This window comes from Faecalicoccus pleomorphus DSM 20574 (genome assembly GCF_000420345.1).
In the GTDB taxonomy this organism is placed as follows: Bacteria; Bacillota_I; Bacilli_A; order Erysipelotrichales; family Erysipelotrichaceae; genus Faecalicoccus; species Faecalicoccus pleomorphus.
Genome location: NZ_ATUT01000006.1, coordinates 1 through 57,671, shown reverse-complemented (window position 1 = coordinate 57,671; position 57,671 = coordinate 1). Strand labels below are relative to the sequence as shown.

The window sequence follows — 57,671 nt, the reverse complement described above, 5'->3', positions numbered from 1 at the left end:
GTCCGCCCAGATGGTTTATATGGAACTGAGAAAAACAAGAGATGAGATCGAATGTAATTTTAAAGGATATATGGAATTGTGTGGGACAACAGGTTATTTGATTCAAGAGTTTACAGAGTATTGCGCGGAACAGTATGTTGACATGATGCTGAATAAAAATAAAGAACATAGAATAGCGCGTATCAAGTATGAAGCAAAGGATAAACATGTTTATGCAAATGTGCAAAAGAAAAAGAACAGCATCAAGTCACAACTGGTATGGCTGAAATTAAATAAAGCAAGTCTTATAGCTTATTTTAGGATGTATGAGATGTACTGTGAAAAAGTACATTTGAAGTGGAGCATACCTTTGCTGGCGAAAATTGTAAAACTAATTCAAACAAGATTGTTGAGAAACGAGTTTAACTGGAGCAAGAAATTAGATGAAATCCATTAAATATAACGCTATCGTCAATGGCATACTATCAGTAGCTAATATAATATTTCCTCTGATTGCATTTCCATACATTTCCCGCGTGTTGGGAGTAGAGACTAACGGAAAGCTGAATTTTGCTTCAGCATCACTGACTTATTTTTCTCTTTTTGCAACTTTGGGTCTTTCGACATATGGCATAAAGGCATGTGCCAGGGTTAGAGAAGATAGAACAAAATTATCAAAGACAGTACATGAGCTTTTGCTGATTAATGCGGTCACAACAACGATTGCCTGTATTGCGCTGGTGATTTCTATTTTTGTGGTGCCGAGATATCACCAAGAGTGGAAGCTTCTGTTTATTTATAGCTGGAATATGATTTTGAATGTAGTCGGTATGAACTGGCTGTATTCGGCGATTGAACGATATGATTATATTACAAAGAGATCCATTGCATTTAAATTCATAGGCGTAGTGTTAATGTTTTTGTTTGTTCATAGTCCGGCAGACAGCTATAAATATGCTGTAATAACAGTATTTGCAAACGTGGGCGGTAATATACTTAACATCATCTACTCACGAAACTTTATTACATATAAATGGTATGGGGACTATGACTGCAAGCAGCATATTAAGCCAACATTGGCGATGTTTGCGACATATTTAGCGGTTAATGTATACTCTAGTTTGGATAGTGTAATGCTTGGCTTTATGTGTGGAGATTTCCAAGTTGGAATTTACTCGGCTGCGGTAAAAATCCGGACAGTACTAACGACCCTTATTACATCGGTAGGGACGGTGTTGCTACCAAGACTTTCGTTTTATATCGCGGGCGAAAATTGGAAGGAGTTCAAAAGACTGCTAAAGAAATCTTATTGCACAATTATTATGATAGCTGTGCCGATGATGGTGTATTTTATTCTTGCGGCAAAACCATCTGTTGTTTTTTTGTCAGGAGCGGAATATGCAGATGCGGCAAAACCGATGAGAATCCTAATGCCGATAATGCTAATTTCAAGCCTCTCTAATATAACGGGAATGCAAATACTGATACCAACTGGAGGAGAATGGAAGTTTGCGATTTCTGTCTCTTGTGGTGCAGTGGTCGATATAATTCTCAACGTCATTTTAATTCCACAAATGGGTGCAAATGGTGCGGCAATTGGAACACTGTTTGCTGAGCTTACACAATTCTGCGTGCAGGTCTTTTTTACACGAAATTATATTCGGGGAGCAATTTCGACCAAGGGAACGGTGCAAGTTGTGATTGCAACGATATTGGGAACAGTAGGATATTATTTGATTTCTTCAATACTCCATGTTGGCACATTTGCAACATTATTTATCACGGCGCTGGTGTTCTTTGGAGTATATGCGGTGGTGCTGTTGGCATTTCGGTATGAAATGCTCATCGAATTACTAAATATGGTATGGAGTCCTATATTGAAAAAGCTGAAGAAGTCTAATCAGTGATTCAGTGTGAGGAGGTTAGGAAGTTTTTATGCAAGAAAAGACGTTACATTACGATTGGGTTGATGCGGCAAAGGGTCTGGGGATTATTTTCGTGGTACTTGGCCATGCAATAGCGGATACGACGCCAAATGTTCCCATCTTCGGAAAAATCTTTCAGATTATATACAGCTTTCATATGCCATTGTTCTTTTTTCTTTCAGGATTTTGCGGGATAAAAGCTCTTCAGAAACGGCAATTACATGAAAAAGAAGCATATATTCTGGAAAGATTTAAAAGGCTGATGATTCCTTACTTTTTTGTTGGAATATGTTATATCCCTATAAAACTTTTGATGGCGGATTATGTAACAAAACGAGTAGACATAAGTTACATTGTGCTTGGTTTTTTGGGTGGGGACAATCCGAACAGCCAATTGTGGACATTGTATGTTCTATTTCTTAATGCTGTTTTTCTCTGCGTGATGAGTAATGCTGGAAAATTCTCTTTACACATTACTTTTCTTCTCTCATTGATAATGGCGGTTTCATCGGTGTTTGTCGATAATGCGTTTTTGAGAAATTTTATGTTTGAAACGCTGTTCTATATTTTAGGTGCATTATTCAGGAAGAACTTGCCCGTGGCTTCTGGTAAAGTCTATTTTGACAATCATCAACCGCTGATTATCATCGGGGGTGGGCTACTGATTGCTCTTAATATGTGTATGAATATTGATGGGAAAAACATATTTAAAATTTTGACGGCAATATTAGGGATAATGGTAGTATACGGGGCTGCTCATATATTGGAGAAGAATAAGATTTTGAAGGAACTTGGAAGATATAGTATGGATATCTATATTATGGCCAATATATTTCAAGTCTCTGTGAGAGTTGTTTTATTGAATAAATTGGGTGTGAATGGTTATCTGTGTTTTCTGATTAGTTTCGTGGCTGGAATTATATTTCCGGTAGTGATTTCAAAAAAAATTGTAAGAAAAATTCCGATGACGAACAAGTTTGTTTTGGGAAATTTTTGAAAGGTAAACTAAGGTGTCAGGTAGTGCGTTTATCTAAGGTCACACATTGATGTCACCCCAAGTGCAAGGAGCCTAATACTTGATTATAAAGGATAAGCTTATATGATACTTGATCAAATTAACGGGTGATGATTATGAAGAGAGTGTTCGCGAATATGTAGACTCATTCTATCAAGAGATAAAGGAAAAGTTGGAAAGTGTAAGAAGCGATATGTATGGTATGATGAAGAATGAATTTGCTTCTCAAAAGAAACCAACTCGTCCGGAATTAGAGCATATTGAATTTGATGATTATGCAGCAGAAGCTTCAGAAACTATCCAATTTGCGATGCTTAAAGATAACATTAAAAGCTTTGTAATCGGTCTGGAAGATTTAATTGGAAATCGGCTTATAGAACGAACTGATGATAAAAGTGAAACGGTTGCAGCCGGAATGCTGAATACATACTTAAACATGGTGGACTCTGTTTCAGATATGTATGTAGATTATCTTGATATGTTTACGAAGATCAAGGCATTTATTGAATGAGCGCATTCGTATATGCTTTTGTTTGGAGACTTATATTGCCCTCATACCCGTACAGTGTTATACTTAAACAACTAAAAAAAGAAAGAGGTTATCACCTATGCCCAGAACGAAAGGCAGCAAAAACCGTCCCAAAACTAATATTACCAAAGACTACGCATCCCAGATCTCAGAAAAGCAGGAAGCTATTGCGTCTCTGAATACTGAGATCGCATCCATCACCGCAAACATTGACACTTTGAAAGCTGATCTGAAAGTGAAGAAGGCTGCTTTGAAGAAAGTCGAAAAAGAAGTGGAAATGCTGGAAGCAAAAAAGGCAGAAGCGGAATCCGTTCTGAAAAAGCTGCTTGCCGAAGGCATGAGTGCCGATGAAATTCTCGCAAAACTGAAATAACAGGAAAAAAACCGTGATGGACAGGCATAACGCACTGTTCATCACGGGTTTTAGGGTTATAAGAACATAAGTTTATCCAGCGGCCACATCAAACTGAAAATGTGCCGGAAGGATAAGGTACAATAAGTTTCGCAAATTGAAAAGTAGTTAAAAAGAGACATGGTTTGCAGCCCTCTGGTAGAATGAAGTCACGACACACCATTCTGAAAGGAGACAGCAAACCATGTCCGAAAAGATTGTACAGCTTAACGAGGAAGTAATCAAGGGTCAAATCAAAGAACTGGTACGAGGCAGCGTAGAGGAAACCCTCAACGAACTGCTGGAGGCCGAGGCGGAGAAGCTGACCCAGGCGGCCCGGTACGAGCGCAATGAGCAGCGTCAGGGCTATCGCAGCGGCCACTACAACCGAAATCTCACCACTACATCCGGGGACGTTACCCTGAAGGTGCCCAAGCTCAAGGGGATCTCCTTTGAAACCGCCATCATTGAGCGGTATCGCCGCCGGGAGAGCAGCGTGGAAGAAGCCCTCATTGAGATGTACCTGGCAGGCGTATCCGTTCGGCGTGCGGAGGATATTACCGAGGCCCTCTGGGGCAGCAAAGTCTCTCCCTCCACTATAAGTGAGTTAAACAAGAAAGCGTATGTCCACATCGAGGATTGGCGGAACCGTCCTCTGCAAGGCGGACGATATCCGTATGTCTATGTGGATGGGATCTATCTGCGCCGTAACTGGGGCGGCGAATTTGAAAACGTAGCCATTCTTGTGGCAATTGCGGTCAATGAGGACGGATACCGTGAGGTTCTGGGTGCCGCCGAGGGCATGAAGGAGGACAAGTCCAGCTGGGTCAGCTTCTTCCAGTGGCTGCGTGGCCGAGGTCTGGACGGTGTGAAACTCATTGTTGGAGACAAGTGCCTTGGTATGCTGGAGGCCGTGGGAGAAGTATTCCCCGAAGCCAAGTACCAGCGCTGTACCGTCCACTTTTACCGCAATGTATTCTCGGTCACGCCTCGCTCCAAGGTGAAGCTGGTGGCAAAGATGCTCAAGGCGGTCCACGCCCAGGAAAGCAAGAAAGCAGCCCGGGAAAAGGCCAAAGCTGTGGTGGAAGAACTGCGCTCCATGAAACTGAAAGAGGCGGCCAAGAAGGTAGAGGATGGCATTGAGGAGACGCTGACCTACTGCGATTTTCCCAGCGAGCACTGGACTCGCATCCGTACCAATAACGTTATTGAACGACTCAACCGGGAGATCCGCCGCCGTACCCGTGTGGTGGGCAGTTTCCCGGACGGCAATTCCGCCCTTATGCTGGTCTGTGCCCGGCTGCGCCATGTGGCCGGCACCCAGTGGGGCAACAAGAAGTACATGAACATGAAGCACCTGGAGGCCGCCCTTGAAGATGCCTCCATTGCTGGCTGACTTCACTCATGCCAGACCCTGCAAACCATTTTGCGAAAAATACTTGACACTACCGCCGGAGATACAAAATGGATTATATCGTTTAATCAATGTTTCTGGGAAAAGCTTAAAGATGTTAATAAAGTTATTATATTTGGATGGTCCGCTGGTTTGGCAGATATATCTTATTTAAAAATGATTAGAAAATCTGTTGATCAGAACGCGGAATGGTTTATTTATTATTACGATGATAAAGCGTATAAATGGTTGAGCGAAGTGCTAAATAAGTTAGGTATAGATCAAAACTTTAAAGTACATTATATTCTATCTAGTAAGTTTTGGGATTAGTTGATTTTATATAAGTGATTCGATGTATCATTTATTATAATGTGAATTAAAGTACTTAGAATCAATAAATGTTTTTTATGCTCAATATAAATTTAATCTATTTGAAGTTCTTTCCGAACTTCTTTTTATATTGTCAATTTTATCGTTATGAAGGGAGTAGTGATATGAAGTTATATTCCAATGATTTAAAGAAGACGGTTTGTCATCGTATTTGTGATGATAAAGAAAAGATCAGCGATGTATCCAAAGAATTGAATCTGCCGATAAAGACCATTGAAAAATGGGTGACTTTATATCGTAAGGATCCTACTTCCTTTAATGGAATCGACAACTATGAATTCGCGAAACGAAAGATCCATGCGGCAAGATACAACGATTTGGATAAGAAAAGCCTGATAGCGGAATTAAAACGAAAAGATAGTCGAATCGAATACTTGGAATCGGTGATTGTTTCCAAGGACTATCAGATCAAGACTATGGAAAAGAAATCATAATAGGAGATGGTATTGTATGAGTAAGACAATGGATAATAAGATCAATTTGCTTGGAAATTTCTGTATGGAAAATCATATCAGTATGACAGAACTACAGAAACTGGTTAAAGACAGAGAAGAAAAAAGAACAAGTTCCAATGAAGATCATTTTGAAAACTTTAAAGCCTTTGAAAATAAGACGATACGATCAGGGGATATCAAGATCGATTTTGAAAAGAAACTGGCGTATAAAGATAAGAAGTTATTAAATGTGCATGAACATGAATTCTTGATTCTACAGATGCTGGTAGCAAATCAAAAAGAAGTGATCTCGGATATCGAACTATTGGATCTATTACGGATGTATCATCATGAAGTCACAAGAGAATCACTGATTGTATATGCTTCCCGTATTTCTAAGATGGTCGGAACTTCACCTATTGAAGAAAAATATATTCGACGTATGCAGAAGCGTGGCTATTACTGGAGTTTTAGTGTAACGAAAAAGTAGAAATCATTTTTGCGTTTTGATGGATGTTTCGATATACTCTTAATGAGGTTGAAAAATATTCTTTTTTTATGCAGTTGAAAGGAATCAAATTATGAGAAACACAACATTATTGATCATGGCAGCCGGCATCGGAAGTCGATTTGGCGGCGGTATCAAACAATTAGAACCGGTAGGATTCAACGATGAGATCATCATGGATTATTCTATTCATGATGCGATACAGGCCGGTTTTAATAAGATCATCTTTGTCATTCGAAAAGATATTGAAGAAGACTTTAAAGAAAGAATCGGCAATCGTGTAGAAACCATTGCCCAAAAGATGCATGTAGAAATTGGCTATGTCTTTCAGGATATTCACGATATTCCGGAAGGTTTTACTTTTCCAAACGAAAGAACCAAGCCTTGGGGAACCGGGCAGGCTGTCTTGGCAGCTAAGGAACTGATCCATGAGCCATTTGCGGTGATCAATGCCGATGACTATTATGGAAAAGAAGCCTTTCAGAAACTACATGACTGGTTAATTATAGATCATGAAGATACAGCCTATGCGATGGCCGGCTTTATCTTAAAAAATACCTTATCCGATAATGGTGGAGTCACACGTGGTGTCTGTAAAGTCGAAGAGGGACATACTCATGTGATGGATGTTGTGGAGACATCAAACATCGTAAAAGTAGTGGAAGATGGTGTACTCAAAACAAAAACCAATGATACAGAACTTGATATCAATTCCTATGTGTCGATGAACTTCTGGGGCTTTCCGGCAAAAGTTGGACAAGATCCTGCTTTTTTAGATGTTTTAGAAAAACACTTTATCACTTTCTTTAAAGAAGATGTCATCAATAATCCGTTAAAAGCAGAATACTTACTTCCGACTTTAATTGGAAGCTTACTCAGAGAAAACAAATGTACGGTAAAAGTTTTGGAAACCCATGATAAATGGTTTGGAGTCACGTATAAAGAAGATAAACCAGAAGTGGTCAAAAGCTTTAAGAAGCTGATTGAAGAAGGCGTGTACTCCACTGATTTATATTCTGATCTATAATAATTTAAATAATAGCCTGGCTGAATTGTTGTGATTTGGCCAGGCTTTTCTTATACATTGTAGAGAAGTCATAGGATTTCTGATACACTTGAATCAGAAAGGATAATAAAAATATGCCAAAAAAGATTGGAGTTTTATTACTTTGTTTTGTCGTGTTGTTGAGTGGTTGTTCATCATCAAATAAGACAGCTTATAAAGAAGAACCGGAAGAAGAATTGACGGAATATCAGGAAGAATTTAATGACTTTCTTAAAGATCAGTTGGTGGAAACACTGGAATCAGATTATTATACACTTCATTCGTATTTAAAAGATCCGGAGACCTATGATATTGATAGTGCAAGCGTAGAAAAGACATTTGGTCGTATGGATGCCGTCAGTATGGAGGAAGATCGAAAAGAGATTCAGAAAACGCTTGATCAGCTACAGGCATTTGATTATGAACAGTTAACCGATCAACAACAAGATACCTATGATATCTTTACTTATAATATGGAATGTTCAAAAGAACTTAGTGATCCTAAATTTGACTATATTGCTTCGGCATTTTCACCGATGACCGGGATTCATGTATCGTTTCCTACTATCTTTGCGGACTGGACTTTTGATAGTGAACAAGAATTAAAAGATTTGATTTTGATGATACAGGATGTGGATGATTATACGCAAAGTGCTATAGATTATACATACACTCAAAATGAAAAGGGATATCTGTGTTTGGATTTTGATTCGATCTTATCGTATTGTGAAAAGATTTTGGATAAGGGCTTAGAGAGTTCGGTTTTAAAAGGATTACAGGATCAAGTTGATGCATTGGATTTGGATAGTGATCAAACAAAAGCTTATAAACAAGAGCTGGAACAGGCATTCTCCGATTCTTATTTACAGGCATATCAATTGATCAAAACGGCGATGTCGGATCTCAAACAAAATGGTAATAATCATCCAAATGGTCTTGCTTCCTTTGATGTTGGAAAAGAATATTATTCACTGTTGATGAAGAATAATACAGGCTCTGATATGGAAGTGATCGAAGTGGAAGATTTGATGGATACGGCTTGTAAAGAGCATTTGCAGACATTTATTGAAAATGCCGATTCAGACATGAGTTTTCTTTTTACATCTACAAATTATACAAGCTATGAGCAGATGTTAGATGATATTCAAGATCAGATGTTTGATGATTTTCCAAAGGTGGAATCATTAGAGTATGAAATCAAAGATATGGAAGAAGATGTTGCCAGCGATAATGGAGTGGCTGCTTATTTTCAAATTCCGGAGATTGATGGGGATCTAAAAGGACAGCTGCGTGTCAATCCCAATAACAACAATATGAAAGCCATTGATACATATATGACGGTTGCTCATGAAGGTATGCCGGGACATATGTATCAATATAACTACGCACAGGAACATATCAGTGAACCACTTCGTTGGTCTATCCTGGCCAGCAGTGCTTATCAGGAAGGCTATGCGACGTATGCACAGCACTACAGCCTGCGCTATTTAAAAGGCATCAAACCAAAACAATTAAAAGCTTATAGTGAATATATGTTGGTGATTTATGATGCATTGGTCTTGGCTGATATTGGAATTCATTATTACAATTGGGATCAGGAAAAATGTCAAAAAGAGATTGAAGAAAACTATGGCATTACGATCGATGAGAAACAATACAAACAGCTGTTATATACACCTTGTGCCTTTGAACCATATTATACGGGCTATGAACAAATCATGGATTTAAAAGAAAGAGCTAAAAATACGTTAAAGTCCGATTATAATGAAAAAGAGTTTCATACAATCTTGTTGAATTGTGGACCGGTCCCTTTCTTTATAGTTGAAGAGAATATGGCAAAAGCATGGAAAGCATAAAAAGAAGACTGTGTTTGCATATAATTGAATCTAAGATCTAGAGTGAAGAAAAGACTGCTTGTGCAAGATAAGCAGCCTTTTCTTTAATCAAAATTGACTTCCGGTGCGCTTTGTGCCTCTTGGGATGCCTGATATTTATCCATCGTATTAAAGCCCATCATGCCGGAAATGATATTATTTGGGAATTTTCGAATTGTTGTATTGTACTCTTGAACCGCTTCGTTGTATTCTTCACGAGCTACACTTAATCGATTTTCAATACCTTCTACACTGGTCATAAAATCGGACATGAGTTGTGTACTTCCAAGTTCTGGATAGGCTTCCATGGCAATGTGAATGTCACGAATGATTTGTGAACTGGCGGCATCTGCACTTTCCAGATCGGATGTCGAAGCACTGGAATCGATGGTCATATTTCCGTCTTTATCTACGGAAATACCCTTTGTTCCGCTGCGTAGCGCGGCAATCTCCTGATAGACTTCACTTTCATGATCCATGGCACCTTGTACACTTGGCATCAGCTCGTTGATCTTATCCAAACGAGATTGTAGGGAGCTTTGAATGTTTGCCTGCCTGGTCGTCACATTTTCTTCTAGTGTCACCATATTGTTGTAAGGTCCGATCAATAAAGCACCGGCCAGTACGACAACCACACCAATTACGATTAGTACGATGCCCCATCCGGGGATTTTTTTCTTTGTATTCATGATAACCTCATTTCTATTTTTTACCAGCTTCCGCCGGCTCCACCGCCACGGCTTGAACCACCACCGCCTCCGGAGAATCCGCCAAAGCCACCGGATCCCAAGCCGTTACCAAAGCCGCCTCCATAATGTCTTCGTCTGGAACCGGATAAGATACTGCCCCAAAGCAGGGCTTCTAAAAGCTCATCTTCATTGTTTCGAGAAGAATGATCTTTACGGGAAACGATGATCAATACATAATCTTTTTGTAGAGAACCGGGCTTTTGAAGAAAAATCTTTGTTTTTCCGGTTTTATGAGCTTGAATTTCACCGTTAGGTTGTACACTGACAACACTAGGATCCTGACTGGATACCAGAATGCTTTCGGCTTCAAAATCATAACCTTTGATGTTTAAGGTCGTTTTCTGCCCGGGAACCATATATAAGGTAGAGCCTGATCTTGTCTTTCTTTGTGTTGATAAATAGATGGCACCTAGTAAGATCGCAAAGATCGGCAGCAGCATGATCCATTCGATACCATCTTCCTCTTCGGTTTCTTCAACCGGTGTTCCGGTTTGATGATCCTCGATGAGTTGAACAGTTTGAGTATAAAGCTCTTTAATGCCGGTCGAATAGTCTTCCTTTTGAAAGTAAGGAACCAGATAATCTGTTTGCAGATGCTGACTTTTGATATCGGTGATCACATCTTCCAAGCCACGACCTACTTCCATATAGCGAAGCTTATCTTCGATGCTTACGATAAACAAAATGCCATTATCTTTATCCTTGTCACCCAGCTGATACTTTTTAAATGTTTGATAGGCAACCTGCCGTATATCTTGATCATGCAGGGTATCTTCTGTGATAAAGACAACCTGTGCACCGGTTTCTTGTTCCAACTGGTATCCAAGCTTATTTAAATTTTCTTCCGTATTTTCATCTACGATATTGGCATGGTCGTTGATATAATCATCAATGACCAAGGTATCATCGGCATAGATTTGCAGGGGGCAAAGACAGGCCAAAATACCAAGAAGTAAGGGAATACCGTATCTGTATTTCATAACTCTCCTTTCCTTTTTAACAGTATAGCATGGATCGGCTATAAAAACCTTGAAAATCCTTGCTTTCGCAAAGGGGCATTCATTGATTCTTGTTTACAGTTATGGTAAACTTTATATGTTTCGCTAGGAGGTACGATGAATTCCTATTATCAGTCTTTGATTGCCGAAATACAAAAGAAGATCGATGGAAAAGCGTATCAGGAAGCGTACGATTTAATTCATCAGGAGATATCACTTCCGTATGTGCCGCAGGATTGTCTGGCCATCCTGGAATCGTATCAGCAGGAGTGCTTACCGCATATCCGAAAAGAACATACTTTAGGGATGGATACGATCCTTTCATGGATCTATGAAGATCCTTCCAAACAGGAGCAGGTCATTCCTTTTATGAAGGATCTAAACTTACGGCAATATACCAGGGAAGTGCAAGATCTATTGAATGCTGAACTTCTCGATGAAAGCAAAGGTGAATTGATTGAATATTTGATGGAACAAAAAATTGATACACCTTTCAAAATAGAAAAAAATGGATTGGACATTACCTTTATTCCCAGTTCGATTCTTTTAGAAGAAATTGATCCGGTCGTATTAGAGGTACGGGCCATATTGGATGCCTGGTTTTCAAATGACGATCCCGCTTTTCTAAATTTCTGTATGACTTTGCTTCATCAGGAGATCCTTATCAGGCGGCCTTTTGATCTAAGTGAAGAAGAAGCTTTGCCGATTGCCAAAGCCATTGTTCGTTTAGTTTATGCGGCTTTGATGCGTGATGATGAATTGGAAGATTTTACAGAAAAGAAAGATTTGACAAAAGTTCAAGACACGATCTTATGGATTGAAAGAAGAGGAGAATTCAAATGATTACAAAATGGACATTGAACGAACATGCAAATGGTGTGCTGGAAGTAGAAGTGGATGGTGACATCTGGACAAAAGCACAGAAGAAAGTTTTCAACAACCTGAAAAAACAAGTGAACTTAAAAGGATTCCGTAAAGGACATGTTCCGGAAGCTTTGATTCGCAAACAGATTCCATCACAGATGGTTTATGAATATGCTGCAGAAGAAGTCGCAAACGAAGCTTTAGCTAAAGGAATCGAAGAAAATAAATTGGAATTGGTTGCCCGCCCAACTTTAGAAGTGAAAGAAGCCAATGATGAAAAAGTAACTTTGGTATTTAACTGTATCGTTATGCCGGAAGTCACTTTAAAAGAATATAAAGGTTTAGACATTCACAAAGAAGAAGTAAATGTAACGGATGAAGATATCGAAGAAGAAGTAAAACGTATTCAGAATCGTTATGCTGACTGGGTACTTCGTGAAGAAGATCAGGCTGCTGAAAATGGCGATCAGGTTACTATTGATTATGCCGGAAGCATTGACGGGGTTCCATTCGATGGCGGTTCTGCCGAAAACTATCCTTTGGAATTGGGTTCAGGAACATTCATTCCAGGTTTTGAAGAACAGTTAGTTGGCGTAAAAAGCGGAGAAGAAAAAGATGTTGTCGTAACTTTCCCGGAAGAATATGGTGCCAAAGATCTAGCCGGAAAAGAAGCAGTATTTAAATGTACTGTACATGACATCAAATATAAAGAATTGCCGGAAGCTAACGATGAACTGATCCAGAAGCTAAAACGTGAAGGTGTGGATACACTGGAAAAATACAAAGAAGTCACAAAAGAAGATCTGACAAAGCGTAAAGAACAGCAGGCTGAAAATCAGTTTACCGATGCTTTGGTTTCTAAAGTCACAGAAGATGCTGAAGTAGAAATTCCGGAAGTGATGATCGCCAATGAAATCGATCGTATGTATCGTAACTTTGAAAACCAGATGGTTCAATCTGGATTTACGGCTAAACAGTATCTGGAAGCCAGTGGTCAAAGCGAAGAAGATATCCGCAATATGATGAAGCCGGAAGCTGAAAAGAGCGTTAAGACAAGCTTGGTATTGGAAGCAATCGTAAAAGCAGAAGCTATTGAAGCTAGTGATGAAGATGTTGAAGCTGAATACAAAAAGCTGTCAGAAAACTATGGTATGGACATCGATCGAATTAAACAGTTGATTTCGGTTGACAATATCAAATATGATCTTGCGCAACAAAAAGCAATTGAGTTGCTAAAGAATTCTGTAAAGTAGTAAAATAGAGTTGATAAAAAAGGCGCCTGGCGTCTTTTTTAAAAGGAAAAAGGAGGTTGTACATATGTCTCAAACATATCCTTTAGTATGTACACGGGGCGTAATTTTGTTCCCGGAACAGGAAATCGTAATCGATGTAGGGCGTCAGCCGTCCTTAAAAGCAATTGAAAATGCACAGGATAACTATGAAGATAAAGTTGTCTTGTTTTCACAGATCGAACTTCAAAAAGATGATCCGACCATGGATGATATCTATAAAGTCGGAACACTTTGTGAAATTCGTCATGTACGACGTTTTGAAAATTTTTTACGAATCAAGTTTAAAGGCTTGGATCGTGTGCAGTTAAACGCATGGGAGCAGGGCAGTCTGAGTGACATAGCCCAGGTGGATATCTTACACAGCTATCGTCAGGATGAAATGGAAGAGGTAGCTCTGGTTCGTATGATCGCTAATGAATTTGATACGATGGGCAATGCGGAAAAGTTCTTGTCAAAAGAATTGATCATTGAACTGTCCAAAGGAATCGGTGCCGATCTTTTAAGTGATCGTGCGGTACAGGCTTTTCCTTTAAGTACGGAAAGAAAGCAGAAATATCTGGAAACATTGGGAATCAATGATCGTTTAGAGATGTTGTTGGCCGACATGGAAAAAGAGAAGAAAATGTCGGAAGTTGAACAGAAGATCAATGAAACGGTCAAAGAACGCATTGATCAGGGACAAAAAGATTACTATCTGCGTGAGAAGATGAATGCCATCCGTGAAGAATTAGGTGATATCGGATCACAGGATCAGGATGCGGAAAAAATTCGTAAACGTTTAGAGGAAAATCCATATCCGGATTATATCAAGAAGAAGGTTACAGAAGAATTGCAGCGTTACGAAATGCTGCCTATGGCATCCGGAGAAACCGGTGTCATCAAAAACTATATTGACTGGCTGATGGACCTTCCTTGGTGGCAGGAAACACATGATAACGAAGACCTAAATGAGGCACAGAGAATTTTAGATGAAGATCATTATGGCCTGGAAAAGGTCAAAGAGCGTATCATGGAATATTTGGCCGTTAAGCAGATGACAAATTCACTAAAAGCGCCAATCTTATGTCTGGTGGGTCCGCCGGGTGTTGGTAAAACATCTTTGGCTCGCAGTGTAGCTCGTGCCTTGGATCGTCATTTCGTGAAGATCTCCTTAGGCGGTGTTCGCGATGAAGCGGAAATACGTGGACATCGACGTACCTATTTAGGTGCTTTGCCGGGACGTATCATTCAGGGAATGAAAAAAGCGCAGGTCACAAATCCTGTCTTCTTAATCGATGAGATTGATAAAATGGCTTCGGATTATAAAGGAGATCCAAGCTCAGCGATGTTGGAAGTATTGGATCCGGAACAGAACTCTATGTTCTCTGATCATTATATTGAAGAAAGCTATGATCTTTCCAAAGTTTTATTTATCGCAACCGCTAACTATTTGGAAAATATTCCGCCGGCCTTGCGAGATCGTTTGGAGATCATTGAACTTTCCAGCTATACAGATATTGAAAAGACCAATATTGCCAAAGAACATTTGCTTCCTAAACAGCTGGAAGAAAATGGTTTGAAGCCAAGTCAGTTAAAAGTCAGCGATAAGATGCTTTTATATCTGATTCGTTACTACACAAGAGAGGCCGGTGTTCGTCAGCTGGAAAGAACGATTGCGACGATTTGTCGTAAGACAGTGCTTGCAATCTTAAAGGATGGAAAACGCTCGATTACTTTAAATAAAAAGCTGATTCACGAATGGTTAGGCAATGAAAAAGTGGATTACGGTAAAAAAGAGAAAAAAGATCAGGTTGGAACCGTAACCGGACTTGCTTATACCAGCTTTGGCGGCGATATCTTACAGATTGAAGCCAATAAGTTTGATGGCCATGGCAAACTGATCCTGACAGGACAGTTAGGTGATGTTATGAAGGAAAGTGCCAGCATTGCCTTAGACTATATTCGTGCACATGCCAAGGAATATCATATCGATTCCAGTGATTTTGAAAAGCTGGACGTTCATGTGCATGTTCCAGAAGGTGCCGTTCCTAAAGATGGGCCTAGTGCCGGTGTTACGATGACAACCGCTTTAGTTTCCTGCTTCAGCAATATTCCTGTAAAGGCAAACATTGCGATGACAGGAGAAGTAACACTTCGTGGAAATGTACTTCCAATTGGCGGTTTAAAAGAAAAATCGCTGGCTGCCCATCGAAGTGGTATCGATACGATCTTGATTCCACGTGGTAATGTTAAAGATTTGGACGAGCTTCCACAGGAAGTAAAAGATGCGGTGACATTTATTCCAGTTTCCAATGTGAAACAAGTCCTGTCACACGCACTGGTTCAGTAATATGCAGGCGACATTTGTTATCAGTGCCGTTGAAAAGGAACAATGGCCAGATTCCAACCTTCCGGAAGTTGTAGTCGTAGGCCGAAGTAACGTTGGGAAAAGCTCCTTTATCAATGCACTGACCAATCGCAAGCGGCTTGCCTATGTAGGAAATACACCCGGAAAGACACGCTTGATCAATTTCTTTGATATTGACGGTACTTGGATGTTAGTGGATGTACCAGGCTATGGATACGCTCGTATGTCCAAGGAAATGTTGAAGAAGATGGGAAAGATGATGGAAGATTATTTTTCCCAGAGAGAGCAGCTAAAGCTTGCGATTCAACTTGTCGATGCCAGACATGATCCGACAAACGATGATCTGGATATGATCGAATATTTTAAATCCTTACAGATGCCGATCTTGTTGGTAGCTACTAAAATCGATAAGATTCCTAAGACAAAGCGAGTCAAAGCGTTAAAAAATATTTCGCAGAAGCTGCAATTGCCATTAAAAAACATTTATGGTATCAGCAGTACCGAAAAAATTGGCTTTGATGAAGTTTATCAAGCCATTATCCATCAAATTCAATAGATTCTTTGGAGTTTCCAGAGAGTCTTTTTTTATTACACGATCCATTTCAGGTGTAAAGGAAACGAATAATGAAATACAGATTGTTAAATTCAAAATCCAAGACAGATCAATGTAAAATCAATTCTTTTATGATTGTAATCTTTTAACAGTGTATTGTACTTTTTAAACTTCGATTGTCTGAAATATAAAAACTGTGTTACACTGATAATACATTTTTAAAAAAGGAGAACGTTATGAGTGGATTTTTCGGGGTAGCTTCAAAAAAAAGTTGTGTTTTAGATTTGTTTTTTGGTACAGATTACCATTCACACTTAGGGACACGTCGTGCTGGTATGGCTGTATATGGAAAGAATGGTTTTAACAGAGCCATTCACAATATAGAAAACAGCCCGTTTCGTACTAAATTTGATAAAGATTTAGATCAGTTTGAAGGTGGTTTGGGAATTGGCTGTATTTCAGATTTTGAATCACAGCCATTACTGGTTCATTCTCATTTAGGAAGTTTTGCGATTACTACCGTAGGTCGTATCAACAATCTGGAAGAATTGAAAGAAAGCTGTTTTCAAAATGGAATGACACATTTCTTTGAAATGAGTACAGGTGGCATTAATCCAACAGAATTAGTGGCAGCCTTGATCAATCAAAAGGCCAGTTTAGTGGAAGGTTTACGTTATGTGCAGGATGTTGTAGAAGGCAGTATGAGCATATTGATCCTGACAAAATCCGGTATTTATTGTGCACGTGATAAGGTTGGTCGTACCCCTATTATTATCGGTGAAAAAGAAACGGGATATTGTGCAACCTTTGAAAGCAGTGCCTTTTTAAACTTAGGATATCATCACTACAAAGATATGGGTCCTGGTGAAATTTTGTATATGACGCCTAATGGTGTGGAAGTAAAACAAGAAGCCGGGGAAGAAATGAAGATTTGTTCGTTCTTATGGGTATATTATGGTTATCCGACCAGTACTTATGAGGGTGTCAATGTAGAATGCATGCGCAATCGTTGCGGGGAAATTTTATCAACAAGAGATACAAATGTCGAAGTTGACAGCGTAGCCGGTGTTCCGGATAGTGGAATCGCCCATGCGGTAGGTTATTCAAATGCGACAAAAATACCATTCTCCAGGCCGTTTATCAAATATACACCAACCTGGCCTCGAAGCTTTATGCCAACCAGCCAGTCACAAAGAAATATGATTGCCAAAATGAAGCTGATTCCGGTGCAGGAGCTGATCAAAGATAAAAAATTGTTGTTGATTGATGATTCGATCGTTCGTGGAACCCAACTGGGAGAAACAACAGATTTTCTTTATCAGTCAGGCGCTAAAGAAGTACATGTACGTCCCGCCTGTCCACCAATCATGTATGGATGTAAATATTTAAATTTTTCACGCTCTAGTTCGGAAATGGATCTGATCACAAGACGTGTCATCAAGGATCTGGAAGGTGAAAATGTCAGTGATGAAGTATTAAAAGAATATGCAGATCCAGACAGTGAACGTTATCAAAATATGTGCGAAGAGATTCGCAAACGCTCTAAGTTTACTTCGCTTCGTTACCATCGTTTAGATGATATGATTGAATCTATCGGTTTGCCAAAATGTAAGCTTTGTACCTATTGTTGGGACGGAGAGGAATAGCCATGAATGCGATATACGAGCGCACGAGTGTTCGTCAGTTCACTAATCAAACATTGACACAGGAACAAGTCAATGCCATCTTAAAAGCTGGATTTTGTGCACCTTCGGCACGAAACCTTCAACCTTGGTATTTTGTGGTGATCGAAAAGGAAAGTCTGATTCGTCAACTGCAGGAGTTTTCTCCTTATGCTTCTCCTTTACAAACCGCCACACTTGCGATTGTGGTTTGTGCGGATTTATCAATCAATCCCAGTACGGATTATTGTCAACAAGATTGTGCGGCAGCTACCCAAAATATGTTGGTGCAGGCCAAAGAATCAGGTATCGGATCTTGTTGGATGGGTGGATATCCTAACCAGGACAGAATCGAAAAAATAAAAGAAGTCATCGACTTACCGGAGCATATTCTTCCGTTATGGATCCTTGCCTTTGGTATCCCAAATCAAAATCCACCAGTAAAAGATAAATGGAATGAGGAAAAGATACTCAGACTTTGAGTGTCTTTTTTTCTGCGATCCTACAAAAAAAGAACCAGTAACTTCTAGTTATAGCGTTATTGGTCCAACAAATAATATTCTGTATAGATTTTTAAAACAATAGAAGATACCACATTACATAAGAGTTCTTCTTCTTTTGAATGATATTTAGAATGAATGGAATCTAAATTTCCTTTTCTCATGACTTCATGCAGGTAAATTTCAAAGTAAGTCGAAAACTTATCATAAGCCGCTTTATAGTTCGATCCCGGAATTTTTGCCTGAATATCGATCAATCCGGCAATTTCGGATAATGTGTAACAACGCTTCAAAATACAAACGACAATTAAATATGCCAGATGCTTCGATGTATAGTGTTTTTTTACAGGTGGATCAACAATACTGTTTTTAACATAATTGTTGACCATGCTGTTGGTTAAGATTTTTTCCTGATTAAAATATAAGGGCTCCAGCTTTTGTGTGATCCACAAAACAACCTGATCCATGTATAAATCAAAGTCCGGAAGATCTTTCCATCGGGGACATCGAAACGCAATGAGTTTTTTTTGAATGTTTTCTTTTTGCTCCATGGAAGAAGTGTAACACAATTATAATAACTAATCAAACTAGTTTTAAAAACTAGATATATTGACTTTAAAAACTATAAGTGATACTTTAATGATAGAGTTGTCCAAGGAGGATTTTTAAATGTTTCATATTGTTACAGATTCATCGACACTATATTCCATTCAGGAGGGACAAAAGAAGGGGATACGTGTTTGTCCGCTTCATGTCAATATTGATGGAGAAAGCTATAGAGATTTTGAAGATATTACCAGTACCCGTCTTTTAACGCTTATCAAACAAAAGAAAGTTCCCAGCACATCGCAGCCTTCTATTGGAGATAAGATCGATACCTATAATGAACTGACTAAAGATGGGGAAGTATTGGATATTACCATGGCCGATGGTTTAAGCGGTACTTACGAAAATGCGATGCTGGCAAAAGAGCAATGTGAGCATCCGGAAAGAATTCATATCTTTAATTCCATGACACTTTGTGGACCTCATCGCCTGTTGGTGGATGAAGCTGTAAAAATGAAGGCAGAAGGCGCTTCTTTGGAACAAGTATTGTCTATGTTGGAGAAATCCAGAGAAAGTGATTTATCGTTTTTAATTCCTTTTGATTTTCAGTTTTTGCTTCGGGGAGGACGTGTTCGTCAAATTGAAGCCGGACTTGGTGGCTTGTTGAAACTTATACCCGTGATGCAAAAACAAGATGACGGAAAAGCTTTAGTCAAATTTACAGTAACACGAACATATACGAGAGCTTTAAAATCAATTTTGGAAGAATGTGATAAGAAACATGTTGATGAGAATTATACTTTCTTTATTACGCATGCTTTTAATGATGAGTTGGCTTTTGAAACACAAAAGAAACTAAAGGCAAAATATCCAGAGGCAAAAATCATCATTTCTCCATTATCACCGACGTTTATTACGCAAGGTGGACCAGGTTGTATTGCGGTACAGATGTTAAAGATTGAAAGATAAATATAAAAGAAAGCGACCCAGATTTAATCGTTCTGGATCGCTTTTGTTTGTGAGAGCCATAAATTGCGGCTGGCATCACTTGGCATGCGCCAATCACCTCTAGGCGAGAAGCAAATGGAGCCGACTTTGACACCATCCGGCATACAGTTTCGTTTGAACTGTTGTGCAAAGAAACGAGAATAGAAAGTTTGCAGAGCTTTCTGTATCGTTTCTTTTTTGATGGATGGAAACGCTGTAAGGCAAAGTGCATAGATCTTTTGTGGTTCTTCATGAAAACGCAACATGTGATATAAGAAGAAATCATGCAGATCGTAGGAACCGAGTACTTCCTCTGTTTTTTGTTGGATGTTTCCTTTCTCATCCGGTGGTAATAGCTCAGGAGATACCGGGGTATCACAAATATCCATTAATACGTCACAAAGCGCTTGGTTTCCTTCTTTTTTTGCTTTAAGGGCAAAGCTTTCCACAATATAGCGAACTAATGTTTTAGGAACGCTGGCATTGACGGCATACATACTCATATGATCACCATTATATGTACACCAGCCAAGTGCCAGTTCACTTAAATCGCCGGTTCCGATAACAAATCCATTGTATTTATTGGCTAGATCCATAAGAATTTGTGTTCGTTCTCTGGCCTGTGAGTTTTCGTAGGTAATATCATGCTGATTTATATCGTGGCCAATATCTTTAAAATGTTGATAAACTGCATCGGCTATTGAAATCTCTTCACGGGAAACCTGTAACAACTGCATCAGTGTATGAGAATTGTTTTTTGTGCGGTCTGTCGTACCAAAACCAGGCATAGTAACCGCATGAATTCCGGCAGGATCCAACTGACAGATCTTAAAAGCTTCATGGCACACTAATAAAGCCAGGGTTGAGTCCAATCCGCCGCTGATACCGATGACAACACTGTTTCCGTGAATTTTCTTTAAACGGGTTGCCAGGCCCTGTGCCTGAATACGCAGAATATCCTGGCAGCGTTCCATGCGTTGTTCCATCTGTTTAGGAACAAAAGGATAGGCATCTATAGTGCGTTTTAAATCAATTGTATCTATAGGCTTGCTGGCAAAAGAGATGACCAGTGTGCTCTCTTCTTTTTCTTCCATACTCGTTTTAAAATGCATCCGATCGTGTAAAAGATGCTGAAGATCAATTTCACCGATGATAAATTCGCTTGTATCCTGCATTGTCTTTTCAGCTAAAAGACTGCCGTTTTCCGCAATCAGATTGTGTCCGCTAAAGACCAAATCGCTGCTGCTTTCATCCGGGCCGGCACTGGCATAGACATAACCGCTGTAACAAGCAGCACTTTGATGCACAACCAGATCTTTTCGATAGCTTTGTTTGGCGATAATTTCGTTAGAAGCGCTGCAGTTACAAAGAATATTGGCACCGGCTAAGGCAAGGCGGGAACTGACGGGGATCGTTACCCATAGATCTTCACAGATTTCCACACCGATACAGGCGGCAGTTGTCTTATCTTTAAACACAATTTGATTGGATACCGGTACTTCTTTTCCACAAAGATGAATGGTCGCATTTTTCTTGAGATCCTTGGCACTGGAAAACCATCGCTTTTCATAGTATTCGTTATACATCGGCACATATGTTTTCACATAGATGCCTAATACTTCCTGGTTAAAGCATACTGCAGCACAGTTATACAATTTGTCATCAATGGCAAGGGGAAGTCCTACAATGACGACCTGATTGTCAGGAATGTTTTGTACCAGCTCTTCCAGGGCACTTTTACTTTCTCTTAATAACAAATCTTCATAAAAAAGATCCTGACATGTATAACCGCTGATACAAAGTTCGGGAAATACGGCACATTGGGTGTCTGCAGGCAGTTGCTTTAAAACCGTAAGAATCGATCGTACATTGGCTTGCGGATCACCAATGGCTACCGATGGAGAACAGGCAGCCACTTTATAATATTGAAATCGTTTCATAGTCACACTCTTTTCATTAGTTCTAGTATAGTAAATAACCCGATCAAAAAAAAGGTTTTGTTAGTCAAAGTCCGTCCGTACAAAGCGAACCCGCCCTAAAATACGAACAGGAATTTCTTCAATTTCCTGAGGGGTAAAGTATTTAGGCTCATATTTAGGGTTGGAAGCTTCTAAAATCATGAGATTCTTTTTATAGCGAACTTTTTTGACTGTGGCTTCTTCACCAATCAGCACAACTGCGATTTTTCCATCTTCTACTACATCACATTTTTGTACATAGACAAGATCACCATCGTAAATGTGCGAACCTTCCATGGAATCGCCTTGAATGCGTAAAAAATAATCGCCTTTTTTGGCATCGCTGGCATTGACTTCAATATATCCTTCAATCTGCTGCTCGGCAAATAAATCATATCCAGCCTTGGCAAAGCCTAAAATAGGTTTGACACACTCGCCATCATCATTGAGAACTTTTTCGATGTCACAATCTAAGACTTGAGCAATTTTTTTAAGCGTTGTTTTCTTTAATTCGGTGCTTTCTTCATTGATCCATCGATAATAGGTGGAAGTAGAAACGCCGATCTTTTGAGCCATGGCTGTATGATTCAAATCATTCTGTAGTTCGTATTGAATCAAAAGTTCTTTTAAACGCATAGTATTCCTCCGTGCTTATATCATAACAAAAAAATCTATATTTTGCGAAATAAAAGAATAAAAAAAGTTAAAAATTCCCAAATCTATCTTGAATTTAGGAAATTAAATCGTTACTATGACAATGGTGATTCGATGAAGAACAAACAAAAACAATATTTGTGCATTGATTTTAAATCGTTTTATGCCTCTGTGGAATGTGTAGAAAGAGGACTGGATCCTTTTCAAGTCAATTTAGTGGTGGCCGATCCCGATCGGGGCGGCGGAGCCATTACTTTAGCTGCAACACCGGCTATTAAAAAATTAGGCGTACCAAGTCGTGGACGGATCTTCCAGATTCCTAAGAATATTTCTTATAAAATAGCACCGCCACGCATGCACTTATATATGGAGTATGCCGCAAAGATCTATGGGATTTTTCTAAAATATATTTCGCCGGATGATATTGTCGTATATTCTATCGATGAATCCTTTTTTGATGTGACCTCCTATCTAGATCTGTATCAGACAACAGCACCTAAGCTGGCTAAAAAAATCATTGCGGATGTATATGAGCAGACAGGTATAACATCGGCAGCCGGTATTGGAAACAATTTGTTTTTGGCAAAGGTGGCCCTGGATATTACAGCGAAACATGCACCGGATAATATAGGCATTCTGGATGAAGAAACCTTTTATAGAACATTGTGGCATCATCAGCCATTAAGTGATTTTTGGATGATAGGACAGGGAATTTCTAAGCGATTACATCGATTGGGAATTCATGATTTGTGGCAGGTGACCAAATGTCCACCGGAGATCTTATACAAGGAGTTTGGGGTAAATGCCGAGATTTTGATCGATCACGCCTGGGGAAAAGAATGTGTGGAAATTCAAGATATCAAAGCATACCAGCCGCGCTCGAATTCCATATCCAACAGTCAGATCCTTTTTAAAGACTATAATTATGAGGATGCTTTGATTATCTTAAAAGAGATGGTGGATGCCAATGTTCTTGTTTTGACACAACGACATCTGGTTACTGACCATATCGGTTTGTTCATCGGTTATTCAAAGGATGTGCGCAAGGCCAGTCGCGGATCTTGTGCTATCACCAATCGAACCAATTCCTATTCTTTATTGAGGAAAGAGTTTGTCTTGTTGTATCAAAGAATTACTGATCGAACAGCGCCGATTCGTCAAATTGCCATTACATTAGGCCATGTGCGAGATGAAAAATATGAACAATATGATTTGTTTACCGATACAGAAAAAGTTTTACAGGAAAGAAAACTTCAGCAGACATTGGTACAGATTCGCGACCGGTTTGGTAAAAATGCGGTACTTAAAGGAATTAGTGGTTTAGATCAGGCAACGGCAAAATACAGAAATCAGACGATTGGCGGTCATAAGGCATGATGCCCCGGCAACAAAGAGCATATATTTTTCAGGCCTTTGATGCCTTAAAGGGCTTCCGAGAGCTTTTGAATGAAAAAGAGCGAATCGTTGTCGAAAAACGAGAATTGTCAGAAGATGATTTAGAGATGCTGGATCAACAAATTCATGAAGTGCAACAAGGGGATATTATCAAAATCATCTATTATGATGGAAAAGAATATATTCAAAAAACCGGAATGCTCACTAAGATTGATTTGGAAGTACGATATATACAGATCGTAAAAGAAAAAATTGATTTAGATCAAATCGTTGAAATAGAGATTGAGGAAAAGGCTTGTGAGGAATAGTGCATATTTCTTGTTTGTATAGATTGGATAGCCTATAATTCTTTCCAATCAAAGAAGGAGGAAATGCCATGAGCATTTATGATTATATACTGGAAACAGGAGAAGGCAGAATTTTCAAATTAGATGAGTGGAAAGGGAAAGTGATCTTAATTGTGAATACGGCAACAGGTTGTGGTTTTACACCACAATATAAAGATCTTGAGTCGATGTATGAGGAATTTCATGAGAAAGGTTTGGAAATTTTAGATATACCTTGTAACCAGTTTGCCAATCAGGCACCTGAAAGTGATGAAGAAATTCATCAATTCTGCACATTGAAATACAATACACAGTTTCCACAGATGAAAAAATCGGATGTGAATGGACCTAATCAATTGCCTTTGTATGCCTACTTAAAATCACAACAAGACTTTAAGGGGTTTGGAAAAGGTGTTAAGGCAATAGCCATGAATGTGATGTTAAAGAAAATAGATAAAGATTACAAAAAGAATCCGGATATTAAATGGAATTTCACAAAGTTTTTGGTAGATCGTCAAGGTCATGTCGTTGCTCGCTTTGAACCAACAGAAAAAATGGATCTAATCAAAGAAGAGATACAGAAATTATTATGAAGCAAAAAACACTGCAGTGGATAGAAACATTCTTGTTTTTGGTTTTAAATTTATCGGTCTTTTATGCCGGTGCTGATCACCCGGTACCGAAATGTTTTCTCTGGCTTGTACTATGGATCGTTATGATAAGCTTATTGCAGCATATATATTTAGGATGGTTTCTGAGAAGAATTTATCAGACGGAGTTCTTGTGTCTTCATTTAGCATTTTATCTGGGAATAGGAATCGCATCCCTTTTCTATTTGATGCATGGAAGAATAGATGGAGAGTATTGGCTGTTAATTCTTCTTGTTTTGGGAATGTGTATTCTATATGGTTTTATGTTCTATGTTGTAAATCGTTGGCTGACACCATAAGTTTTTACGATAAGCATTTTTGATTGAAATATCTGTTATACTAAAAGCATGTTGAAACAGAAAAATGTTAAGATACGAAAAATACAGCCACAGGATGATTTGGTTTTAGCAAAAATCATTCGAAATAGTCTGAAAAGTGTGCATTTAGATCAGCCGGGTACGGCATATTTTGATGAAAATCTGGATCATTTAAGCCAGTATTATCAAAAAGAAAACCGGTGGTATTGGGTTTTGGAGGCAAATCAAAAAGTGATGGGTGGTATAGGCCTGGAGCGCTTTGTGTATTTTCCCAACTGCCTAGAAATCCAAAAGTGTTATTTATGTCCGGAAGCCAGAAATAAAGGATGGGGATATCGGTTGTTGGAAATGGTAGAGCAGGAAGCGGTTCAAAAAGGGTATGAGATGTTGTATTTGGAAACACATTCGATATTAAAACCGGCTATAGCCTTATACAGAAAACGAGGCTTTCAGGAAATAGAGCGTCCTGCCTGTATAGTTCATAGTAAAATGGATCGCTTTTTTATCAAAAGATTGGAGGCACAACCATGCAATTAAAAAACTTATTTCAAATTGATATTGATGCCGGAGTTGAAGTTTATAAAATGGCAAAAAACGGAATTCTTTTAGATGTAAGAACGGCCCAGGAATATGCGCAGGGACATATTCCTGAAAGTATAAATATCGATTTAGCTTCTTTGAATCAGGTTTTGGAAAAGATACCGGATAAAAAAACTCCGGTCTTTGTTTATTGTCGAAGTGGAGCCAGAAGCAGCCGAGCTGTTCGACAGATGAAAAAAGCCGGTTATCTTGACGTAACAAACATTGGCGGTATTGAAAACTATCATGGTAAGCTGGAAAAATAAGCGAATCAGGAAAACTTTTGTTCTAAGTGAAGAATATTTCGTACACCATTGACAAATAAACCGACAATCAATGCGGAAATAATGGTTCCAATGCCCAAACCGTTTAGATGTCCAAAGAATAGAAAAGATAGTAAGAGTGCGATACCCATTAGTGTGGTATCAAATGCGACCTTTGTTCTACCGAAATTCGTATGAAATGTATCGGAAATGGCTTGTACGGCACCTTCGCCGGGCACAAACATGATTTTAGGCGCAACTTCAAAATTAATACCTATAGCTAGAACCAGACAGCCAAGAAGCAAAGTGAGCATCTGCATCCAAATGTTGGAAAGCTCTAAAAAGGAAAGCAGGCTCATACTAAAATCAATGAAACTGCTAAAGAGAATATTGACACCAAATTGCAAGAATTGCAGTGGCTTAAAATTTTTCTTGAGCAAGATGATTTGCACAAGGATGAAAAGTGAATTGATTAAAAAAGTGGTCATCCCAAAAGAAAACGAAGGGAATTGTAAGGATAGCACATAAGGAACACTGGAAATAGGCGATGTTCCTAAAGCTCCCTTTGTAATCAAAGCGATACCGAAAGAATTGATCAAAACACCAATGATAAAATAAAACCATTTTTTGATAAAATCCATAAGATCCCTCCCCCTGTGTATTTTAGCACAAAATGGTTAGTTTAGAATTAACTGGTTTTTAACTTGTTTTTAAGACCGAAACAGTCTATCCTTTTAAGAGGAGGGATGAATATGATTAAAAATTTTCCAAAAAATGAGGCAGTGCAGCTGCGGAACATGCTGATGTACAGCCCGGGACAGTCTTTGACAAAGACGTTTGTAGATACGCCTGATTTTTCAATGATCATGCATTCACTATGGCATGATGGAGAGATGATCTTACCGGCCGATGATCGTGACATCTTTATTACTTGTATGGAAGGAGCCTTAATAGTTTCCTTACAGAATAAAGAGCTTTATATCGTTCGTCAGGGAGAATCGTTGTTGATTGAAACAGATCAAGAGTATCGAATCATCGCAAAACAGAACTGTAAATTTTTGATTATCAACACCAGAGATTAATGTTCAGAAGAGTCCAAAGGGGCTTTTTTTTATGGGAAACATTCATTTTGGTTATTATTTATAGTTTATAGGTATTTTTAATTGTGTACTGGTTATGCTACAGTAATCTTGTACATCGATTTTGTTTTGTCCGAGTGGGATAGAGCATCCAAAAATTTGTGTTGTTTAGTAAGAAAGGGGAAAGAACAGAATGAAAACAATACAAAAAGTAACACTATCGGCTTTATTTTTGGCAATCGGGTTTATACTGCCATTTTTTACAGGACAGATTCCACAAATCGGCAGTATGCTTTTGCCGATGCATATCCCGGTATTTTTATGTGGATTATTGTGTGGCTGGGAGTACGGACTGGGTCTCGGATTGATTTTACCAGTATTGCGAAGTTTGATTTTTGGCATGCCGCCATTATTTCCAACGGCCATCGCCATGGCTTTTGAGCTGGCCACATATGGCGGAGTGATTGGTTATGTTTACAGTCATGCGAAATGGCAATGTATCAAACAACTTTATATTGCCTTATTTATTTCTATGGTTGCCGGAAGAGTAGTGTGGGCTCTTGCCACCTGCTTATTGATGGGATTTACGAATGTCAGTGCTATGATGTTGATCAACGGTGCTTTATTGAGCGCAATACCGGGCATTGTCGTTCAGCTTATTTTGATCCCTATGATTATGGCTACTTTAGATAAGACAAAAGTAGTTCCATTTAAAAAACTGTCTAAAGTTTCCAAAACACAGACCATGTAAAAGAGACTATTATTTAAAACAGTCGTCTTTATCTGCGACAAAAAAGAATCGGTGAACCCGATTCTTTTTTACTTTTGTGCCATTTTTTCACGATATAAAGCTCTACGATCTTGTGCTGTAAGTCCTTTTTTGCGGATGCGAATCGCATCGGGTGTCACTTCTACTAATTCGTCATCATTGATCCATTCCAAAGCTTCTTCCAGAGAAAATACTCTTGGCGGTGTCAACAACATGGCTTCATCACGTCCGCTGGAACGAATGGCGGTCAGCTTCTTATTCTTCAAAGGATTGACATCCATATCGATATTCTTGGCAGATTCACCAATGATCATACCTTCATAGACTTCTGTCTGCGGGCCAATAAATAACTGTCCTCTTTCCTGCAGATTCCATAGTCCATACGTCATTGCGGTTCCTGTTTCTGTAGAGATCATAGCCCCTTGCATACGTTGGGCGATCTCACCTTTAAATGGTTCATAACCGCAGATCCGTCGTACTAAAGTTCCTTCTCCGTGAGTATCGTTGATGAATTCATTTCTAAATCCCAACAATCCGCGTGTCGGTACTTGATAGGTAATCTTGACATAGCCGTTTTCTTCTTCCATGTTTTCCATCACACCTTTTCGAAGATTCAGTTTGTTGATGATAGTTCCTGAATACTCTTCCGGTGCCAGACAAACAACTTCTTCGACTGGTTCTACTTTTACACCATTTTCATCTCGATGTAAGATGACCTCCGGTTTACTGATGGCTAATTCATAGCCTTCGCGGCGCATATTTTCAATCAGAATAGAGATGTGCAGCTCACCGCGTCCGGAGACTTTAAAACAATCAGCACTATCAGTCGGCTCTACTTTTAAGCCTACGTTGACTTCCAACTCTCTTTCCAGACGTTCCTTGATATTTCGGCTGGTGACATATTTTCCGCTGCGTCCGGCAAAAGGACTGGAGTTGACATGGAAGTTCATAGAAAGCGTGGGCTCCTCAATCGGAATATGATCCATGGGTTCGACATGATCGATATCACAAATGGTATCACCGATACTGATATCCGGCATTCCGGCTACGACAACGATATCACCACTTCTGGCTTCTTTTACGTTTGTTCGAGAGAGTCCTTTATATACGAATAAGTTGGAGATGGTTTCTTTTTTCTCAAGACCATCCTGGTTACAACGAATATAAGGAGAACCTTGTTTTAAAACACCAGAATAAATACGTCCAATACCTAAGCGTCCGATATATTCATCATAGGCCAGAGCTGAAACCTGCATACGACAAGGTTCATCATCTAAATCCGGATATACATCACAATGTTTTAAAATGGTATCAAACAAAGGTTCGATATTTTCGCTTGGTGTATTTAAATCGTATTGTACGATTCCTTCGCGGGCAATTCCATAAAGGATAGGGAAATCCAATTGTTCATCATTGGCGTTTAAGTCTAAGAACAATTCATAAACTTCATCGACAACTTCTTCGGCACGTTGATCATTTTTATCAATTTTATTGATCAATAAAATTGGCTTTAATCCGATTTCCAGAGCCTTGCTTAACACAAAACGAGTTTGCGGCATTGGACCTTCACTGGCATCAACCAATAAGATAACAGTATCTACCGTACGAATGATTCGCTCTACTTCACTGGAGAAATCCGCATGTCCCGGTGTATCTACGATATTGATCTTTACACCGTTATGAATCACAGAACAGTTTTTGGAATAGATTGTGATTCCACGTTCTCTTTCCAGATCGTTGGAGTCCATAATACAATCTACAACTTCTTCATTATCTCTAAAAACATCACTTTGTCTTAAAAAGGCATCGACTAATGTACTTTTACCGGCATCGACATGGGCAATGACGGCTATATTTAAAATCTTTTCTTTTTCAGCCATAAGTTCACTCACTTTCCGTAAAAAACAGAACAATTATAATGCAGAGTTGCTAAAAAGACAATTGATTATGCTATAATGAGGCCGGAATAGAGAGGTTTTATTATGCAGATTCGTTATTTCCGAGAGTATTCTCATTATTTGGACCGATTTATGGAATTTAAGATGTATGGGCATGCCGGTAAACTATGTTTTGTTTTTCCCTGTCAGGACGGACGTTTTTTTGAATGGGAAGATCGTGGTATGTTTGAACTGGTCAAAGATTTGATTGAAGAAGGACGTATTCAGTTTTGTACAGTCGATTCCATTGATAAAGAAACATGGAGTTCTTTTGGAGATACACATCATCGTATGTGGCTGCAGGAATGCTGGGTACAATATATCATGGAAGAACTTGTACCAAGTGCTTTATGGAAGGCAGGACTTCCACAGGATGAAAAATGCATGACTTTAGGTGCCAGCATGGGTGGCACGCATGCGGCTAATTTATTTTTTAGATTTCCGGATCGCTTTGATAAGGTGCTGGGAATTAGTGGTGTTTATGATATGAACGAGTATTTCCATGGCGTTTATGATGATAATTGTTACAACAATGATCCATGTGCTTATCTGACTGGTATGGACCCATCGCATCCGTATATTCAAAAATACAATGATTCACAGATTATCTTAACGGTTGGACAGGGTGCATGGGAAGATGTTTGTAAGAACTCATTGCAGAAATTATCTAAGATCTTATATGAGAAAGGTATTCATGCCTGGATTGATTTCTGGGGTTATGATGTGAATCATGACTGGCCTTGGTGGGAAGTAATGCTGCGATATTTCTTGCCAAAGATGGTATAGATTTCATGTAAATACTGATGAATAACAGATAGTTATCTATGACATAACTTATATATTTTGTAAGTTGTGTCTTTTTTATATTGTGTGCAGCACTCAAAATAGAATATATGAGCTTTTCTTTGATCTTCTCATGGCTTTGTGTTGCGCTGCTATGAGCCATATTTTTGATTGATGCCTCGTTCATCAATGATGATGAGACTTTCTTCCTGCCTATTCCAACGGTAGTGGGTGCTGGAGTCATTCAGGTTTGTTTTTCTGTATTTTTTAAGATATCTTTGATTTCATCCTATAAAGAAAGCAGAATAACATGCACTCGATAGATCGCAAACTTTCTTTTATGTGTTGAATATGCAAGGTTTATGATTTTTGAAAGAATTTATTATTCTGCCTGGCAATATTTAGACAAAATGTGCAAAAAAAAGATGCTTCAAAATCAGCATCTTTCTTTATCCAATCAGTAGTACATCGCGAATGCCGGGAACTTCATCCATCAGTAATAATTTGATACCGGAAGAAAAATCTTCGGCTGCCATCATACATCCGGCACAGGCTCCGCGAAAAGCCACATAAACGATTGCGTTTTCATCGACACCCATCAGTTCAATATCTCCGCCATCTTGTTGAATATAAGGGCGAATCTTATCAAGACATGCATTGATTTGATTCATGTCTGGCATTACAACTTCTTCTGACATTCTGTCTCACTTCCTATCCTAAAAATAAAGGGATGAATAAAAGAGGGAAAACCAGTCCCACGACAAATCCACCTAAGACCTCTATAAAGCGATGACCCAATACAGATTTTAACTGCTCTTCGTATATTGGATTATCCAGCTGTACTTCCATGTCTTTTAAATCTTTAATCAATTGTTGTGTCAATTCGATATTTTTTCCGGAATAGTAGCGCACATGACAGGCATCATACATCACGATAAAGGCGAATACAGCGGTTACCGCAAAAATTGTGGAATCAAATCCTTCCTGCATGCCGATAGCCATCGATAAACCGGTGACCGTACTGGAATGGGAGCTTGGAAAACCGCCGCTGGCAACTACCCAATGTAAATCCCATTTTCCGGATTTTAAATAATAAAAGATTGTTTTTGCCGCTTGTGCAATCAGATTGCAGGAAAGGGCAACAAACAAGGGAAATAAAGCTTGTGGAAACATACTCTTTTTTCACTCCTAAACCGTTAGTATTATATCACAGATTCTTTTTTTCGTGATATAATGTGCTCGTAGAATAACGGAGGTACAATAACATGATTCAGTTAGACTTACAACATGCTCATTTAAAAGAGGATGTAAAAGCGTATCAGGAGCAAGTCAATCAGATTGATGAATCTTTACGCATGAAGACATGCAAGGGCAATGATTTTATCGGTTGGATGACATGGGCTAACGATTATGACAAAGAAGAGTTTGCACGTATTAAAACTTGTGCACAGAAAATTCAAAATGACAGTGATGTCTTTGTCGTATGTGGTATCGGTGGTTCCTATCTTGGTGCTCGTGCAGCCATTGAAATGATCAATGGTTTATACGCACAGAAAAAACCGGAAATCATTTTCATGGGAAATACTTTCTCAAGCAGCTATATTGCACAGGTCATGGACTATATAAAGGATAAGGAAGTCAGTGTCAATGTCATTTCGAAGTCAGGAACGACAACCGAAACTTCTATTGCATTCCGTATCTTGAAACAATTCATGGAAGGAAAATATGGGGAAGATGCCAAACATCGTATTTATGCGACAACGGATAAAGCGCGTGGTACCTTAAAGGCACTGGCCGATAAAGAAGGTTATGAGACATTTGTGATTCCGGATGACATCGGTGGGCGTTTCTCCGTCATTACGCCGGTAGGACTTTTACCAATTGCGGTAGCAGGTATCAATATTGATGATATTATGAAAGGCCTGCATGATGGAATGGGCGAATACGGCGATGCTGATCTTGATAAAAACCCGGCTTATCGCTATGCGGTAGCTCGTCGTATCTTACAAAATGAAGGCTACGATGTGGAATTGTTTGTCAACTATGAAATGCAGATGCAGATGATTGCGGAATGGTGGAAGCAGTTATTTGGCGAAAGTGAAGGAAAAGACGGAAAAGGTATTTTACCGGATAGCGTATGCAACTCTACAGACCTTCATTCCTTGGGGCAGTTTGTACAGGATGGAAAGAAAATATTGTTTGAAACCAATCTGTATGTAGAAAAACCGATGATCGATCTGACTTTCCCAAGTGATGATGAAAACTTGGATAACATGAATTACTTGGCTGGAAAATCCATCGACTGGGTCAACAAGATGGCTGCTAAAGGAACTTTACAGGCTCATGAAGAAACGGGTGGTGTACCAAACATCATCATTACTATGCCAGATATGAGCGCTTACAGTTTCGGTAATATGTGTATGTTCTACTTTAAGGCCATTGCGATGACAACTTTGATGAATGATTCGAACCCATTCAATCAGCCTGGCGTTGAAGTATATAAAAAGAACATGTTCAAGCTTTTGGGAAAAGAATAAGTAAAAGAGCCGGAATGGCTCTTTTTCGGTTATCGTTATACAACTAAAAACATAAGCTTTTTTTGAGTTGGACTTTAAAATCGGACTAAAAACTCGTATAATAGTTAAGGTATAGGATTACTGTAATAAGGAGGAAATTGAAATCATGCCTAGAGCTAAACTATCGATGGATGGAAATACAGCTGCGGCTCATGTTGCCTATGCGTATACAGATGTTGCGGCAATTTACCCTATTACTCCATCTAGTCCAATGGCTGACCAAATCGATATCTGGTCTGCTGGTGGACGTAAAAACATCTTTGGAAATCAGGTAGTTGTTACAGAAATGCAGTCTGAAGCTGGTGCAGCCGGTGCTGTACATGGATCTTTAGCTGCCGGTGCTTTAACAAATACATTCACAGCCTCTCAGGGTCTGTTATTGATGATTCCAAACATGTACAAGATCGCTGCTGAACAGTTGCCTTGTGTATTTGATGTTTCAGCACGTACCGTTGCAACACAAGCATTGAACATCTTTGGTGATCACAGTGACGTTTATGCTTGCCGTCAGACAGGTTTTGCGATGCTTTGTGAAACAAACCCACAGGAAGTTATGGACTTATCTCCGGTTGCACATTGTGCTGCTTTGGAAGGAAAAGTTCCTTTCATCAACTTCTTTGATGGTTTCCGTACATCACACGAAATCCAGAAAATTGAAACATGGGATTATGAAGACTTAAAAGACATCTGCCCTATGGAAGATGTTGAAGCTTTCCGTAACCATGCGTTAAATCCAGAACATCCAGCTATGCGTGGTTCTCACGAAAACGGAGATATTTATTTCCAGCATCGTGAAGCCATCAATACAGTTTATGATGATCTACCTGCCGTAGTTGAAAAATACATGGGCAAGATCAATGAAAAACTGGGAACAAACTATGATTTGTTCAACTATTATGGAGCACCGGATGCAGATCGTGTGATCATCGCTATGGGCTCTATCAATGATGTATGCGAAGAAGTTATCGATTACTTAACCGCAAAAGGTGAAAAAGTCGGTGTTATCAAAGTTCGTTTGTATCGTCCTTGGTCAAGCAAACACTTGTTGAAGGTATTACCGGAAACTGTTAAGAAAATTGCGGTATTAGACCGTACAAAAGAACCAGGTTCTTTAGGTGAACCATTGTTCCTTGATGTTGCGACAACATTAAGAGAAGCCGGAATGAACGACATCAAATTAGTTGGTGGACGTTATGGTTTAGGTTCTAAGGATACTCCACCTTCAAGTGTATTTGCCGTATATACAGAATTATTGAAGGATGAACCAAAAGAACGCTTTACAATCGGTATCGTGGATGATGTGACAAACTTGTCACTGCCAGAAGTAAAACCAGCTCCAATCACAAGTGCGCCGGGAACAATCGAATGTAAGTTCTGGGGTCTTGGTGGAGATGGTACAGTTGGTGCCAACAAGAACTCTACAAAGATCATCGGTGACCACACGGATAAATATATCCAGGCTTACTTCCAGTATGACTCTAAGAAAACAGGTGGTATCACAATTTCTCATTTGCGTTTTGGAGACAACCCAATTAAGAGTCCATACTACATCAACCAGGCTGACTTTGTTGCCTGCCACAACCCTTCTTATGTAACTAAGGGATATAAGATGGTACAGGACGTTAAACCTGGCGGTATCTACATGATTAACTGTCAGTGGTCTGATGAAGAATTAGACAAACATATGCCTGCTGATGCCAAGAAATATATTGCCGAAAACAACATTCAGGTATATACGATCAATGCGATCGATAAAGCTATCGAAATCGGTATGGGTAAACGTACAAATACGATTTTACAGTCTGCTTTCTTCAAATTAGCAGATATCATGCCAATCGATGAGGCTGTTACTTTCATGAAAGAAGCCGCTAAGAAATCTTACTCTAAAAAAGGCGATGCGGTTGTAGAAATGAACTACAAAGCTATTGATGCTGGTGTAGATGCATTGCATAAAGTAGAAGTACCTGCTTCCTGGGCTAATCCAGAAGCTGATGTAGCTCCTGCAGAAAAAACAGGTCGTCCTGCCACAGTTAAGATGGTTACAGAAATCATGGAACCAGTTAACCTGATGGATGGAGATAGCTTACCTGTGTCTGCCTTCAATGCACATACAGATGGTCAATGGGAAACAGGTGCCAGTGCTTATGAAAAACGTGGTACAGCCGTTATGGTTCCGGAATGGGATTCTAACAAATGTATCCAGTGTAACCAGTGTGCCTTCGTATGTAGCCATGCGACAATTCGTCCATTCTTATTGAATGAAGAAGAAGTCAAAGCAGCTCCGGCTGAAATCAAGCTGGCTGATACAAAACCTAAAGCAAGCGAATTGAAGTTCACAATGAGTGTTACACCGCTTGACTGTATGGGATGTGGTGAATGTATCACTGTATGTCCTACTGGTGCCATCCAGATGGTACCTCAGGAATCTCAGTTACATATGCAGCCAGTATTTGATTACTTAGTTGCCAATGTATCTAAGAAAGATATCGGTTTGAAAGATGAAACTGTCAAAGGTTCTCAGTTCAATCAGCCGTTATTAGAGTTCTCCGGATCTTGTGGTGGATGTGCCGAAACATCTTATGCACGTCTAGTTACTCAGTTATTTGGTGAACAGATGTATATCTCTAACGCAACCGGATGTTCTTCTATCTGGGGTGGTCCGGCTGCAACATGTCCTTACACTGTAAACAAAGAATCTAAACAGGGACCTGCCTGGTCTAACTCTTTGTTCGAAGATAACGCAGAACACGGATATGGTATGGCTTTAGGCTACAAGACACTTCGTGAACACACAATTGCCAAGGTAGCTAAGGTTGTAGAAGAAGCAGGAAATGCAGATCTTCAGACTGCTTTCGACAAATTTGTTGAAACAAAAGAAGATACTAAAGCAAACGTTGAACCAACAAAGGCTTTGATCGCTGCATTGGAAGCTTTAGGTACAGATGCTGCTAAAGAAGTATTGGCTGACAAACAGTACTTTGGTAAGAAATCTGTATGGATCTTCGGTGGAAATGGATGGGCTTATGATATCGGATTCGGTGGATTAGACCATGTATTGGCATCTGGAGAAAACGTAAACGTATTTGTATTCGATACAGAAATGTATTCAAATACAGGTGGACAGGCTTCTAAGGCAAGTAACATCGGTGAAGTATGTCAGTTTGCTGCTGCCGGTAAAGAAATGAAGAAAAAATCTTTGGCCGAAATCGCAATGACTTACGGATATGTATATGTTGCACAGATTGCTTTAGGTGCTAACCCAGCGCAGGCTGTTAAGTGTATCGCAGAAGCAGAAGCTTACGATGGACCATCTTTGATCATCGGTTATGCTCCATGTGAATTGCACGGTATTGCCAAGGGTGGTATGAACCATTGTCAGGATGAAATGAAGAAAGCTGTTAAGGCCGGATACTGGAACTTGTTCAGCTTCGATCCAGCTAAGAAAGCTGCCGGTAAGAATCCATTCACATTAACTTCTAAAGAAGGTGACGGAACTTATCAGGAATTCTTGAACAATGAAGCTCGTTACACTCGTTTGGTTAAACCATTCCCAGAAAGAGCAAAAGAATTGTTTGCGAAATCAGAAGAAGAAGCCAACGCTCGTTTCGAACACTTGAAGAAACTGGTTGATTTATACAGCTAATTTCGTAAATGAAGGATCGGAATCATTCCGGTCCTTTTTTTGTGCTACAATATCCAAAAGGAGAGCAATATGGAAGAAAAAAATCAAACAATCGTTAAAAAGACGGTTAAAAATGGTATTACCTTTGGTACATGCTTGGCAATGGTTATCAGCTACACAACCTGGCATTCTGTATTTTGGGCGATCATACACGGATTATTGAGTTGGATCTATGTGATTTACTTTATACTTCGCTATTGAGAAACGCAGCTATCTTTTATATAATCAAAACATGAAATTTTTATTTGATTGCGATGATACCCTCTATGATCTTTCCTGGCCTTTTAAAATGTGTTTAAAAGAGTTCCAATTGCCGGTGCCACAGGAACAAATAGATTCTTTTTATGCCTGTTACAGAGCGCATGGTGATGCGATCTTTTCAAAAATTCAGAATAATCAGATTACAGTAGATCAATCAGGGGCGTACCGAATTTTAAAAGCTTGTGAAGAATATGACATCCCATTTTCAGAAGAGGATGCTGTCTTATTCCAACAATGTTATAAACATTACCAACAAAAGATCTCCATGAATCCTGTTTTTCATGCTTACTTTTCATCGACTGAGAGCGAATGTGGTATTTTGACAAATGGAGAAGATATGCACCAACGAAATAAGTTGAGTACTTTACAAGTCTTTTCCTATATTCCTGCCAATCATATTTTTACCAGTGGTCAGATCGGAGTCAGTAAACCAGATATACGCGCATTTCAATATGTGATGAGGGCGCTGGATGAAAAACCGAGTGACTGGGTTTATATCGGTGATAATTATATCAACGATATGGAAGGCGCCAAGAAGGCTGGACTGCATACGATTCATTTCAATCGCCATCATCAAAAGGAAGGCCCGTGCAGTGATCATGTAGTTTATACAGAAGAAGAATTGATTTCACTTTTAAGAAAATTGGAAGGTCGTGAAAAAAATGGACAGATCTTGTCTGAAGCATAAAAAAAGGATTGTCATCAAAGTTGGTTCCAGCAGCATTACACATGAAAATGGAGATTTATACTTATCTCGAATTGAGAAGTTGGTTCGTGTGCTATGTGATTTACGCGCACAGGGAAAAGATGTTGTTTTAGTATCTTCCGGTGCCATTGCCTGTGGTCGAAGAGCTTTGCATATCGGAAGAAGACCGGAATCGACTGCTGAGAAACAAGCTTTTGCGGCTGTGGGGCAGGCTCGATTGATGATGGTCTATCAAAGACTTTTTAGTGAATATAATATGGTGGCTTCCCAAATTTTATTGACAAAAAATATCATGCGAGAAAAACATGCCAGAGAAAATGCCCGTAATACATTTCTGGAGCTTTTTGCCCTCCAAAGCATTCCTATCGTCAATGAAAACGATACGATTTCAACCCATGAGTTACTGGAAGTCGAAAGCTTTGGCGACAATGATCAGCTGGCCAGTACGGTCGGTAGTTTGATTGGAGCGGATTTGATTATCTTATTGAGCGATATCGAAGGATTATATACCGATAATCCCAAGACAAATCCCAAAGCACAACTGATCCGACATGTATCCCATATTGATCAAACGCTATTGAATATGGGTACCAATGAATCCAGTTCCAATGTGGGAACCGGCGGTATGAGCGCTAAATTAGTGGCCGCTCAAATTGCCATGGATGCCGGTGCCGATCTAGTGATTGCCAAATTTGAAGAAGGCATTGTGACCCGCATTCTACAAGGACAGCAGGCAGGCACATATTTTTGTGCAAATAAGGAGAAAGTATGAATTTAGAACAAATCGGGATTCAGGCGAAAAAAGTCAGTTATCAATTGGCCTCTTTATCAACAGAACAAAAAAATCAGGCTTTACAGATGGTCAGTTCTTCTATATGGGAAAATAGGGGTGCAATCTTAGAAGCAAATCGTATTGATATGGAAAATGGGCGCAAAAAAAGATTGAGCGACGGCTTGTTGGATCGACTACAACTTACAGAACAAAGAATTACGGATATGGCAAAAGCGGTATGGGATATAATCAGACTGGAAGATCCCGTTGGAGAAGTACTGGATGCCTATGACTTGGAAAATGGCTTACATATTGAAAAGAAGCGTGTACCCATCGGTGTGATTGGTATCATTTATGAAGCCAGACCAAATGTGACTTTAGATGCCTTTTCCATTTGTTTTAAAACGGGCAATGCCGTGATCTTAAAAGGGGGCAGCGATGCGATCCATTCCAATATTGCCATCACAAAAGCCATACAGGAAGGACTGAAACAAGCCGGTGTTTGTATAAATGCTATTCAATTTATTGAATCGACTTCGCATGAAGATACCCAGCGCTTTATGCAGATGACGGATTATGTTGATGTGATTATTCCAAGAGGCTCTAAACGACTGATTCAAAGTGTTATGCAGAACGCCAAGGTACCGGTGATTGAAACTGGGGCTGGAAATTGCCATATCTACATTGATGAAACGGCGGATATACAAAAAGCAGTGGATATTGTCTTTAATGCCAAGACCCAACGAATCGGTGTGTGTAATGCCGCAGAATCTTTATTAGTACATAAAAATATAGCAGCCCAGGTATTGCCCCTGGTACAAAAAAAATTGAATGAAAAAGAGGTTTTGTTGAAATGCGATGAAATAAGCTATGACATCTTAAAAAATCAACCGGGGCGCATTGAGCATGCCACTAAGGAAGACTGGAGCATGGAATATTTGGATTATGTGATGTCGGTAAAAGTAGTGAAGGATGTTGAACAGGCTATTCAACATATTAACCGTTATTCCACCAAACATTCCGAAAGTATCATTACCGAGTCTAAGGAAAATGCACTTCGTTTTTTAAATGAAGTGGATTCGGCTTGTGTATATTGGAATGCGTCTACCCGTTTTACCGATGGCGGGGTATTTGGCTTTGGTGCAGAAATCGGAATTTCCACTGGAAAGATTCATGCTCGTGGACCGATGGGGTTAAAAGAGATGACATCTTACAAATACCAGATCAAAGGGGATGGACAAATACGTTCATAGAAATAAACTGTCTAAAAAGGCAGTTTTTTCTTTAAAGAAAGGAAATAACATGCAACCTACATTACAAAAGTGTACAAAAAAGGAGATAAATACACTGCGTCAAATATCTATAGAAACATATTATGATACATTTGCATCGATGAATACAGTAGAAACTATGCAAGCGTATTTAGAAATTGCGTTTGCAAAAGATAAGTTAGAACAAGAACAGGATGAAAAAGTTCTTTATTTATGTTTTTGAAGAAAAAAGAAGAAATAGCTGGATATTTAAAGTTGATTGGCACAGACGGATATACACGATAAAGTTTCCTTAGAAATTGAAAGAATCTATGTACGAAGAAAATTTCAAGGACAAGGCTTTGGTACGTATTTGATGGAAAATGCAATCCAAATTGCTTTACAAAGAAAGAAGCGTTATATTTGGTTAGGCGTATGGGGGAAAAACGACAAAGCTTTATGATTTTATCAAAAACATGGCTTCTGTCAAATAGGAACACATTACTTTGTCATGGGTCAAGAAAAACAAACAGATTATGTGTTATAAAAAGACTTATAGTCATATTTATCCTCTTTTTTAACCATTCTATCCATTAATTTTGACAAGTAAACTTGGCATAAAGTATATTATAAGTGACAAGAAAACTTGGCAAAGAAGGTGATGATATGAAAAAAGAAGAAATCTTAGAACGTAGTCGAAAGGAAAATCAAAATGGAGATGAAAGAGAGAAAATGCAGATTCAAATATCAGAGAATCGAGGTTTTACAGTAACTGCATTTATGGCTGCTTTTTTGATGCTTATTGGTTCAGGTGATGTATTTTTATTTGGCAAATCCATACCTTTTAATATCTTGATGAGTTTTATTTTTATTTCAGGTGTAACTGTAGATTTCTATTCAAAATATAAGTTTTTTCGAAAGAAGAAATATTTAGTCCGTTTCTTATTTTCTCTTTTACTGGTTCTTGCGGTTTTTATTAAATTCGTATTTGAGTCTCAGTAAAGAACGGTATGTAGCATATATTGGGGTATGGTAAATTATGCAAAATGAATTGATCTTAAAAAATCATTTAAAAGAGATTCGGCAGAAAAAAGGATTATCGCAAGCAGCTTTAGCCTCGATGGTTGGCGTATCTCGCAATACGATCAGTTCGATTGAAACCGGGCAGTTTAATCCTACAGCTAAGCTGGCATTGATCCTTTGTATTGCGCTGGATCAAAAATTTGAAGATTTATTTTATTTTGACTAATAATACACAAGGAAGGTCGATAAGATCTTCTTTTTTTGTTAGATACAAATCCATATTAAAATAGTTTTTTTGATAGAATGGATATAGAAAGAGGTCACATATATGCCATTTGATTATAAGAAAGAATACAAAGAGTTTTACATGCCGCCTAAAAAGCCGACGATCGTTGAAGTTCCTGCCATGAATTATATTGCGGTTCGTGGGCAAGGAGATCCTAATGATGAAAAAGGAGAGTATGCACAAACGCTTGGTCTATTATATGGAATTGCTTTTACTATTAAAATGAGTTATAAAGGGGATCATAAAATACAAGGTTATTTTGAATACGTAGTACCACCATTAGAAGGATTTTGGTGGCAGGAAAACACGAAAGGTATGGATTATATCCGCAAACAGGATCTTTATTTTATTTCGATGATTCGTTTACCAGATTTTGTGACGAAAGAAGATTTTGACTGGGCATAACAGGAAGCAACTAAAAAGAAAAAGATGGATTTTTCTAAAGTTGATTTTTTAAGTGTAAATGAAGGATTGTGCGTTCAATGTATGCATATTGGATCTTTTGATGATGAACCGGATACCGTGAGTGCGATGCATCAGTTCGTCAAAGAAAACGGGTATACTTTAGATTTTAATGATCATAGATGGCATCATGAAATCTATTTGAGTGATCCAAGACGTTGTGATGTACAAAAGCTAAAAACGGTTATTCGTCATCCCATTCGAATAAGGGGGTAAAAAGATTTTAAATAAAAATCAAATGAAGTTTTAAGGTCAGATTGCATATTCTGGCTTTTTTATGCATGATGTATTTCAAAAGTTTGATTAGCAAAAAATGAAAAAAGAAGTGAAAGAACATAATTGTACAAAATTTGACATTCAAAGCATATAACTAGTAAAAAAGTAGTCAATGTGAAATAATTTAAATGACCCAAAAATAAGATGAGTCAAAATTAATAATATTATGTATGATTCCATACATATCGAAAGGAGTATTACAATGAAAGAAGAAATGAAATGTCCATTTCATCATGGAGAAAACATGGACGTTCATGTAGGTTCGAATGTGGATGCAAAAGATCCTGTTCGTTCCTGGTGGCCTGATTCTTTAAATTTAGATGTCCTTGCCCAACAGGATCAAAAGATCAATCCGAATGATGCGGATTTTAATTATCGCAGGGAATTTGAAAAAATAGATTATCAGGCTTTGAAAGAAGATATTAAAAAAGTGATTCAGACACCACAAGACTGGTGGCCGGCTGACTGGGGACAATATGGCGGCTTAATGATTCGAATGGCCTGGCATAGTGCAGGTACGTATCGAATTTTCGATGGCCGTGGGGGTGCCGGTACAGGCAATCAGCGATTTGCACCATTGAACAGTTGGCCAGATAATGCAAACTTAGATAAGGCGCGTCGTTTATTATGGCCTGTAAAGAAAAAGTATGGAAAGCGTATTTCCTGGGCAGATTTAATCATCTTAGCGGGCAATGTAGCGTATGAGTCGATGGGCTTTAAGCCTCTTGGATTTGGCGGAGGCCGAAACGATATTTGGAACCCGGAAAAAGATATTAATTGGGGAAGTGAGACAGAGTGGCTGGCGCCAACAAAACAGCGTTATGATAATGATGAAAACCGCAAAAGTCTAGAAAATCCATTGGCAGCCGTTCAAATGGGATTGATTTATGTAAATCCGGAAGGAGTCGATGGTATTCCCAATCCAGGTCGTACCGCGCAAGATGTTCGTGTGACTTTCCAGCGTATGGGGATGAATGATGAAGAAACGGTTGCTTTGATTGTAGGGGGTCATACCGTGGGGAAAACACATGGTGCCGGCAGAGCCGAAAATCTAGGACCGGAACCAGAAGCGAATACTGTAGAAGGACAAGGTTTGGGATGGATCAATCCAAATCAAAAAGCGAATAATGTCGTAACGTCCGGATTGGAAGGCGCCTGGTCTTCGCAGCCGGATCGTTGGAATCATTCCTACTTAAAGTTATTATTTAAATACGATTGGGGTCTGGTGAAAAGCCCGGCGGGGGCTTTCCAATGGGAACCTGTAGAAATCGAGGAAGAAGACATGCCGGTGGATGCGGCTGATCCAACCATCAAAAGAAAACCGATGATGACGGATGCTGATATGGCCTTGCGATATGATGCGAAATATCGCAAGATTGCAAAACACTTCCTGGATCATCCTAAAGAACTTGAAGAAGCGTTTGCCAAAGCCTGGTTTAAATTAACGCATAGAGATATGGGACCGAAATCGAGATACGCAGGCCCGGAAGTACCAGAAGAAGATTTCTTATGGCAAGATCCCATTCCGTCAGGGGATTATACCTTGAGTGGAGAAGACATTGAACGTTTGAAAGAAAAATTACTACAATCTGGATTGTCTTCGTATGAGATGATTTCGGTAGCTTGGGACAGTGCCCGAACATTCCGTCAAAGTGACTATCGTGGAGGAGCCAACGGTGCACGTATTGCCTTATCGCCACAGCGATTCTGGGAAGCGAATGAACCTGCCAAACTGGATAAGGTGTTGCAGACATATCGTTTGATACAAAAAGAGTTCGATAAAAAAGTAAGCCTGGCGGATTTGATTGTATTAGCTGGCAGTGCAGCGATTGAACAAGCGGCCAAAGCCGGCGGTGTCGATATCAAAGTGCCGTTTGCTCCTGGACGTGGTGATGCGACACAGGAGATGACGATCGAGCGCTCTTTTGATGTCTTAGAACCTAAACATGACGGCTTTCGAAATTATGTACAAGAGGGCTTAACCAATAAGCCGGAAACATTATTGGTGGACAAAGCCAATCTTTTGGGATTGAGTGCACCTCAGATGACCGTATTGATTGGCGGTTTACGTGTGCTGGATGTAAACTATGGTCAATCGCAACTTGGTGTATTGACAGAAAAACCTGGAGTATTGTCGCAGGATTTCTTTGTGAATTTAACGGATATGAACTTTAAATGGATTCCGCTGGAAGATGGTACATATCAGATTGTTTCAAGAGAAAACAATCAGGAAAAGTACAGGGCTTCTCGTGTTGACTTAGTCTTTGGTTCCAATTCTATCTTACGTTCCTATTGTGAATTCTATGCCCAAGATGACAACAAAGAAAAATTTGTCAAAGACTTTGTGAAAGCCTGGGTAAAAGTGATGAATAATGATCGTTATGATCTCCAATAACAGCTAGGTAAAGAGTGAAAGTGCTCTTTACCTTTTTTTCTATGGAGTGCTTTTTTAGCTGGGAACGACTTTTTATGATACACTAAGAATACTGTAAAGGAGTATGCTCATGTTTATTGTAACGATACATGATTTAAAAAATATTAAAAAATTAAAAGAGGCTGGTGCTGATGCGATTATCATTGGTGTAGAAGATTTTTCCATTCGACAAAGTCTTACTATTTCTCTTAGAGATTTAAAAGAAGTTGTTTTACAATGTCATGCACTGAATTTAAAATTGTATGTGAATGCCTTACGTTTTTTTATGGAAGATGAATTAAACTTGTTAACAGAGTTTTTAAAGACCTGCAAAGAAGCCGGGGTGGATGGTATCTACTATAGTGATGAAGGCGTATTCTATGAGGCACAGAAACAGGGGATGGAATCTTTGTTGATTTATCAACCGGAGACATTAATTACCAATCATATGGACATTGCGTTTTATTTGGAGTTAGGGATTCAATCCGTTTCACTAGCACATGAATGTTCATTAGAGGAAATCTTACAAATGACAGAACAAACGAAAGAAGTAGAAATTTTGATTTCTGGTTATTTCTCAATTTTGTATTCCAGAAGAATGTTGGTCACTAATTATCTGGATGCGATTAAATCGAACGAAAAAGGGCACAAAAAGGTATTAGATTTGATAGAATCGACACGTCAGGATCGAATGCCAATCGTAGAGGATGATTATGGTACTCATATTTTTAGTGAAGCATCGATTCAAAGTCAAAAGGAACTGCCTGTTTTGAAAGAGCATGGATTATATCGCTTCCGAATTGACTCTATTTTTATGGATGATGATTGGACGATTCATGTATTAAATGCCTATCAAAATCAATCGGAAGTACCGGGATCCAACCACTGGTATTATCAGACGACCATGAAAAAGAAGGAGGCTAGTCATGAATAAGATTGAATTACTGGCTCCTGCAGGAAATCTGGAAAAGGCAAAAATTGCGATTTTATATGGTGCGGATGCGGTTTATATTGGAGGAAAACAATTTTCCTTACGATCTCGTGCCAGTAATTTTTCTTTGGAAGAAATGAAGGAACTGGTGGATTTTGCCAACGAAAGAGGGGCGCATGTGCATGTTACGGTGAATATGCTGCCGCATGAGGAAGACCTGCACGGTCTGGACGACTATTTGTTGGCCCTGGATCAGATCGGTGTTCATGCGATCATTGTCTGTTCACCGGCTATCATGATGAAGGCCAAAGAATTGGGCTGTCATTATGAAGTACATATTTCAACACAGCATTCTTCCACAAACTCCAATGCGGTTGCCTTTTGGAAAGAAAAGGGCATGGATCGTGTAGTATTGGGAAGAGAATGCCAAATGGATCAGATCGAAGCCATCTGTAAAAAAAATATTTTACCAATCGAAGTGTTTATTCACGGTGGTATGTGTATTTCTTTTAGCGGTCGCTGTGTCTTGAGTAATCATATGACCTTACGCGATGCCAATCGTGGCGGCTGTGCGCAAAGCTGTCGGTGGAAATATCATTTAATGGACAGAGATCATGAATTAAGTGATCCAACCAATCTGTTTAGTATGTCCAGCAAGGATTTGCAGGCCGTAGATCAGATTGAAGCCTTTATTAAAATGGGTGTCGCTTCTTTGAAAATCGAAGGGCGTATGAAAAGTGCTTATTATTTGGCAACCGTTATTCGCAGTTATCGTACTTTGATCGACCGTATTTATGAAAAAGGATATGCTTCCCAAGAGGATTTGGCGTATGCCAAAAGAGAAATTGCCAAGGCGGAAAACCGTCCGACGGGTCCAGGCTTTTATCAAGGATTACCGGGTTATAAGGTGCAGCTGTATCAAGATCATGATGAGACGGTGACCCAAGAATATGTGGCGATTGTCCTTGATTATGATGCCTCTTCACAAATCGCAACTTTACAGGTAAAGAATCATTTCTTACCAAATCAAACATTAGAAATCTTTGGTCCAAATATTTCAAGCACATTGGTTGAGGTCAAAGAAATCTATGATGAAAATGATATACCTTTAGCTGTGTGTAAGCAACCAATGCAGATCGTTAAGACCAAATGGGAAGGTCCTATCGAAAAAAATGCGATGATCCGTAAGATTCGTGTTGTGTCTAAAGACGGATTATGAGAAAATAGAACAAGCTGAAAAGAGGGATATCATGAAATTGAGTCAGAGTTTCTTTTATACATTGCGTGAAAATGCAAAAGATGAAGATAGTATTTCCAGTAATTTGTTAGTACGTGCCGGAATGATCAAAAAAACTTCCAACGGTATTTATATGATCATGCCGATGGGGAAAAAGGTATTGGCGAAGATTGAGAACATCATTCGTGAAGAAATGGATGCCAAAGGGGCACAGGAACTCTTGATGCCGGCTTTGATTCCGGAAGATGTGTATGTGCAGTCTGGTCGAAGAGATGCGTTTGGATCCAACATGTTTTCATTAAACGACCGGTATATGAAGCGTTATGTACTAGGTCCAACCCATGAAGAATTGTTTGCGGTTGCGGCAAGTATGAACGGAAAATCGTATAAAGATTATCCATACAATCTGTATCAGATTCAGACAAAGTATCGAGACGAGACACGTCCTCGTTATGGATTGATCCGTGTTCGTGAATTTATCATGAAAGATGCATATACATTTGACATCGATGAAAAAGGATTGGATGTAGCCTACCAGAAGATGTATGATGCTTATTGCCGCATTTTTGATCGTTTAGGTTTAGAATATAAGATTGTTAAAGCCGATACAGGGGCTATGGGTGGCCTTTTATCGGAAGAGTACCAGGCCATTTCCAGCATTGGCGAAGATACTATCGTAGGTTGTGAGGGTTGTGATTTTTCCAGCAATCTAGAGATTACTGAAGTCATCGATACGACGGAAGAAAGTCAGGAAAAAGAAAAAGAAATGCATTTGATGGAGACACCGAATGCGAAAACCATTGAAGAAGTCGCAGCCTTCTTTGGAAAAGAAGCCAATGATTTTGTTAAGACCCTGATTTATAATGTCGATGGAAAGATTGTTGCGTTCTGTATCCCAGGCGATCGTGAGCTTAACGAAACGAAAGTTTTAAAACTGTTGGGTGCCAACGAGATGGAGCTAGCTTCCTTTGAGGATGTAGAGAAGGTGACGCATGCCAAGGTAGGATTTGCCGGTCCAATCGGTATTGATTGTCCGGTCTATCTGGATCGACAGGTTTTACATAAGAAAAACTTTATTGTAGGAGCCAATAAGACAGACCACCATATTGAAAATGTCAATATCAAGGATTTTGATTATGTGAAAGCAGCGGATTTATGTCAGGTCAAAGAAGGCAATGTCTGCCCGGTTTGTGGAAAGAAATTAACGTTCCAACATGGCATTGAAGTGGGGAACCTCTTTAAGCTGGGTACAAAATATTCAACATCCATGAATTTGTTATATACGGATGCCAACAATCAGCTGCAACCGGTATGGATGGGAAGTTATGGTATTGGCTTAGAACGTTGTATGGCAGCGGTCGTAGAACAGCATAACGATGCTTCCGGCATTATTTGGCCTGCTGAAATTGCGCCGTTTAAACTGGCAATCGTACCGGTCAGCGCTAAAGATGAACAACAAGTATCCATTGCCAATGCGTTGTATGAATATTGTCAATCGAAAAAATACGATGTGCTCTTAGATGACCGCAATGAGCGTCCGGGAGTTAAATTTAAAGATATGGAACTGATTGGTATTCCGTATCGAATTACAGTTGGACGTGGTATTCAAAATGGCAATGTTGAATTTGTCACAAGAGCCAACGGTGAGAAAACAGAAATCTCTTTAGAGGATATCAAAGCTAGAATTGATGCGATTTATGCAAAATAGGATGAGACAGTCCTCATCCTTTTTTTGTGCAAATTGTTTCAGGATATGTAAGATTCTTTCAAGAAAACGGTTACATCCGTTTTTTGAGATTTACTTTTCCTAACAGTTAGGTTAAAATTACCCTATTAGGAGGACTTAGAATGGAAAAAAAGATTAGTATCAGCAATAACCAGGTGATTTTAAATTACAACAAGGCGTATCCGAAAGATCGTCAGGAGTTTTTGGCAAGTAAAACATTCCAGGTTTATATTCAGTATTTTATTTCCAGTCAAAAAGAAAAAAATGTTGATCTGTATAAATATCTGACACAGGATGGAAAATACGATTCGCAGGAAGCCGCTGCCGAATTTACGCATTTCCTTCGTCTGTTGTCGGTGTTTAAAATGGATGAGATTCGCAATGACTATGCATTGGATGAAAAACATCTGTTAGACACCATTGAAGAAATTTATAAATCATGGCGAGATTTACAGCGTTTTGCGGTGATGTCCAGTGAAAATATTGACGGTTTCGGTGTCAATACTTTGGTCGCAAGAGATTCCGCTGTCAATTCTCTGTTCTTACGCACATACCGTTTATTTGAAGAACGTGCCATGCATCGAAGAAATGTTGTGTATCGTCAGGCACAGGCCGGTACAAATGCGTGTTTCTCGGTATATCGTCATAAAAACTTATGGGATCCTCAATATGAAGCCTTAATGAATATTCCGGTGATTGATACCGTTATGCTTCGTACACCAATGATCCTGCATCCGAAATCCAGTAAGCGTGAAGGCGTGATCAATGAAACGGATACAAACCCAATCACATATTTTGCGGGTGATCCGGAAGAATGGTTCTGTTTCCCATGTAAAGTCGGAAAACTATTGTGCTTTGTATATTTCAATACAAAATATATTGCATCGGCTTTAAGTATGGCCAACTTATTCGAATTGGCCAGCCGCGAAGAATCAGAACAGAAACCGGATTTGATCTGTATTTATGGAAATCCGGATGATCGCAATGAAACACAGTTCTATCACGATGAAGCGAATGATATCTGGGTAGGATGCATCAGTGATCATCCACGTGTAGAGTATTTTGGATATTTGAAGAAAATGTGTTTGACATTACATAACCTTGCGATGATGCAAAGAGGATGGCTGCCAATCCACGGAGCTTTTGTCAACATTACATTAAATGATGGCAGAAGAAAAGGCTTGATGTTGATGGGAGATTCCGGTGCTGGTAAGTCAGAATCCATTGAAGCACTGAAAGCTGTTGGACACGATATCATCCGTGATATTGAAGTAGTATTTGATGATATGGGTACGATTCATGTTGAAGATGGTGTACCTTATGGACAGGGAACAGAAATCGGTGCCTTTGTACGATTGGATGACTTAGACCCAGGAACACCGTATCGTGACATGGATCGTGCTGTGATCATGGGACCGGAAAATCCGAATGCTCGTATGGTTGTACCGGCAAGTCCATATCGTGTTGTCGTACACAATCACACTATCGATCTGTTTGCGTATGCCAATAACTATACAGATGAATATGGCTTGAAACAACGTCCAATCGAAGATGTCAAAGAAACTTGTAAGCAGGGAAAACGTATGGCATTGGGAACAACGCAGGAAGTTGGTATTTCTACAACGTATTTTGCCAACCCATTTGGACCTATGCAGAAACAGGAGCTTTGTGAACCGCTGATTGATAAAATGTTCCAGTGCATGAAAGACAACGGCGTGTTTGTTGGAGAAATCTATACGCACTTAGGATTTGACCGTGCAAATCGTAAAGGTTTAGATATTGCCGCTAAAGAATTGCTTGAGTTCATCAAAAAATAGGAGATGATCATATGTATCAAGATTATGAAGCTTCGTTTTATTCACAAAATGAAGTAAAAAAATCCGTATTAAACAGCTATCTTTGGATGGCTATTGGTTTGATGGTGACCGCTGCAGTATCGTTTGGTTTGTATCGAAGTGGTACATTTTTAGCCATCATCGAACGTAGTCCATTCTTAGCTTTTGGATTGTTGATTGCGCAGATCGTTCTAGTTGTTGTATTTTCTTCACAATTGGCAAGAAATACGTCTGCTGCCACTATGAAAATCTTATTTCTGTTGTATTCTTTAACCCTCGGTTTCAGCATGACATCCATTTTCTATGCGTATTCAGAAGGTGTTATCTTTGTTGCGTTTTTGGTAGCGGCCCTCTATTTTCTCTGTTTAGTGTTTATTGGCCTAACAACAAAGAAAGATATGTCGCGCATTGGATCAATTTGTTTTACCGGTTTGATTGCCATGATCATTTCACAAGTACTTTTATCCATATTTCATATTGGAATGGATACTCGTTTTATGTGCCTTGTAGGTCTGCTTCTTTTTACCGGGATTACGGTATGGGATATACAGCGTATGAATAAGATCATGACGTTCAATGATGGATCAATCGTTTCCAGAGAAAAGTTATCCATTTATTTCGCATTAGAGCTTTATTTGGACTTTATCAACATTTTCTTATACATTCTTCAATTGTTGGGAATGGGAAGTTCAAAAGACTAGAGAAGAGCAAAAAAAAGCTCTTCTTTTTTTGTGCAAATAAAAAGGAAGGATTGCCCTTCCTTTTACATTAAAGCACTTCTAATACTTTATTGTAGTCTGGTTCATTCGCTACTTCGGCACAATATTCAACGTGAACCAGCTTATTGTTTTCATCAACGACAAAGACAGCTCTTGTCAACAAGCCCAATTCTTCAATCAAGGTTCCACTGACCTTGGCAAAGTTTTGTCCTTTGTAGTCACTTCCCATGATGACTTTGTCATTGTTTTTAGCCTGGCACCAACGATCCAGTGCAAATGGTAAGTCCATGGAAAGGGATACCACTGTGACATCGTCTCTATCCTTAAGTGAATTCATAAACTTTGCGACTTCCATCGAACAAACGCTGGTATCAATGCTTGGAACGCTTAAGAATACACGTTTTCCTTTTAAAGTTGTGCTGTCAACTGTATTTAAATCCTTATCTACAAATGTAAATGCAGGCATTTCACTTCCTTCAACAAGAGGTGCGCCAACTAATGTTACTTCATTTCCTTTAAATGTTGTCATATGTATGATCTCCTTTTTTAACTGTTTTCATCGTATCATGCCTAATGTTTAAATCCTATTGAAATGCCCAAAGAAAAAGCACAAAAGTTATCCTTTGCGCTTTAAATTTTTCATATATGTTTTTAAGTTGGCGTCTTTTGTAACAACCGGTTGGATGCTTCCTGTCTTGCTGGTGGCAATCACACAAACCCCCGGACCATGTCCGCTTGTATAAGAATCACTGTGTACGATCACACCGACACTGATACTTCCTTTTAAATAGTGCGGACCGTATTCACTATCATGATCTAAGATGGCGACAAAATCACCAAAGCGAAGGTCGTTAAGGCCATAGGCTTCATTGGCTTCTTTATCTTGGGTCATGATATCGTAATCGCCTTCCATCATGGTATTGCTTCCAAGACCGGAACCCATCAAAAAGGCCGGAACAACTGTAACAACAGGGAAGGTGATCCCTTTATCGGTTTCTTCGATAGGCATAGCTTCTAATAAATCCGGATCGATGTTCATCACATAAATGTCTTCATGATCTAAAAGCTTTAAGCCTTGTCCATAGGCTTTGACCAATATGGTTTCATTGCCATCCATTTCCTCCAGGATCTTTTTATCAAAACAGATCATCGTATGATCGATACCGCCGTGAGTTCCCGATACATAGCCTTTCTTACCTTTTTGTGGCCCGTTGATGATACGTGCTTCATTACCTACACAGGCAAATGTTTCCAAGGCATGATTTTCTCCATTGGATGGATTGGCTAGTGAGATGCCGGGCTCTACATGATCACCGGCTAATCCCATGCAGGGATCACCAATGGCATGAGAGTAAGTAATACCACCGGTACCAATTGGCATTCTGCCTTTTCCGTCATAGCCAACACGAAAGCCTTTCATACGAGGATGATCGACCTGTCCGTTGACGGCAATTTTTACTAATTTGTCACGATTGATTCGCATAACTTATTTCCTCCTTTGTCTAACGATTTCAAATCCAAATGCACTGACTGTACTTGCCGTATCCAACGCATAACGACAGTCTCTTCCATATTCTAAAAAAATGTTTTGCGTGGAATGTTCGGCCAGCTGAGCACTGATACCACGTAACGCGCCACCTAAAGCTAAACAAAAATTCTCAGGAAAGGTATAGTCATATAAAGATATGGCATCCTTTCGATGCGCCATTACAAGAGGTATTGCGTGTTGTTTTAAATAATAGATCAAATCTTCTTCCTTTTGGATCCAGTAGATGCTTAGATGCTCAAAAGCACCGGCACTGGCCTTTAAGATTAACGGTTCGACCTTAGACCAGTCTCTTTCCATCAAAATCAAACCATTGCATCCAGCTGCATATAAAGATCGACAAATACTTCCCAGATTATAAGGATCTTCAATCCCATCGATATGACATAAAAAACCAGATAGTGAATGATCCGGCAAACCTGGATGATGCTGTACACCGGCTTTTACAAGCAGACCACCATGGGTAGAAGAGCTGGCCATGGTTTGTATCTCTTCTTTTGTTTGATAGGAAACAGGAATGTTTCTTTGTTTGGCCAGATAATAGACATAACCAAAATCTTTATTGCGTTTTCCTTGTTCCATAATGACTTGAAAAATATCGCGCTTTTGATTTTCCAGTATAGCCTTCACCGAGATTTTTCCTTCAAATAAAAGTTCCATGGTCTTATTATAAGGCCTTTCCGAAATTAAATCTATATGATAAAATTTTGAAATATAAGCGGGTGATCAAATTGAATTTTCGTATAACAGAAGAAATGAAAAAAAGAATGTTTGTATATGGAGGCTCTTTATCCATTGCGGTATTGATTGCCATGTTTTTTCTGTTTTTTGATCGAGTCGTTGACTTTATTCAATTCATCTTATCGATCGGATCCCCATTTTTATTAGGAATTTTTCTAGCCTTTTTACTGCATAAACCTTCAAAATGGTTTGAAAGAAAGCTGTTTGGAAATACAAATTTGAAACAAAATAATAAACGATTATTGTCAATCATATTATCTTTTATCTTGTTTCTATGTTTGATTGTCTTATTTTTTGGAACTATTATTCCAAGTTTGATTGATTCTTCCATGCAGTTTGCGGATAACTTTAAATCGTATTGGGGTAATTTAATGGATTATGCGACAAGTTTAGGGAAACAATTGAATATTTCGGGACAGGATATTGAAAGAGCGTTAAACGAAACGGATCTCTTCAATACTGTGACTTCGACACTGACTCGATATCTTCCGGAAATTGCCAATTATTCATACAATGTGATTCGTTTGATTATCAATTTTATCCTGGCTTTAGTGAGTGCTTTCTATATCTTACTGGATAAAGAAAGTCTGGTTCGCGGACTAAAAAAATTAAACTATGCGTTGTTTGATAAATCGATGGCTAACTTTGTTACCGCATGGACCGAGGATGCCAAGCTCGTCTTTGAGAAATACATTGTCGGAAGCATTATTGATTCTTCGATTATCGGTGTAAGCTGTTATATCGGGGTTTCACTTTTACAGATTCCCTATGCGCCCATGATTGGCTTTGTGGTCGGTGTGACCAATGTGATCCCGGTTTTCGGGCCGTTTATCGGTGCTATCCCGGTAATTGTACTGTTACTGTTGATTGATCCGATCTATGCTTTGATCTTTGCGATTTTTATTTTGATCCTGCAGCAGATCGATGGCAACGTGATCAAACCGATTGTATTAGGCGATCAGCTGGGCATTTCCGGATTCTGGATTTTGTTTTCCGTGACGATCGGTGGCGGTATTGGCGGTGTCGTCGGCATGTTTTTAGGGGTTCCCGTTTTTGCTTTGTTGTATGCAGGCATACGTGATTTCTCAAAAAGTCGTCTTGCGCAAAAACACATTCATATTACGGATAAAAAGGGAACTGTTGATTAACAGTTCTATTTTCATTTCACTGGATTTTTTTAAAAGGTATTTGTATAATTTAATCTCTGTGAGGTGAAACTATGGATTTTTTTGTACATACCCTTGAACATACATTGGAAGATACATGGATGATGTTTCCTTTTCTTTTGATTACCTATATGATCTTAGAAGTATTTGAAAGACGAAACAATCAGAGTGACGAAAAAATATTCTTTGGTTTACAAAAATATGGTCCACTGGTAGGTGCCGCTGTAGGTTTATTGCCTCAATGTGGATTCAGTATTCTGGCAGCCATGTTATTTGTACAAAGAAATATCACATTAGGGTCTTTATTAGCTGTTATGATAGCTACAAGCGATGAAGCCATTCCGATTCTTTTAAGCAATCCTTCTCTATATTCTACGTTGGGGTTGTTGTTGGTGTTGAAATTTGTGATTGCCGTCGTTGCCGGTTATTTTATTGATCATGTACTCTATCGACATCAAAATGTCATTTATTTTGATGATATGGAAGAAGAAACGGAAGAGCAAGCCTCAGAGGATGAACAAGCAGGTTCAGCTTGTCCCTGCTGTTATCCGGAATATCCGATCTATATTAGTGCTCTATTACGTTCATTAAAAATTTTTGTTTTTATCTTTGCGACAAGTTTTGTATTAACTTTATTGATTGAATGGATCGGAGAAGAGAACTTAAGTACGATTCTTTTATCCAAGTCGTTCCTTCAACCCCTCTTTGCAGCTGTATTTGGTTTTATTCCCAACTGTGCAGCCACGGTTGTATTATCTCAGTTATATATGAGTGGACAATTACAGTTTGGTTCTCTATTAGCCGGTCTGATTACCAACGCCGGTTTAGGACTGGTGGTCTTAATTCGCTATAACGAAAACAAGAAAATGGTTCTTCGCATCATTGCGATCTTATGGATCGTTGCCGTGTTATTTGGAATGGGAACCTTTATTCTGGAAAATTTGATGTAGCTGTCAATGAGACTCTGGATCGATGAAGACATGTGTAAAAGCATGTCTTTTTTATTTCTATACAGTATCGTCAACGGTCACTATCTATAAAAATGATCAAATTTAGTTGTATCCCTTTGAACATTCTAATCTTGGAGAACAGTCGTTTCTTAGTCTATGTCGTTAATTACATTGTAGATAACCGCTTTCATCTTCTGTCAATTTTGGAAAGCCGGAACATGTAGTTAAATAGTGTGTATCGTCCATCGGTGACATTTGTTTGTATTGATGTACGGCATGCGAAACTTGATCACTGGCATCTCCAATAATACCGCTAATTCCCATATGTAAATAATCCATTATTTTGTTGACATCATCGACAGTCCATACATAGATGGGAAGATTGTTGTTTCTGGCATCTTCCAGAAGCTGTGTGTTGATCATGCTTTCTTCTACGGCAATAAAATCGGGAATGAAAGAATCGTTTAATCGTATATGGATATGCCCTAAATTTCCAAACGCACAATAGCCGATCCACCAGTCTGGCCTTTCTTTTGCCAAAAGTTCAACGCTTTCTTTATCCATGGACATGAACATGGCTCGATTTGAAAAATCGTATTTTTCTATCAGTTCAATAGTTTGTTGAATGGTTTCTTGTTGATCACCATCTAGTGGCTTAAATTCAATCAAAAGACCAATCTGATTAGGCGAAGATTTCGCAGTTTGAATTGCCTGCTCCAAAGTCGCAATCTTTGCAGTATGACCTTGTTTATCCGTTAGCGTAAGCTTCTGTAACTGTTCGAATGTACAATCTTTGATTTCTAAGTCTTTTTTAGTCAATCGCTTTAAATTTGTATCATGGCATACGACCAATATGTGATCTTTTGTCATCTGTATATCGATTTCCGCAAAATCAGTGTTGTTTTGATCAGCTGCCAAGATGCCTTCCAAACTGTTTTCCACTTGTGTGATATCGCCGCGATGACCAATGGAATAAGGGGGATGTACCAATGGCCATTGATGGAAGTACATCACGACAAACACAATCGTTGCACACAAAAAGATTGTACTGTATATGATTTTATGGTGGGCAACCTTTTTGTGCCACTTCATTTTAAGAGGTTTTTCTGTCTGGCTAAACAGACAGACTGGATCGACTTCTTCCTGTTTTAACTGCGTGTAAATCGCAAATACTTCTAGGATCGTCCATAGTATAGAATAGCCGACAAACAGTAAGGTGCGAAAACGAAAATAAGAAGAGAACAGAAAATAACGTAAAAAGTAAAAGTTAAAATCAGATGTTGTTAATAGGAATTCGGGAAAGATAAAAGTTTCCAAAACATAATACATCAGAAATATACCAATTAAAAACAGCCATAATTTCTTTATCTGCAGCATTTTATGAATAGATTGTTTACAAGCTTGGAAAAAGGGTGCTTTTGTATAAATCATGTAAAAAGGTACGTACCATAAAAATGCGTAAACCATGAATAAAAGTATGTAAACAATAAAGATCAAATACGATCCATAATTCATTTTTAAAGCTTCATTGATAATAAAAGCCGGTATAGAAATACGGGGTAAAAAAGAAGATACAAAACCAAGATGCCATAAAGGGTTCAACAAAACATAATATAGAAACAATAAAGGAAAATACTTGGTCTTTAAAACAGAAAGATCTTGCAGGGAAGAAAGACTCAAATTTTTCCAGTCAATAGTTTGTCGGGTTTTAAAACAATAGACGAGTTTATAAACCACGATATATTCAAAGTAAACACAGAGGATCACAATAAGCACATAAGCAAGTACCAATAGAATTCCCGGAATGGAGAATAAGGAATATACCATATCAAAGTTATATAAAACTGTATCTCCTATTACATACCGTAAAAACCATCCTGTTAAAAGCGATAGACAGGGAAGAAGGATGGCATTCATCAATAGTTTATAAAACAGCTCAAATTTCAAAATCTCTTTCATAATTACCTCAAAACACGATTTACATTATACAGTAGGAATTTAAAATATAAAGGGGAAGGGGTGTAAATTCAGAGAATGAAAATAGAAAATCCATCTTTTTTACCATAGTTTTTAGAAAAGGCTCGTCCTTTGCACATAAAGGATGAATAAATATTAAAAATGAAATCTTGGTGGTATAATTTAGACGCTTGTAGAAAGGCAAGCTCTTGAGGAGCTTCATGAGGTGAATAACCATCAAGAGAACTTGGCGGTTCTGGTTGTTCATCTCGTGAAACTCTGAACCGCCAAAACAATGAAATCTAAGAAACGTAAAAAATACACACCTTTACGTTCTTTTTCGTGGTCTAAATCCGAAGTCAAAACAACGGATCAGCTTTTAGTCGAATCTACAGTTTCTGAATGGTATGATGCCAAACATCGTACGATGTCAAAGGAAGAAATAATATTTATAAACTCTTTACCTA

Annotated in this window: 58 protein-coding genes and 1 pseudogene (1 of these 59 running past the window's edge); 46 read left to right on the top strand and 13 right to left on the bottom strand. The window is 38.9% G+C overall.

All coding sequences use genetic code 11. The annotated features are described in order from the left end of the window. The 11 genes from G413_RS0104225 to G413_RS0104175 form a co-directional block, all read left to right on the top strand. Positions 1–436, top strand: partial view of an HAD-IA family hydrolase gene (locus tag G413_RS0104225; RefSeq protein ID WP_022789687.1) — the end only. Its footprint begins 1,319 nt before the window's first position; the window shows 436 of its 1,755 coding nt (coding positions 1,320–1,755); its start codon lies beyond the left edge, outside the window; it ends in the stop codon at positions 434–436. Further along, a complete protein-coding gene (locus tag G413_RS0104220) occupies positions 423–1,886 on the top strand; it encodes a flippase (RefSeq protein WP_022789686.1) in 1,464 nt (487 codons plus the stop codon). Before G413_RS0104225 ends, G413_RS0104220 begins: the two co-directional genes overlap by 14 nt. A gap of 28 nt (positions 1,887–1,914) precedes the next feature. Beyond that, entirely contained in the window at positions 1,915–2,901 is a 987-nt protein-coding gene (locus G413_RS11735) for an acyltransferase family protein (RefSeq protein WP_022789685.1), read from the top strand. A 109-nt stretch (positions 2,902–3,010) separates the two neighbouring features. Further along, positions 3,011–3,430 carry a hypothetical protein gene (locus tag G413_RS0104210; RefSeq protein WP_022789684.1) on the top strand — a complete coding sequence of 140 codons (420 nt, stop codon included), beginning with the start codon at positions 3,011–3,013 and terminating at the stop codon, positions 3,428–3,430. A gap of 97 nt (positions 3,431–3,527) precedes the next feature. Then, positions 3,528–3,821, top strand: coding sequence for a hypothetical protein (locus G413_RS0104205; RefSeq protein WP_022789683.1), 294 nt, complete (start codon positions 3,528–3,530; stop codon positions 3,819–3,821). Positions 3,822–4,044: 223 nt separating this feature from the next. Then, positions 4,045–5,235: an IS256 family transposase gene (locus tag G413_RS0104200; protein WP_022789682.1), complete on the top strand. Its 1,191-nt coding sequence runs from the start codon at positions 4,045–4,047 to the stop codon at positions 5,233–5,235. Positions 5,236–5,265: 30 nt separating this feature from the next. Beyond that, complete coding sequence (locus G413_RS0104195; RefSeq protein ID WP_022789681.1) at positions 5,266–5,562, top strand: AbiH family protein; 297 nt, start codon at positions 5,266–5,268, stop codon at positions 5,560–5,562. A 164-nt stretch (positions 5,563–5,726) separates the two neighbouring features. Beyond that, entirely contained in the window at positions 5,727–6,056 is a 330-nt protein-coding gene (locus G413_RS10930) for a hypothetical protein (RefSeq protein WP_022789680.1), read from the top strand. 16 nt (positions 6,057–6,072) lie between these two features. Then, complete coding sequence (locus tag G413_RS0104185) at positions 6,073–6,546, top strand: winged helix-turn-helix domain-containing protein (protein WP_022789679.1); 474 nt, start codon at positions 6,073–6,075, stop codon at positions 6,544–6,546. 91 nt (positions 6,547–6,637) lie between these two features. Continuing rightward, positions 6,638–7,591, top strand: a complete 954-nt coding sequence (locus tag G413_RS0104180; RefSeq protein WP_022789678.1) for a sugar phosphate nucleotidyltransferase — start codon at positions 6,638–6,640, stop codon at positions 7,589–7,591. A gap of 113 nt (positions 7,592–7,704) precedes the next feature. Next, positions 7,705–9,465, top strand: coding sequence for a DUF885 domain-containing protein (locus tag G413_RS0104175; protein WP_022789677.1), 1,761 nt, complete (start codon positions 7,705–7,707; stop codon positions 9,463–9,465). Positions 9,466–9,548: 83 nt separating this feature from the next. Here the strand turns inward: G413_RS0104175 and G413_RS0104170 are convergent, their stop codons facing one another. Both G413_RS0104170 and G413_RS0104165 read right to left on the bottom strand, forming a co-directional pair. Further along, positions 9,549–10,172, bottom strand: coding sequence for a LemA family protein (locus G413_RS0104170; RefSeq protein ID WP_022789676.1), 624 nt, complete (start codon positions 10,170–10,172; stop codon positions 9,549–9,551). A gap of 20 nt (positions 10,173–10,192) precedes the next feature. After that, on the bottom strand, positions 10,193–11,212 hold the full coding sequence (locus tag G413_RS0104165) for a TPM domain-containing protein (protein ID WP_022789675.1): 1,020 nt from the start codon (positions 11,210–11,212) through the stop codon (positions 10,193–10,195). A 135-nt stretch (positions 11,213–11,347) separates the two neighbouring features. On the opposite strand from G413_RS0104165, the gene G413_RS0104160 reads away from it, so the two are divergent. The 6 genes from G413_RS0104160 (at position 11,348) to G413_RS0104135 (ending at position 18,429) form a co-directional block, all read left to right on the top strand. Beyond that, complete coding sequence (locus G413_RS0104160) at positions 11,348–12,073, top strand: hypothetical protein (protein WP_022789674.1); 726 nt, start codon at positions 11,348–11,350, stop codon at positions 12,071–12,073. Next, entirely contained in the window at positions 12,070–13,347 is a 1,278-nt protein-coding gene (gene tig, locus G413_RS0104155) for a trigger factor (RefSeq protein WP_022789673.1), read from the top strand. The genes G413_RS0104160 and tig overlap by 4 nt, the downstream gene beginning before the upstream one ends. Positions 13,348–13,411: 64 nt before the next feature. Beyond that, positions 13,412–15,715, top strand: coding sequence for an endopeptidase La (gene lon / locus G413_RS0104150; RefSeq protein WP_022789672.1), 2,304 nt, complete (start codon positions 13,412–13,414; stop codon positions 15,713–15,715). A 1-nt stretch (position 15,716) separates the two neighbouring features. Next, entirely contained in the window at positions 15,717–16,289 is a 573-nt protein-coding gene (gene yihA / locus G413_RS0104145) for a ribosome biogenesis GTP-binding protein YihA/YsxC (protein ID WP_022789671.1), read from the top strand. 233 nt (positions 16,290–16,522) lie between these two features. Then, complete coding sequence (locus G413_RS0104140; protein WP_022789670.1) at positions 16,523–17,932, top strand: amidophosphoribosyltransferase; 1,410 nt, start codon at positions 16,523–16,525, stop codon at positions 17,930–17,932. 2 nt (positions 17,933–17,934) lie between these two features. Next, entirely contained in the window at positions 17,935–18,429 is a 495-nt protein-coding gene (locus G413_RS0104135) for a nitroreductase family protein (protein ID WP_022789669.1), read from the top strand. Between the two features lie 56 nt (positions 18,430–18,485). Here the strand turns inward: G413_RS0104135 and G413_RS0104130 are convergent, their stop codons facing one another. After that, on the bottom strand, positions 18,486–18,998 hold the full coding sequence (locus G413_RS0104130) for a DUF1836 domain-containing protein (protein WP_027969042.1): 513 nt from the start codon (positions 18,996–18,998) through the stop codon (positions 18,486–18,488). 118 nt (positions 18,999–19,116) lie between these two features. Here G413_RS0104130 and G413_RS0104125 point away from each other — a divergent pair, with 118 nt between their 5' ends. Beyond that, complete coding sequence (locus tag G413_RS0104125) at positions 19,117–19,962, top strand: DegV family protein (RefSeq protein WP_022789668.1); 846 nt, start codon at positions 19,117–19,119, stop codon at positions 19,960–19,962. A 23-nt stretch (positions 19,963–19,985) separates the two neighbouring features. On the opposite strand, the gene G413_RS0104120 is transcribed toward G413_RS0104125, so the two are convergent. Both G413_RS0104120 and G413_RS0104115 read right to left on the bottom strand, forming a co-directional pair. After that, positions 19,986–21,920, bottom strand: coding sequence for an NAD(+) synthase (locus tag G413_RS0104120; RefSeq protein ID WP_022789667.1), 1,935 nt, complete (start codon positions 21,918–21,920; stop codon positions 19,986–19,988). A gap of 60 nt (positions 21,921–21,980) precedes the next feature. Then, positions 21,981–22,574, bottom strand: coding sequence for a LexA family protein (locus G413_RS0104115; protein WP_022789666.1), 594 nt, complete (start codon positions 22,572–22,574; stop codon positions 21,981–21,983). Between the two features lie 132 nt (positions 22,575–22,706). On the opposite strand from G413_RS0104115, the gene G413_RS0104110 reads away from it, so the two are divergent. The 6 genes from G413_RS0104110 (at position 22,707) to G413_RS0104085 (ending at position 26,125) form a co-directional block, all read left to right on the top strand. Continuing rightward, entirely contained in the window at positions 22,707–23,969 is a 1,263-nt protein-coding gene (locus G413_RS0104110; RefSeq protein ID WP_022789665.1) for a Y-family DNA polymerase, read from the top strand. Beyond that, a complete protein-coding gene (locus tag G413_RS0104105; protein WP_022789664.1) occupies positions 23,966–24,295 on the top strand; it encodes a YolD-like family protein in 330 nt (109 codons plus the stop codon). The genes G413_RS0104110 and G413_RS0104105 overlap by 4 nt, the downstream gene beginning before the upstream one ends. Positions 24,296–24,363: 68 nt before the next feature. Beyond that, a complete protein-coding gene (locus G413_RS0104100; protein ID WP_022789663.1) occupies positions 24,364–24,906 on the top strand; it encodes a glutathione peroxidase in 543 nt (180 codons plus the stop codon). Continuing rightward, a complete protein-coding gene (locus G413_RS0104095; RefSeq protein ID WP_022789662.1) occupies positions 24,903–25,262 on the top strand; it encodes a hypothetical protein in 360 nt (119 codons plus the stop codon). The genes G413_RS0104100 and G413_RS0104095 overlap by 4 nt, the downstream gene beginning before the upstream one ends. Before the next feature lie 48 nt (positions 25,263–25,310). After that, on the top strand, positions 25,311–25,817 hold the full coding sequence (locus G413_RS0104090) for a GNAT family N-acetyltransferase (protein ID WP_022789661.1): 507 nt from the start codon (positions 25,311–25,313) through the stop codon (positions 25,815–25,817). Continuing rightward, positions 25,808–26,125, top strand: a complete 318-nt coding sequence (locus tag G413_RS0104085; RefSeq protein ID WP_022789660.1) for a rhodanese-like domain-containing protein — start codon at positions 25,808–25,810, stop codon at positions 26,123–26,125. Before G413_RS0104090 ends, G413_RS0104085 begins: the two co-directional genes overlap by 10 nt. Before the next feature lie 5 nt (positions 26,126–26,130). Here G413_RS0104085 and G413_RS10925 read toward each other — a convergent pair whose 3' ends face one another. Continuing rightward, positions 26,131–26,763: a YczE/YyaS/YitT family protein gene (locus G413_RS10925; RefSeq protein ID WP_022789659.1), complete on the bottom strand. Its 633-nt coding sequence runs from the start codon at positions 26,761–26,763 to the stop codon at positions 26,131–26,133. A 111-nt stretch (positions 26,764–26,874) separates the two neighbouring features. Here G413_RS10925 and G413_RS0104075 point away from each other — a divergent pair, with 111 nt between their 5' ends. After that, entirely contained in the window at positions 26,875–27,204 is a 330-nt protein-coding gene (locus G413_RS0104075) for a cupin domain-containing protein (protein WP_022789658.1), read from the top strand. Positions 27,205–27,394: 190 nt separating this feature from the next. Next, positions 27,395–27,952, top strand: a complete 558-nt coding sequence (locus G413_RS0104070; RefSeq protein WP_022789657.1) for an ECF transporter S component — start codon at positions 27,395–27,397, stop codon at positions 27,950–27,952. Positions 27,953–28,020: 68 nt separating this feature from the next. On the opposite strand, the gene typA is transcribed toward G413_RS0104070, so the two are convergent. Continuing rightward, complete coding sequence (gene typA, locus G413_RS0104065; RefSeq protein ID WP_022789656.1) at positions 28,021–29,850, bottom strand: translational GTPase TypA; 1,830 nt, start codon at positions 29,848–29,850, stop codon at positions 28,021–28,023. A 102-nt stretch (positions 29,851–29,952) separates the two neighbouring features. Here typA and G413_RS0104060 point away from each other — a divergent pair, with 102 nt between their 5' ends. After that, positions 29,953–30,693: an esterase family protein gene (locus tag G413_RS0104060; protein WP_022789655.1), complete on the top strand. Its 741-nt coding sequence runs from the start codon at positions 29,953–29,955 to the stop codon at positions 30,691–30,693. Positions 30,694–31,139: 446 nt separating this feature from the next. On the opposite strand, the gene G413_RS0104055 is transcribed toward G413_RS0104060, so the two are convergent. After that, a complete protein-coding gene (locus tag G413_RS0104055) occupies positions 31,140–31,388 on the bottom strand; it encodes a NifU family protein (protein WP_022789654.1) in 249 nt (82 codons plus the stop codon). A gap of 13 nt (positions 31,389–31,401) precedes the next feature. After that, the gene (locus tag G413_RS0104050; protein WP_022789653.1) at positions 31,402–31,863 is read right to left on the bottom strand and encodes a divergent PAP2 family protein; all 462 of its coding nucleotides are present in this window, start codon (positions 31,861–31,863) and stop codon (positions 31,402–31,404) included. A gap of 92 nt (positions 31,864–31,955) precedes the next feature. Between G413_RS0104050 and G413_RS0104045 the strand changes: the two genes are divergently transcribed. The 17 genes and pseudogenes from G413_RS0104045 (at position 31,956) to G413_RS0103965 (ending at position 50,827) form a co-directional block, all read left to right on the top strand. Next, positions 31,956–33,227, top strand: coding sequence for a glucose-6-phosphate isomerase (locus tag G413_RS0104045; protein WP_022789652.1), 1,272 nt, complete (start codon positions 31,956–31,958; stop codon positions 33,225–33,227). Positions 33,228–33,372: 145 nt separating this feature from the next. Further along, entirely contained in the window at positions 33,373–36,909 is a 3,537-nt protein-coding gene (nifJ, locus tag G413_RS0104040) for a pyruvate:ferredoxin (flavodoxin) oxidoreductase (RefSeq protein ID WP_022789651.1), read from the top strand. A gap of 69 nt (positions 36,910–36,978) precedes the next feature. After that, positions 36,979–37,149, top strand: coding sequence for a hypothetical protein (locus tag G413_RS12260; protein ID WP_022789650.1), 171 nt, complete (start codon positions 36,979–36,981; stop codon positions 37,147–37,149). Positions 37,150–37,180: 31 nt separating this feature from the next. Further along, entirely contained in the window at positions 37,181–37,897 is a 717-nt protein-coding gene (locus tag G413_RS0104030; protein ID WP_022789649.1) for an HAD family hydrolase, read from the top strand. Beyond that, positions 37,872–38,687: a glutamate 5-kinase gene (gene proB, locus G413_RS0104025; protein WP_022789648.1), complete on the top strand. Its 816-nt coding sequence runs from the start codon at positions 37,872–37,874 to the stop codon at positions 38,685–38,687. The genes G413_RS0104030 and proB overlap by 26 nt, the downstream gene beginning before the upstream one ends. Further along, on the top strand, positions 38,684–39,940 hold the full coding sequence (locus G413_RS0104020; protein WP_022789647.1) for a glutamate-5-semialdehyde dehydrogenase: 1,257 nt from the start codon (positions 38,684–38,686) through the stop codon (positions 39,938–39,940). Before proB ends, G413_RS0104020 begins: the two co-directional genes overlap by 4 nt. Further along, entirely contained in the window at positions 39,921–40,181 is a 261-nt protein-coding gene (locus G413_RS12280) for a hypothetical protein (RefSeq protein ID WP_027969039.1), read from the top strand. The genes G413_RS0104020 and G413_RS12280 overlap by 20 nt, the downstream gene beginning before the upstream one ends. 36 nt (positions 40,182–40,217) lie before the next feature. Beyond that, entirely contained in the window at positions 40,218–40,400 is a 183-nt protein-coding gene (locus G413_RS12275) for a GNAT family N-acetyltransferase (protein WP_027969038.1), read from the top strand. A gap of 203 nt (positions 40,401–40,603) precedes the next feature. Beyond that, positions 40,604–40,939, top strand: a complete 336-nt coding sequence (locus tag G413_RS0104005) for a DUF6442 family protein (RefSeq protein ID WP_022789646.1) — start codon at positions 40,604–40,606, stop codon at positions 40,937–40,939. Between the two features lie 37 nt (positions 40,940–40,976). Continuing rightward, a complete protein-coding gene (locus G413_RS0104000) occupies positions 40,977–41,186 on the top strand; it encodes a helix-turn-helix transcriptional regulator (RefSeq protein ID WP_022789645.1) in 210 nt (69 codons plus the stop codon). 102 nt (positions 41,187–41,288) lie between these two features. After that, a pseudogene (locus G413_RS10915) lies at positions 41,289–41,924 on the top strand (GyrI-like domain-containing protein). Between the two features lie 262 nt (positions 41,925–42,186). After that, positions 42,187–44,379 carry a catalase/peroxidase HPI gene (katG, locus tag G413_RS0103990; protein WP_022789644.1) on the top strand — a complete coding sequence of 731 codons (2,193 nt, stop codon included), beginning with the start codon at positions 42,187–42,189 and terminating at the stop codon, positions 44,377–44,379. Positions 44,380–44,488: 109 nt separating this feature from the next. Then, a complete protein-coding gene (locus tag G413_RS0103985) occupies positions 44,489–45,331 on the top strand; it encodes a peptidase U32 family protein (RefSeq protein ID WP_027969037.1) in 843 nt (280 codons plus the stop codon). Beyond that, on the top strand, positions 45,324–46,547 hold the full coding sequence (locus tag G413_RS0103980) for a peptidase U32 family protein (protein WP_022789642.1): 1,224 nt from the start codon (positions 45,324–45,326) through the stop codon (positions 46,545–46,547). The genes G413_RS0103985 and G413_RS0103980 overlap by 8 nt, the downstream gene beginning before the upstream one ends. 31 nt (positions 46,548–46,578) lie before the next feature. After that, positions 46,579–48,273, top strand: a complete 1,695-nt coding sequence (locus G413_RS0103975) for a proline--tRNA ligase (protein ID WP_022789641.1) — start codon at positions 46,579–46,581, stop codon at positions 48,271–48,273. Between the two features lie 140 nt (positions 48,274–48,413). Further along, complete coding sequence (locus G413_RS0103970; RefSeq protein ID WP_022789640.1) at positions 48,414–50,108, top strand: phosphoenolpyruvate carboxykinase (ATP); 1,695 nt, start codon at positions 48,414–48,416, stop codon at positions 50,106–50,108. Between the two features lie 11 nt (positions 50,109–50,119). After that, positions 50,120–50,827 (top strand): Bax inhibitor-1/YccA family protein, encoded by a 708-nt coding sequence (locus G413_RS0103965; RefSeq protein WP_022789639.1) that lies wholly within the window; start codon positions 50,120–50,122, stop codon positions 50,825–50,827. 67 nt (positions 50,828–50,894) lie between these two features. Here G413_RS0103965 and tpx read toward each other — a convergent pair whose 3' ends face one another. The 3 genes from tpx to G413_RS0103950 all read right to left on the bottom strand — a co-directional run bounded on the left by tpx (position 50,895) and on the right by G413_RS0103950 (position 53,051). Then, positions 50,895–51,374: a thiol peroxidase gene (gene tpx / locus G413_RS0103960; protein WP_022789638.1), complete on the bottom strand. Its 480-nt coding sequence runs from the start codon at positions 51,372–51,374 to the stop codon at positions 50,895–50,897. An 87-nt stretch (positions 51,375–51,461) separates the two neighbouring features. Then, positions 51,462–52,328: a DUF4438 domain-containing protein gene (locus tag G413_RS0103955; RefSeq protein ID WP_022789637.1), complete on the bottom strand. Its 867-nt coding sequence runs from the start codon at positions 52,326–52,328 to the stop codon at positions 51,462–51,464. Between the two features lie 3 nt (positions 52,329–52,331). Continuing rightward, positions 52,332–53,051, bottom strand: coding sequence for a TrmH family RNA methyltransferase (locus tag G413_RS0103950; RefSeq protein WP_022789636.1), 720 nt, complete (start codon positions 53,049–53,051; stop codon positions 52,332–52,334). A gap of 95 nt (positions 53,052–53,146) precedes the next feature. On the opposite strand from G413_RS0103950, the gene G413_RS10910 reads away from it, so the two are divergent. Beyond that, positions 53,147–54,280 carry an AI-2E family transporter gene (locus G413_RS10910; RefSeq protein ID WP_051130155.1) on the top strand — a complete coding sequence of 378 codons (1,134 nt, stop codon included), beginning with the start codon at positions 53,147–53,149 and terminating at the stop codon, positions 54,278–54,280. Positions 54,281–54,351: 71 nt separating this feature from the next. After that, positions 54,352–55,248 (top strand): putative manganese transporter, encoded by an 897-nt coding sequence (locus G413_RS0103940; RefSeq protein ID WP_022789634.1) that lies wholly within the window; start codon positions 54,352–54,354, stop codon positions 55,246–55,248. Positions 55,249–55,410: 162 nt separating this feature from the next. On the opposite strand, the gene G413_RS0103935 is transcribed toward G413_RS0103940, so the two are convergent. After that, positions 55,411–57,207, bottom strand: a complete 1,797-nt coding sequence (locus G413_RS0103935) for a glycerophosphodiester phosphodiesterase family protein (RefSeq protein ID WP_022789633.1) — start codon at positions 57,205–57,207, stop codon at positions 55,411–55,413. Between the last annotated feature and the right edge of the window lie 464 nt (positions 57,208–57,671).

Bases quoted from the DNA above. Each gene is read 5' to 3' on its own strand.
- G413_RS0104200 (WP_022789682.1), top strand. From the start codon at position 4,045: ATGTCCGAAAAGATTGTACAGCTTAACGAGGAAGTAATCAAGGGTCAA.
- G413_RS0103970 (WP_022789640.1), top strand. From the start codon at position 48,414: ATGGAAAAAAAGATTAGTATCAGCAATAACCAGGTGATTTTAAATTAC.
- G413_RS0103935 (WP_022789633.1), bottom strand. From the start codon at position 57,207: ATGAAAGAGATTTTGAAATTTGAGCTGTTTTATAAACTATTGATGAAT.
- G413_RS0104050 (WP_022789653.1), bottom strand. From the start codon at position 31,863: ATGTTTCCACAAGCTTTATTTCCCTTGTTTGTTGCCCTTTCCTGCAAT.
- G413_RS0104220 (WP_022789686.1), top strand. From the start codon at position 423: ATGAAATCCATTAAATATAACGCTATCGTCAATGGCATACTATCAGTA.
- G413_RS0104075 (WP_022789658.1), top strand. From the start codon at position 26,875: ATGATTAAAAATTTTCCAAAAAATGAGGCAGTGCAGCTGCGGAACATG.
- tpx (WP_022789638.1), bottom strand. From the start codon at position 51,374: ATGACAACATTTAAAGGAAATGAAGTAACATTAGTTGGCGCACCTCTT.
- G413_RS0104130 (WP_027969042.1), bottom strand. From the start codon at position 18,998: ATGGAGCAAAAAGAAAACATTCAAAAAAAACTCATTGCGTTTCGATGT.
- G413_RS11735 (WP_022789685.1), top strand. From the start codon at position 1,915: ATGCAAGAAAAGACGTTACATTACGATTGGGTTGATGCGGCAAAGGGT.
- lon (WP_022789672.1), top strand. From the start codon at position 13,412: ATGTCTCAAACATATCCTTTAGTATGTACACGGGGCGTAATTTTGTTC.
- G413_RS0104045 (WP_022789652.1), top strand. From the start codon at position 31,956: ATGATTCAGTTAGACTTACAACATGCTCATTTAAAAGAGGATGTAAAA.
- G413_RS0104120 (WP_022789667.1), bottom strand. From the start codon at position 21,920: ATGAAACGATTTCAATATTATAAAGTGGCTGCCTGTTCTCCATCGGTA.
- G413_RS0103965 (WP_022789639.1), top strand. From the start codon at position 50,120: ATGTATCAAGATTATGAAGCTTCGTTTTATTCACAAAATGAAGTAAAA.
- yihA (WP_022789671.1), top strand. From the start codon at position 15,717: ATGCAGGCGACATTTGTTATCAGTGCCGTTGAAAAGGAACAATGGCCA.
- G413_RS10925 (WP_022789659.1), bottom strand. From the start codon at position 26,763: ATGGATTTTATCAAAAAATGGTTTTATTTTATCATTGGTGTTTTGATC.
- G413_RS0104140 (WP_022789670.1), top strand. From the start codon at position 16,523: ATGAGTGGATTTTTCGGGGTAGCTTCAAAAAAAAGTTGTGTTTTAGAT.
- G413_RS0104090 (WP_022789661.1), top strand. From the start codon at position 25,311: ATGTTGAAACAGAAAAATGTTAAGATACGAAAAATACAGCCACAGGAT.
- G413_RS0104100 (WP_022789663.1), top strand. From the start codon at position 24,364: ATGAGCATTTATGATTATATACTGGAAACAGGAGAAGGCAGAATTTTC.
- G413_RS0104115 (WP_022789666.1), bottom strand. From the start codon at position 22,574: ATGCGTTTAAAAGAACTTTTGATTCAATACGAACTACAGAATGATTTG.
- G413_RS10910 (WP_051130155.1), top strand. From the start codon at position 53,147: ATGAAAAAAAGAATGTTTGTATATGGAGGCTCTTTATCCATTGCGGTA.
- G413_RS0104060 (WP_022789655.1), top strand. From the start codon at position 29,953: ATGCAGATTCGTTATTTCCGAGAGTATTCTCATTATTTGGACCGATTT.
- G413_RS0103975 (WP_022789641.1), top strand. From the start codon at position 46,579: ATGAAATTGAGTCAGAGTTTCTTTTATACATTGCGTGAAAATGCAAAA.
- G413_RS12280 (WP_027969039.1), top strand. From the start codon at position 39,921: ATGGACAAATACGTTCATAGAAATAAACTGTCTAAAAAGGCAGTTTTT.
- G413_RS0103985 (WP_027969037.1), top strand. From the start codon at position 44,489: ATGTTTATTGTAACGATACATGATTTAAAAAATATTAAAAAATTAAAA.
- tig (WP_022789673.1), top strand. From the start codon at position 12,070: ATGATTACAAAATGGACATTGAACGAACATGCAAATGGTGTGCTGGAA.
- G413_RS0104005 (WP_022789646.1), top strand. From the start codon at position 40,604: ATGAAAAAAGAAGAAATCTTAGAACGTAGTCGAAAGGAAAATCAAAAT.
- G413_RS0104030 (WP_022789649.1), top strand. From the start codon at position 37,181: ATGAAATTTTTATTTGATTGCGATGATACCCTCTATGATCTTTCCTGG.
- nifJ (WP_022789651.1), top strand. From the start codon at position 33,373: ATGCCTAGAGCTAAACTATCGATGGATGGAAATACAGCTGCGGCTCAT.
- G413_RS0103980 (WP_022789642.1), top strand. From the start codon at position 45,324: ATGAATAAGATTGAATTACTGGCTCCTGCAGGAAATCTGGAAAAGGCA.
- G413_RS0104110 (WP_022789665.1), top strand. From the start codon at position 22,707: ATGAAGAACAAACAAAAACAATATTTGTGCATTGATTTTAAATCGTTT.
- katG (WP_022789644.1), top strand. From the start codon at position 42,187: ATGAAAGAAGAAATGAAATGTCCATTTCATCATGGAGAAAACATGGAC.
- G413_RS0104020 (WP_022789647.1), top strand. From the start codon at position 38,684: ATGAATTTAGAACAAATCGGGATTCAGGCGAAAAAAGTCAGTTATCAA.
- G413_RS0103955 (WP_022789637.1), bottom strand. From the start codon at position 52,328: ATGCGAATCAATCGTGACAAATTAGTAAAAATTGCCGTCAACGGACAG.
- G413_RS0104085 (WP_022789660.1), top strand. From the start codon at position 25,808: ATGCAATTAAAAAACTTATTTCAAATTGATATTGATGCCGGAGTTGAA.
- G413_RS0104170 (WP_022789676.1), bottom strand. From the start codon at position 10,172: ATGAATACAAAGAAAAAAATCCCCGGATGGGGCATCGTACTAATCGTA.
- G413_RS0104070 (WP_022789657.1), top strand. From the start codon at position 27,395: ATGAAAACAATACAAAAAGTAACACTATCGGCTTTATTTTTGGCAATC.
- G413_RS10930 (WP_022789680.1), top strand. From the start codon at position 5,727: ATGAAGTTATATTCCAATGATTTAAAGAAGACGGTTTGTCATCGTATT.
- G413_RS0104205 (WP_022789683.1), top strand. From the start codon at position 3,528: ATGCCCAGAACGAAAGGCAGCAAAAACCGTCCCAAAACTAATATTACC.
- G413_RS0104160 (WP_022789674.1), top strand. From the start codon at position 11,348: ATGAATTCCTATTATCAGTCTTTGATTGCCGAAATACAAAAGAAGATC.
- G413_RS0104055 (WP_022789654.1), bottom strand. From the start codon at position 31,388: ATGTCAGAAGAAGTTGTAATGCCAGACATGAATCAAATCAATGCATGT.
- G413_RS0103950 (WP_022789636.1), bottom strand. From the start codon at position 53,051: ATGGAACTTTTATTTGAAGGAAAAATCTCGGTGAAGGCTATACTGGAA.
- G413_RS0104180 (WP_022789678.1), top strand. From the start codon at position 6,638: ATGAGAAACACAACATTATTGATCATGGCAGCCGGCATCGGAAGTCGA.
- G413_RS0104000 (WP_022789645.1), top strand. From the start codon at position 40,977: ATGCAAAATGAATTGATCTTAAAAAATCATTTAAAAGAGATTCGGCAG.
- G413_RS0104175 (WP_022789677.1), top strand. From the start codon at position 7,705: ATGCCAAAAAAGATTGGAGTTTTATTACTTTGTTTTGTCGTGTTGTTG.
- proB (WP_022789648.1), top strand. From the start codon at position 37,872: ATGGACAGATCTTGTCTGAAGCATAAAAAAAGGATTGTCATCAAAGTT.
- typA (WP_022789656.1), bottom strand. From the start codon at position 29,850: ATGGCTGAAAAAGAAAAGATTTTAAATATAGCCGTCATTGCCCATGTC.
- G413_RS0104125 (WP_022789668.1), top strand. From the start codon at position 19,117: ATGTTTCATATTGTTACAGATTCATCGACACTATATTCCATTCAGGAG.
- G413_RS0103940 (WP_022789634.1), top strand. From the start codon at position 54,352: ATGGATTTTTTTGTACATACCCTTGAACATACATTGGAAGATACATGG.
- G413_RS0104105 (WP_022789664.1), top strand. From the start codon at position 23,966: ATGATGCCCCGGCAACAAAGAGCATATATTTTTCAGGCCTTTGATGCC.
- G413_RS0104165 (WP_022789675.1), bottom strand. From the start codon at position 11,212: ATGAAATACAGATACGGTATTCCCTTACTTCTTGGTATTTTGGCCTGT.
- G413_RS0104185 (WP_022789679.1), top strand. From the start codon at position 6,073: ATGAGTAAGACAATGGATAATAAGATCAATTTGCTTGGAAATTTCTGT.
- G413_RS0104135 (WP_022789669.1), top strand. From the start codon at position 17,935: ATGAATGCGATATACGAGCGCACGAGTGTTCGTCAGTTCACTAATCAA.
- G413_RS12260 (WP_022789650.1), top strand. From the start codon at position 36,979: ATGGAAGAAAAAAATCAAACAATCGTTAAAAAGACGGTTAAAAATGGT.
- G413_RS0104095 (WP_022789662.1), top strand. From the start codon at position 24,903: ATGAAGCAAAAAACACTGCAGTGGATAGAAACATTCTTGTTTTTGGTT.